Genomic DNA, 44,236 nt, shown 5'->3' on the forward strand with positions numbered 1-44,236 from the left:
CAGAAACAGCACCGCGACCGCCCGACAGAAACAGCACCGCGACCGCCCGACAGAAACAGCACCGCGACCGCCCGACAGAAACAGCACCGCGACCGCCCGACAGAAACAGCACCGCGACCGCCCGACAGAAACAGCACCGCGACCGCTACGGGCCTTTTCTGAATTTCGCGGCGCCGCGACTCCCTTATCTTGAACCGTTGCCGAACGGTCCGGGCGGAAGTCGCAGGTCGTCGAGGTCGGGGAGGTGCTTCACGTTGAAGACGACCTGCGTGCCGTCGACGGTGGGCGTTCCCTGACAGGAGAGCCGGAAGCCGCGGTCGACGAGGTCCTCCGTGAGGATGTGGTCGACGGGCATCGAGATGTCGCCCTTGATCACCGCGACCGCGCAGTTCGCGCACGCGCCGCCGCGACATGAGTACGGCCAGCGGTAGCCCTTCTCCATCGCCGCTTCAAGGAGCGACTGGTCGGGCTCGACCAGCACGCGACCGAAGTCCGAGGGCGGGAGATTCGCCTCGGCGGCGCGGTCGAACAGGTCGGGGTCCTCGAGGTCCCAGCCGTAGTCCTCGACCGCCTCGTAGTTCAGGAAGTCCACGCGCCGCGCCTGCGGTTCCGTGCGGACCGATACGTCATCGGGGTCGAACGCTCCCTCGCCGTTCTCCGTCCAGTCGTCGTCGGTGATGCGCTCGTAGGCCGTCCTGACGAGCTGGAACTCCTGCAGCGAGCCGCCGTGGTCCGGGTGGGTCTCCTTGACCGCCTCGCGGTAGGCGCGCTCCACCTCGCGGTCGTCGGCGTCCGACTCGATCCCCAGCACGTCGTAGGGCGACCCCATCAGCGTCCCGTAGTGGTCTCGCGTGTAAGAGCCTTCGTCCGGGTCCCGCTGCGTGGGACCGACGACGCGACGGCGGCGCCGCCGACACCCCTTCCCACCGCGCTCAGGGCCGCGTCTCGGCCACGCGCTCGATGGCCGCCGACAGCACCGCGATGCCGCGGTCGAGGTCCGCCTCGTTCACGTCGAACGTGGAGGTGTGGTGCCCGCCGGGGTGGTCGGTGCCGACGCCGACGTAGCAGGCGAGCCCGCCCTGCTGTTGCACGCGCTGCATCAGGAACGTCGCGTCCTCGCTGCCGCCCAGGTCGGCGCGCTCGACGAGGTTCGTCACGTCCGCGGCCTCCGGCGCGACCTCGCCCACGACGTCGACCAGCTCCTGGTCGCTTTCCGCGCTCGGCGCCTGTCCGAGCATCTCCACCTCGACCTCGCAGTCGTGCATCCCCGCGGCGTTGTCGAGGACGCGCTCGGCGTGCTCGTACATGTAGTCCGCCAGATCCGTCGTCTTTCCGCGGACCTCGCCCTCGACGAACGACTCCTCGGGGATGATGTTCGTCGCGGTGCCGCCGCCGACCATCCCCGCGTTCACCCGCGTCGGGCCGTCGGAGTGGCGCGGGATGGCGTAGAGGTTCTGGACCGCGCTCGCCATCGCCTGCACCGTGTTGCGACCGGCCTCCGGCTGGGCGCCGGCGTGGGCCGGCTCGCCGGTGAACTCCGCGAGGAAGTGCCGCACCGCGAGGAAGCCGTCGACGCCGCAGACGATCTCGCCGGAGGGGTGGTCGAGCCCGATGTGGACCGCGTAGAGGTAGTCCACGTCGTCGAGGTGGCCCGACTCCGCCATCGGCTTACCGCCGACGATCTGCTCCTCACCGGGCTGGAAGAACACCTTCAGCGTGCCCGAGAAGTCGGAGTCGAGCACCGCGTCGATGGTGCCGAGTCCCATCGTCGCGTGCGCGTCGTGCCCGCAGGCGTGCATGTGCCCCTCGTTCTCCGAGCGGAACCCCTCCGCGGCGGGGACGTGGTCCCCGTCCTCGGACTCGGTGATCGGGAGACCGTCGATGTCGACGCGGAGGCCGACCGTCGGCCCGGCGCCGCGCTCGACGACCGCGACGCAGCCGGTGTAGCCCCCCTCGAGCTGGTCGAGCACGTCCGGGTCCGCGCCGGCGTCGCGGGCGCGCTCGAACCACTCCGAGAGCGTCGCCTCGTCGGGGACGTTCAGCCGCTCCCCGCCGGCCAGCGCGTCGCGGCCGACGTGGAGCGCGTCGAGGTCGCGCTCGCGGAGCTCCTCGACGATGCGGGCGGTGGTGTAGAACTCGCACCACGCGGGCTCGGGGTGGCGGTGGAGGTCGCGGCGGAACTGGCTGTAGCGGTCGGTCTCCGTCTTGCTCATACGCCGAGGTGACGACGCGAGGACTTAAAAGGACGAACAGCGGCAGAGTCGTCCCGGATCCGAGGGACGCCCGCACCTCGAGGTGTCGCCCGCGACCGGCTCAGTCGCGGCGGTGCCCGAGCGGCTTCTTGCGGTCGATCTCGATCTCGACGTGGATGGAGTCGGGGAAGTCGCGGCTGGCGACCTCCGCGGCGATGTCGTCGGCGCCGTGGATCTCCATCGACCTGGCGTACACCGAGTAGTCCCACGAGGGGAACTGGTCGCCGGCGCCGAGCCGTTTGTACAGCGGCACGCGGAGCTCCTGGGGCGGCGAGGAGTGCGGGCCCTTGCACTCCGCGCCGCGGCGTTCGATCTCGTCGCGGAGCGCCGAGACGGTCTCCTCCAACACGTCTCGGTCCCCGGACTGGAACGCGAGTTTGGTTACGAAGGTCATGAGCGGGAGTTACCGACACGTGCGTTCCCGAGGGGTAAAAGCGCACCTACCCCCGACCCGCGTGCGAGCGTCCACCACGCGCTCGGCGTCGAAGCCGCGCCCGGGGTCGAACACACGACCGATCTCGAACCCCCGCAAACGACGGGACGCGAGTTACCTCGCCGCCCGACGGATCGCGGCCGAAGGTGGCAGTTCGTTCCGCGGTCCGACACCCTCTTTACATGGGGTCGCTTACCTTTCGCCAATGACGGTCGAAGCGACGAGCGCTGGAGCCATCCTCTTCCGCGACACCCGCGGCGAACGGGAGTACCTGCTCCTGAAGAGCCGTCCGGGGGACTGGGAGTTCCCCAAAGGCGGGGTCGAGGGGGACGAGGAGCTCCAGCAAACGGCGATCAGGGAGGTGCAGGAGGAGGCCGGAATCGAGGACTTCCGGCTCATCGACGGCTTCCGCAAGGAGTACGACTACGTGTTCGAGGCGAACGGCAAGACCATCCACAAGACGGTCCACCTGTTCGTCGCTCACTCCTTCGAGGCGAGCGCGGAGCTGTCGAAGGAACACCGCGACCTCCAGTGGCGCGACTACGAACAGGCGATCAACACGATCACGCAGGACGGCCCCCGCGAGATCCTCGAGGACGCCCACGAGTTCCTCGACGAGAAGAAGACCGAGTCGGACGGCGGCTACGTCTGACCGGCCGGGCCGTTCCACGAGGGGGGCCGGTCGGCTGTCGGTGGCGTCCCCCGACGACAAGGCTGAAATACGCTCTCTCCGAGGTACCCCTATGTCCGAGAGTCGCGACGACGTACTGGCCTCGCTGTTCCGTGATACGCGACGGAACGCCGCGATCGGCTGGATGATCGTCGCCCTCACGGTGTTGACGCTGGGCGAGTCGGTCGTCACGCTCGATTACCAGTGGACGCTGCTGTCGGCTGCGGTCCTCGCCGTAATGGTCCTGCCGCCGCTGGCGCGGCGCAACCGGTGGGTGATGCTGCCGTGGGAGCTCCTCCTTCTGGCCGCGATCCCGGTCGCGACCCGGGGCGCGCTCACGCCGACGGTCGAGTTGGGAACGTTCGCGACCTACCTGTCGCTGGCGGCGCTGGCGCTGCTCATCGTGGTCGAACTCGACATGTTCTCCCGAATGCGGGTGACCCACTGGTTCGCGGTCGCGCTCGTCGTGGTGACGACGCTCTCCTCGGTGGCGCTGTGGACCATCGTCCGCTGGAACCTCGACCGGACGATCGGGACGAGCTACCTCGCCGACAACGAGACGCTGATGGTCGAGTTCGCGTGGGTGACGGTCGCCGGACTGGCCGCCGGCGTCCTCTTCGACCTCTACTTCCGGCGGCGCGACAGGGTGCTCCGTCGCCGTCTCCAAACGGAGGAGGGGGTGGAGCTGTGATCGACCGGCTCCGCGGCCGGCTGCCGGGCGACACGCAGCGTCGCCTCACGCGCGCGATGCAGGGCGCCCTCGTCGTGCTGTTCGCGTGGGGGATCTGGGCTAACCAGCCGAAGGCGGTGACCAACTCGCTCGTCGGGCTGGGAGTGACGCTCGCACCGGCCGTCTTCGAGCGCAACTCGCGGGTGGCGCTCGACCCCTTCCTCACGCTGTGGCTCACGACGGCGGTGGTGCTACACACCCTCGGCTCGGCGGGGCTGTACGCCAGCCTCGGCTGGTGGGACCACCTCACGCACGCCGCGTCCGCGTCGTTCGTCGCCGCCATCGGATACATCGGCGTCCGCGCCATCGACGTGCACCACGAGGAGGTCCAACTCCCGACGCAGTTCTTCGCCGTCTTCGTCGTGCTCTTCGTGCTCGCGTTCGGCGTCGTCTGGGAGCTGTTCGAGTTCGCGCTCGACGTGATCTCCTTCCGGACCGGGATCCGGATGCCCCTCGCGCAGTTCGGACTGGACGACACCGTTCGCGACCTGATGTTCAACACCGCCGGCGCCGTGATCGTAGGGATCTGGGGACAGGCGTACCTCTACGGACTCGGCGAACGGCTCGTCGAGGCGCTTCGCGCCGCCGACTGAGCCGACCGCTTTTTCTCCGGGCGGCCGCTATCGGACCGCGAGCGTGGACCCCGACTCCGAGTTCGGCTACGAACTGCTCGTCTGCCGGTGGGCGGAGCGGGCGTGGCACCCGACAGAGGGGCCGCGCCCGGTCGTCGTCGGCAGACAGATCGGCACCCGGAGCCGCCGCTGGGACACCGTCGTCGTCGAGGTCGACCCCGAGGGGCTCCGCCAGCGGCGGAAGTTCGGCGACGCGGCGCTTGACGCGGACCTGCTGGGCGTCGTCAGGAACGCGCCCGCGGCGTGGGCGTGGTACCGCGAGGCGCTCCCCGAGCCGGACTACCCCTGGCGCTACGTCCGGGAAGCGGTCCACCGCGCGGCGGACCGTGACCTGATCGAGACGCGGAAGCGTGACGGCCGGATCGAGCTCCGCCGCAAGCGCCCCTATCCCGACTGGGTCCGACGGATCGTCGCGGTCGAGAACAAGCCCGACCTCGACGCGAGCGCGGCCGCGGCGCTGTCGGACCAGCTCGACCACGACGTGGAGACGGCCCTCGCCGACGAGGTGTGGCTGGCCACGTCCGCGACCGGCGGACGCGTGGAGCGCGCGCTCCTGCGCGAGATGCCGGTCGAGGCCGGCATCCTCGTCACCGAGTTCGGGGGCGGCGTCGCGGCGGACGCCGCCCGCGTCGAGTGGCTGCCGAGCGGCCTCGCGCCGTCCGGCGACCGCGACGCCGCGACCGAGCGCCGCCGCCTCGTGTTGGCCGAGCGCGCCTACGGCCGCGGCTGGCGCTCCTACCACGACACGATGCGCCCGGACTGCCGCAACTTCGAACTCCGGCGGGCGGGCGACGCCGTGGTGCCCTTCTGTACCGCGAAGGGCCGGATCCCGACCGCGCGCGAGTGCGCCGGATCCTGCGGCTCCTTCGCCCCCGAACCCCCGCAGTGGCGGACGAAGGGCTGGCCCATCGAGGGCGGCCCCGGAAAGGGGATACAGCGGCTGCTGGCGAACCGCCGCCGACGCGCCCGGTACCGAACGCTCCGGCGCTGAGGGGTCGCGGCGCCCGCTCCGCGACCGTCGTACCGACCCCCGCTGTGGCCCGTCCGACGCCCGGCCCGAGTTGACCGCGGTTTCCCTGATAAATGGCTGGGCGGTGGACGAAGCCGGGGACAGAAATGCTCCGCCGCAGGGACAGAAATGCTCCGCCGCAGGGACGGAAATGCTCCGCCGCAGGGACAGAAATGGCCCGCCACGGGGACGGAAAAATGCCCTCAGCGCAGCGCGGCCGCGACCTTCTCGACCGGGTGGGGCGGCTCCGTCTCGACGCCGAGGTGCTCCAACTGCGACCGGCAGGAGTTACCGGGCGCGACGACGGTTTCTCCGGGGCTGTCCCCGACCTGATCCGCGAGGATGGCGCCGATGGCCTCGCTCATCGAGAGGTGTTCGGCCTCGTAGCCGAAGGTGCCGGCCATGCCGCAGCAGGTCGAGTCGAGGGGGTCCACGTCGTAGCCGGCGCGGCGGAGCACGCCGACCGCGTGGTGGTCCTTGCTCGTCGCCTTCTGGTGACAGTGCCCGTGATAGGTGAGCGTCTCCCCGGGCGCGTCGAAGGCGAGGGCCTCGTCGAGTCGGTGGGCGTCGACGTACTCCAGCGCGCCGTAGGTGGCGCTCGCGACCGCCGCGACGCGGTCGTCGTCGACGTCGCTGGCCGAGCCGCCGAGCAGGTCGGCGTAGTCGGTTTGGACCATGACGGCGTCGGAGGGCTCGACGACCACGACCTCCCAGCCGTCCGCGACCGCGGGAGCGAGTTCGGTCATCGTCGCCTCGGCCGTCTCGCGGGCGCGGTCGAGGAACCCCTTGGAGTGGGCGGGGCGCCCGCTCCCCGGCACCTCGGCCATGCGGACGTGGCAGTTCGCGGCCTCGAGAAGGGCGACCGTCGCCTTCCCCGCGCTCGGGTTGACGTAGGTCGTGTACGCGTCCGGGAACAGCAGCACCTTGCGGTCGGCGTCCCGCAACGGGACGCCCGCGCCCTCCCGCTTCGCGAACCAGTCGCGGAGGCTCTCTCGGCGGAAAGTCGGGAGGTCCCGCTCGGCCGCGATGCCGACCGTCTTCTCCAGCAGCGCGCTCGCGCCGGGGAGCTTCGGCAGGCGGTTGGCCACGGGCGCGAGCGCCGAGCCGATGGGCGCCAGCGCCTCGAAGCCGGCGAGCATGCGGTCCCGGAGCGAGGAGCCGTGCTCCTGGTGGCGGGCGTGTTCCACCTCGGCTTTGAGCTTCGCCATGTCCACCTCGCTCGGGCAGTCCTTCTTGCACCCCTTACAGCCGATACAGAGGTCCAGCACCTCGGTCGCGAACTCGTCGCTCGTCGGGTCGTCCGGGAGGTTTCCGGACATCGCGCCGCGCAGTGCGTTCGCCCGGCCGCGGGTCGACTGCACCTCCTCCTCGGCCGCGCGGAACGTCGGGCACATCACGCCGCCCGTCGTCTCCTGCGGGCCGCGACAGCCGCCACAGCCGTGGCAGAGTTCGACCATCCCCTGGAAGCCGTTCTCCTCGGGCCAGTCGAGCGCGGTGTCGAACTCGGCGTCGAACGCGTAGCCGGCGCCGAACCGCAGGTGCTCGGTCATGTCCGTCTCGCCGCAGACGTTTCCGGGGTTGAGGAGCCAGTCGGGGTCGAAGGCGGTCTTGAGGCTCCCGAACGCCTGCCAGAGGTCCTCGCCGTACAGTTTTCTGTTCCACTGCGTGCGTGCGCGGCCGTCCCCGTGCTCGCCCGAGACGGCGCCGCCGAGCCTGACGACGAGGTCCGTCACCTCGTCCGCGATGGACGCCATCGCCGCGACGCCGTCCGCGCTCTTCGTGTCGATCAGCGGCCGGACGTGGAGCACCCCGGGGCCGGCGTGGGCGTAGAACGTGGCGAACGTGTCGTGGTCCGCGAGGATCTCCTGAAACCCGCGGGTGTACTCCGGGAGGTGTTCCGGCGGGATGGCGCAGTCCTCGATGAAGGAGATGTGCTTCTGATCGGAGGTGCGCGACAGCAGAATCGGGAGGCCCGCCTTCCGCATCTTCCAGAAGCGGTCGCGCGTGGCCTCGTCGTGGGCCTCCATCGCGTCGCGGGCGCGGCGCGGGGCCGCGGTCGTGTCGGCCGCGCCGGCGGTCGGGTCCGCGGCGGTGTCGGGGGCGTGTCTGTCGGCGTCGGGCGCGTCGGCGTCGGGCGCGTCGGCGTCGGGCGCGTCGGTTTCGGGCCCCCCGACGCGGTCGGCCACGAGGTCCGCGACCTTCTGCCGGCCCGCGTCGTCGCTCTCGGCGTAGAACTCCACGAGGAGGACCGAGTCCGTGCCCTCCGGGAGCATGCCGACCACGTCCCCGAACTCCTCGGTGTCGCGCGCGAGGCCGAGCAGCACGTCGTCCATCACCTCGACCGCGGCCGGGTCGTGTTCTAAAACCGGCGCCACGTCCTCCATCGCGTCGAGCAGGTCGTCGTAGGTGAGCAGACAGACCGCCTTCGTCTCCGGGATCGGGACCAGCGAGACGGTCGCCTCCGTGACCGTCGCGAGCGTCCCCTCGCTCCCGGCCAGCAGGCGCGCGAGGTTGACGACCCCTTCCTCGCCGTACTCGCCGCGCGCCTCCGCCAGCAGGCGGTCGAGGTTGTAGCCGGAGACGTTCCGCTTCAGGTCGGGGTAGCGCGCCTCGATGGCCTCGGCCTCCTCGTCGAGGATCCTGACGACCTCGGCGTAGATCCGGGACAGCAGGTCGTCTGCGTCCGCGTCGGCGGCCTCACGGAGTTCCGCGACCGTGATCTCGCCGAGGGTCGCCACCGTGCCGTCCGCGAGCACGGCCTCGACCTCCTCGACGTAGTGGTCGGTCTTGCCGTACTTCAGCGAGTGCGAGCCGGTGGAGTTGTTGCCGATGGCGCCCCCGACCGCGGACTTGTCGCGCCACGCGGGATCGGGCGCGAACTTGAGGCCGTGGGGCGCGGCCGCGTCGTTGAGGTCGCCGACGTACGCCCCCGCCTGAACGCGCGCGACGCCCGCCTCGGGGTCCACGTCGACCACCTCGTCCATGAACCGCGAGAGGTCGAGCACCACCGCCTCGTTGACGGTCTGCCCCGCCAGCGAGGTCCCCCCGCCGCGGGGGAGCACCGGGACCCCCTCTTCGGCGCAGTACGACTGCACCGCGGCCACGTCAGCGGTCGACTCGGGAAGGACGACGCCGACCGGCGTCACCTCGTACGCCGAGGCGTCCGTGGCGTAGAGCTGCCTGGAGTAGGCGTCGAAGCGCACGTCGCCCTCGACGCGCTCCTCCAGCGCGGCCACGAGGTCGGGGCGCTCGACCTCGCCGCCGGCGTAGTCGAAGTCGTCGTCGGTCCGCGGGTCGACCGGGTCGACGGCTCCGCCCGCGGTCCCCGACTCGGCGGCGCCGGTCCCCGGCGCGTCGCTTGACATGTCCCGGACAACGCCCCGACGGACCAAAAGTCCCACCGACGGGGCGGGCGTCGCCGGGGTCGCCGAGGCCGACGCGCGACGCGGTCCCGACTGTGCGGCCGTCGGTCAGGCGACGGTGAACAGAAGCAGGTTGTGGACGCCCGGACCGAGCCCCACGGCCGCCACGAAGCCGAGCAGGAGGTACCCCTCGGTCGGGTCCTCCTCGACGTACTCGGCGAACAGCGTGACGACGCCGGCGATCACCGCGAGCTTTACGAGGACGAACAGCCAGCCGACGCCGACGAGGTCGGCGGTCGGGAGCGCGGCCGCCGCGTCCATGATGTGCCGCGAGAGCGGGGACCGCTCGCCGAACCCCAGCACGTCGACGCCGACCGCGGTCGAGACCGCGTCGAGCGCGTGGCCGAACGTCGCCAGCGCCCCAACCCCGCCCGTGACCGCCGCCCGCGGAACCGTCCGCACGACCGCGAGCCACGTCGCGGCCGCCGTCGGAACCGACAGCGCCAGCGCGACGGCCGGCCAGAACGGCGAGAGCGTCCCGCCCTCCGCGCCGGCCAGCAGCGTCGCGGCGGCCGCGAGCGCGAACGCCGCGACCCCGACGCCACCGAGCAGTGCGGGAACGCGGTCCGTCTCGGGTGAGTGGTCTCCCGTGAGGTCGGCCGCCACCCAGACCGCACCGGCGGCCGCCACCGTCGTGAGGTACACCGCGGGCGTCCCGCCCAGCGGCCGCGCGACCGCCGGTAGGCCGCCGGCGACGTGGAGAACGTGGAGACACGAGCCGACGGCGATCCACGGCGCGAACGCGAGGACAGTCCGCTCGGTGACGGCGGGGCGACGGGCGCGGAGGCCCGCTCCCACCGCCGCGAGCGCCAGCGCCAGCGCGGCGAGGTACGGCAGCGGCGGGAGCGCGAACCCCTCGGGGAGCACCTGCATGCCCGGAGCCGGGACCGCTCGGCGTGAAAGGGTTTCGGGTCGGACGGCGTGGCGATTCCGGCCGGTGGGCGCCCGTCCGGACCGCCGCGGGTTCGGTTCCGGCGAAGCTCGTCGCGTATCTTCAAGGCTTTACGTGCGGCCGGCGAGCGCCCACACATGAGCCACCGTATCCTTCTGCTCGGAGCCCCCGGTGCGGGGAAGGGCACCCAGAGCAAGAAGCTGGCCGAGGAGTACGACCTCGAACACGTCACCACGGGCGACGCGCTCCGCGCGAACAAGGACATGGAGACGGAGTACGGCACGCCCCGTTCGTTCATGGAAGCGGGCGAACTCGTCCCCGACCCGGTCGTCAACGAGATCGTCGAGGCCGCGCTGGCCGAGGCCGACGGCTTCGTGCTCGACGGCTATCCGCGCAACCTCGACCAGGCGGAGTACCTCTCGGAGATCACCGACCTCGACGCCGTCATCTACCTCGACGTGGACGAGGACGTGCTGGTCGACCGCCTCACCGGCCGCCGCGTCTGCGACGAGTGCGGCGCCAACTACCACGTCGACTTCCAGCCGCCCGAGGAGCCGGGCGTCTGCGACGAGTGCGGCGGCGACCTGATCCAGCGCGAGGACGACCAGGAGGACACCGCCCGCGAGCGGCTCGAGGTGTACCGCGAGAACACCGAACCGGTCATCGAGCACTTCCGCGACGAGGGCGTCCTCGTGGAGGTCGACGGCGAGGGCACCCCCAACGAGGTCTTCGACGAGATCACCGACGTGGTCGAGTCGTAGGCGTCGCGCCGCCGCGCTCGGCTCCGGCGGAGCCACTACCGGGCCGTTCCGCCCGAGCGCACCGAACTACAAGGTTCTTAACCGTCCCTCGCCAACCTCGCGGCAATGAGTAAGGTCGAACGCAAGGTTCGCGCCCTCGTCGCCGAGGACGGGGAGATGCGCGAGGCGATCCAGGCGGTCCTCGACCGCGCCTCCGACGGCGAGGTCAAGTGGGTCGACGTTCGCGACGATATCACCAGCGGGCAGTGGGGCCGGCTGATCGAGAAGGGCGTGCTCGTCGACGGCGAGTCCGGCTTCGCGCTCGCCGACCGCGACGCCATCGCGGCCGGACTGGAGCCCGAAGAAGACGACTCCGGTTCGGCCGCCTCGACTGGGTCGGACACGGAGACCCCAGAGGGGGCCTCGTGGTCGAAGTGGGACAAACTGGCGGGGCTCGTCACGGTCGGCTTCTTCGTCGGCTACATGATGGAGCCGGTTCGGAACATCATCGCGGGCGCGGTCGACCTCGTGTTCGGCCCGCTCCTGAACGTCGTGCCCTTCTACGTGGTGGTGATGGTCGTCGCGCTCGCGACCGGGCTTTACTCCACGCTGTTGCGCGCCGGCCTGATGGACATGGAGCGGATGAGCCAGTATCAGGACCGGATGAAGGAGATCCAGGAGCGCCGCAAGGAGGCGAAGGAGCGCGACGACCAGGAGGCGCTCGACCAGATCCAGGAAGAGCAGATGGAGGCGATGGGCGACCAGCTCGGCATGTTCAAAGAGCAGTTCCGCCCGATGGTGTGGATCATGTTCCTCACCATCCCGGCGTTCCTCTGGATGTACTGGGCGGTCGGCTACCGCGGGAGCGAGGCCCAGTACGAACTCGGCCAACTCGTCGTTCCCATCGCGGGCACCGTCGAGTGGACGCAGGGCATCGCCGGCCCCATCCAGATGTGGATCGTCTGGTACTTCCTCTGCTCGATGGCGTTCACCCAGATCGTCCAGAAGAGCCTCAACATCCAGATGTCGCCGTCCTCGTCGTAGGACCGCGGTTCGCGGCTGCGGCTCCGTGCGGACCTTCTCGCGACCCGGGCTACTCCGCGTCAGCGTCGGGTACGCGGTCGGGCGCGTGCTCGCGGATCAGCGCCAGCACACGCTCGGCGCCGACGAAGCCGTCCGCGAGCCGGTCGACCGGCTCGTCGCCCTCGAAGAGTACCAGCGTCGGCACGCTCCGCACGTCGTAGTCGGCCACGAGGTCCAGGTCCTCGCCCGGGTTCACGGACGCGACCGCGACGTCTCCGACCTTCGCGACGGTTCCGAGGATCGGGTGCATCGACTGACAGAGCGTGCAGCCCTTCGTGTAGAACATCACGAGCGACCAGTCGGAGTCGGCGAGCAGGGCGTCCAGTTCCTCGCCGCCCGAGAGGTCGACTGGGCGGTCCGGTGCGGCCGCGGCTTGCGGGGTCGTCTCGGTCATTACCGGGAGAAGGCGACGAGGACGGTTAAGCGCCGTGACGAGGCCATGGGGGTGCGGAAACTCGGAACGCCCACAGGGCCCGTGGCGTTCGTCGGCATTCACCCACCCGACAGGTAGGCGACGTTTTCGGGGTACGGATACTCGGCCTCCAGGTGGGCGAGGACCTTGGTCGGATACGGCTCCCACGAGGGAGTCGTCTCGAGCTGGTCGGGCCAGCAGGCCTCGAACACGGACTTGATGTCGAAGACGTTCGAGACGTTCACCTTCCGTTTCCCGTTTCCGCCCTCCGAGACGGTGGGTCGTTTCGCCCCGAACTCTTCGAAGCTATTCTTGAGCCACGTGGCCCGTTCGGGGTTCTCGACGGTGATACGCCAGCCCTGTGAACGGAAGTAGCCGGCCGACTCGAGGTAGCCGCGGACGAAGGCGGGCCGGTATGCGTCCGAAAGCGAGGGGAAATCGCCGGGGTCGCTGGAGTCGGCCGGGTAGCCGGCCGCGAGAAGGTGTTCGATGAACGTCGGGTTGCTGATCTGGAGGTGAACCTTCTCCTGTTCCCGCGGGCGGTCCGAGTTCGAGTAGGTGTTGATCGCGTAGCCCGACTCGACAGTGTCCGCGAACCCGCGCACGAAGTGCTCCTTGCTCGCGACGCGGGCGACCTGCAGTCCGAGGCTCTTCGACCGGCCGATCTCGCTGACCGTTGAGTAGGCGAACAGCGTCCCCAGCCAGTAGGCCTTCTCGGCGGTATCGATCGCCTCGAAGTAGTCCTGATCGATCGGCGTCGACGTGCCGCGTTGGAACGTCTCGAGCCCGGCCGCCTCCTTGGCGTCATTCCAGGTGCCGAAGACGTACCGGATCGCGTCCGACGACGTGGCGAGATCGAGCGCGTCGAACTCCGCAACCGTCGGCGACTTCCCCAGCTCGTCGGCCGCGTGCTGGAGGATCCGGACCATCTCCTCTCGCCGTTCCTCGTCGACGGTCCGCCGTATCTCCTCGGGATCCTCCGGGAGAATCTCGTTCAGGTGGGCGTCGATCTCCTCGATGATCTCCTCCGACATCATCCGGATCGTCGATCAGGGAAGGGAAATAGTTACAGGAACCGGCGGACACCTGTGCGGCGCCGGTCGTCACCGTTCCGCCGGCCGAGTGGATATGGCGTCACTCGATCGCTTCGTCGATGGCGGCGGTCATCGCTTCCGTCACGGCGTCCCGGAACTCGGCGTAGGAGGCGTACGCGTCGCTCGTGGGCAGTTCGAGGAGGCGGAGCGGGTGGCCGTCGGCGATGGTACACGCGTCAGCGACGGCGCCGCCCTGCGACGGGTAGACGAGAACGCTGGGCGCGGCGTGGGCCCGTTGGTACGCGGCGATCTGGTAGAAGTCGGCGTTGGGCGGGGCGCCCCGCTTCCACTTGGCGTCTCCGACGAGCCGGACGGTCCCGCTGGCGTCTCGAACCGTAAAGTCGGGTTTGAGCGTGATGTCGAACCGGCCGTCGTGAAGGAGCCGCTTACTGGCGTCCTGCCTGACGATCCGCCAGCCTTTCCGGTCGGCGACGGCCGCTTCCGCCGCCCGAGAAACGACACTCTCGAACACCTCGTTCATGTTGACGAGAAGCGAGAAGGCGCGCCGGGACCCCGAGGTGACGTCTCCGACGTGGCTATTTCTGAGGAACAACTTCGTCAGCCGAAGGATCCGTTCGTAGTGTTCGTTGAGCCGGTCGAGTTTGATGGCCGCGACGTCGGCGTGGGTGATGTGGGTCCGGCTGACGTCGCGACGGAGGGCCCGTGCGTGGCGCCGGAGCGTGCCGGTGAGTTGGTCGCCGGAGACCATTCTGAGGAGCCCCTCCGTGACCCGGAGGATGGCCTGGTTGATGGGGATGTCGGGCGTGAGCTCCTCGTAGGTGCACTCGAACTCCGTAGGGACCGGCGGATGGCGCTGTATCTGGCGCTGGACGTCGAGCCGACCGCGGAGCCGCCGTTCGACCGACTGCCGCGTGACGTAATCCGTGTGGAGGCCCCGGTTCCGGACACGCTGGAGTTCGCGCTCGTACAGGATTCCGAGGGCGTCGACGAACAGCGTTCCGGCCTCGATCCGGGTGTCCGTGTCGAAGGTGTGCGCGGACGCGGCGGACGCGTACTGGAGGGCGTACAGAAGGTTCGTGGACGGGATCTTCGGACGGATCTCAAGCGTCGGTCCGTCAGGCAAGCCGACCAGGCCGACGTACGACGTGGCGGTGAGGACGGCGTTGCCATCGGGCGTGTACGAGACGTCCACCCGGTCGCCGCCGCGGTCCGATCCGCCGTTGATCTCGTCACGCAGGTACGCTCGCGCCCGCTCGGACAGGGCGATCGGCGAGGCGGATTCGTACTCGGAGAGGACAACGGTTCGATCGGTCGCCGCGTGTGGGTCGGTCGTGTCTGGGCGTACGGGCATGCCGAATCACTCGTCGACGTCGAGCAGCGTCGCGAGCTCGGCGGTGAGCGTCGCGGCGTCGAACGACCGGATCTCTTCGGTGTCGTAGTCGATGAGGCGCTGTCCGCCGCCACCGAAGATCGCGTCGCGGATGCGGTCGAACTGCCCGTAGAAGTATTCCTCAAGCAGTGGCAGGATCTCGAAGCGCCACGTGTCGACGAGCTCCGGGCCGGTGGTCTTTCCGAAGAAGAACGAGTGGCCGATCTGTTTGCCCTTCCCGAGGTCCCCGGTGGCGAGGATCGTCTCGTTGAACTCGATGACGGCGAGGATCGAGAGCGCGAACAGCCGATTGGCATGGCCGGGGGTCTCGGCCGCGGTGCGGAGCGCGTCAATCGACGTAAACGGCGCGGAGGAGTCCTCTACGATGGCCTCGAAGTCCGGCGGAAAGGCGAGGAACCGGAAGCGCCGGCGGAGTGCGGCGTCGACGAGCGCGATCGAGCGGTCGGCCGTGTTCATCGTGCCGATGAGGTAGAGGTTCGGCGGGATCGTGAACGCCTGACCGGAATGGGCGAGTGAGACGGTCGTCTCGTTGGCGCCGTCGAGCCGCTTGTCGTACTCCAGTCCGGTGATCGTTTCCCCGAAGATCTGCGCGAGGTTCCCGCGGTTGATCTCGTCGATGATCAGGACGTACCGCGGCGTGTCGTCGATCGCGGTCCGGTACGCCTCGCGGGCGGACTCCACGAACTCCTTGAACACGCCGGGCTGGTAGTCGTAAACGACGCCGTCGTCGGTGTTGTCCGCCTTGAGCCCCTCGATGAAGTCCTCGTACGTGAACGAGGGGTGGAACGTGACGGTCTCCAGCTGGTCGGTCGTCGGGTCGATGTCGGACTGCTGGTGGAGCCACCACTTAGCGAACTGCGCGGCGGTGTACGTCTTCCCCGTGCCGGGCGGCCCGTAGAACACCATCTGCCCGGTCGCCGCCAGCTGCCGGGCGATGTCGTCGGCCTGGTCGGGCTTCTCGGCAGTAGCGAGCGGCTGTCCCTGCCGGATGGGCGTCTGCCGGCGTGGCGTCGTCACCGTGTAGTCCTCCTCGAGGACGGCCCGGACGTTCACCGGCTTCGCGTACTCGCCCACGTCAGCGGCGCGCTGGAGGTCGCGAAACAGCGCGAAGAACAGGGTCTGCGGCTCGGTGAGGGGTTGGACGGCGCCGATGCCGAGCCGCGACACTGCGGTCGTGAGCCGCGGCTCCGTCCGCTCGTACAGGTCCCTGAAGAGCTCGCAGTACGCGTCGTCGCGCGGCGTGACGTCGCCGTCCGGCTGGATGGTTGGCAGCGTCTCCGCGAGATGGCTCACGGCGGTCGAAAGCGTCTCGTCGGCGAACCAGTCGAGGCCGTGGTCGCTGAAGGCGCTCCGGACGCGGACGTCGACGAGCGCCTCCTCGATCGAGTTGTACGCGTCCGCGGGGGCCGGGCGTTGGACCTGGTAGTACCACGTCTTCAAGTGGTCGAGCAGCGCCGACGACTCCGCGATGAACAGCTCGAGCAGTGCGGGCGGACAGCGCGCGAACTGGACCTCCGCGAGGGGTTCCCGGTCGGCGTCGTAGAGGAAGTCGCCGTGTTCGTCCGCGATCCGGTTGAGCCGAGCGGCGTACGACGGGTCGTCGAAGACGTCGTCAAACAGGCGGATCGTGTCCCGGAGCGGCCGGTATTCGGAGACGGCCACTGCGCCGTCGGCGTCCCGGGCGGTCGAGGACGACACGACCGACGTGCCGACGACCTCGTGGTCGTCACCGGCGAGGTGGAGAACGACGTCACCGATCGACGCGTCCTCCGTCCCGTCGGGGGCGACCAGCTCCGCGCTGGCGGCCGGGGCCCGGTCGGCGAGTGACTCATGTACGCCGTTCGGACGCGCGTCGATCCACACGTCGGGGGGCTCGCGGTGTGCGAGGAGGAGGCGCTCGACGGACCCGTAGTCGTCCTCGACGGTCGTTCGCTCGGCCTCGGTGAGGCGACGGAGCGACCGCGCGGGCTCGTCGTCGAGCACGTCGTGGAGTCCACGCCGGTCGATCGACACCGGGATCGGGACGCCGAGCAGCAGCACCGTGTCTTCGAGCTCCCCCCACGGACCCGACGCGATTCCGGACCCTTGCGAGGCGATCCCCGGCGCGCTTCGGACGTCAGTGACCGTCGCGACCCACGCGTATCGGTCTCCGTCGAGGTCGAAGAGGACACGGTCATCGACGACGTCCCCCGGGTCGAAGGGCGCGTCAGTCGGGACCGGCAGGCACCGAACCGGATCGCCGTGAGTCGCGGGGAGCGCGGCCGGGAAATCGCGCCGTTTGAGGCCCGTTCGAACGAAGTCGTCGAATACGTTGGGAGAGTCGGAGAGGGACGCCAGAAGGAGCGTCGAGCGCATGCGTTGCCGTATAACGCGCAACCGACGACATAAATGCCGGTGGCTCGGCCGGTCTCGGGCCGCCCGGCCCGACACTTATCACCCCTGCCCTCGCAGAGACGGGTATCCTCTGGAGGGTTGCGTAGATGGGATTTGCTCTGTCGAACCCCGAGTGGGTCGAGGCGAGGTCCTACCAGCAGGACGCGATCCGGTCGTGGGTGGGGGGCGGCGCCCGGGGGGTGTTGCAGATGGCGACCGGGACGGGAAAGACGGTGACCGCGCTGATGGCGGCGACCACGATCACCGAGCAACTCGAGGGGAAGCTCGGGCTGATCATCGCGGTACCGTATCAACACCTCGTCGACCAGTGGCGGGAAGACGTACAGGACTTCGGCGGGAATCCGATACGCGCCTACGAGTCCCGGGCAAAGTGGGAGGACCGGTTCGAGGGGGAGGTAGCGGAGTTCAATCGCGGGTTTCGCGACGGCTTCGTCGTCGTCACGACGCACGAGACGTTCACCTCGGAGGCATTCCAGCGGATCCTCTCTCGGATCAATCGGCAGGAGCTGATGCTGATCGGCGACGAGGTGCATCACCTGGGCGCGTCACACCGCCGTGAGCGGCTGCCTGAGCGTATTCCGATGCGGCTCGGCTTGTCGGCCACGCCGCAGCGCTTCTACGACGATGAGGGGTCCGAGGCGCTGTTCGAGTACTTCGGCGACGTGGTCTACGAGTACTCGCTGGCAGAGGCGATCCGGAACGGGAACCTTTGTGAGTACTACTACGTCCCGCACGTCGTCGATCTCACGCCGGAAGAGGCGGACGAGTACCTGAAGCTGTCGCGGAAGATCGCCCGGTTGGTGATGCAGTACGGTGGCGACCTAGGCGACGCCGAGAACAACGAGCGGACGGACCTGAAGTTCGCGCTGTTCGAGCGCGCACGGCTGGTCGGGACTGCCAGGAACAAGCTCGACCGACTCATCCAGCTGATCGGGGACCAGGGACCGGTTCAGCACACGTTGGTGTACTGCGGGGACGGGAGAGTGGAGGGGAGCGTCGGGGACCGGACCGAGCGGCACGTGGACGCGACACTGTCCGAGCTGCGGAAGCTCGGCGTCCACGCGAAGCGGTTCACAGCTGACGAAGACCGGGAGGAGCGGGAGGAGCTCCTGGCGGCGTTCGACGACGGGGACGTCGAGGCGCTGGTGGCGATCCGTTGTCTGGACGAGGGCGTCGACGTGCCGGCGACGCGGACGGCGTACGTTCTGGCGAGCTCGTCGAACCCGCGCCAGTTCGTGCAGCGGCGCGGTCGGATCCTCCGGACGCATTCGGGGAAACAGCACGCGGTGATCCACGACTTCATCGTGGCGCCGCCGCGCGAACTCCGGGACGCGACGGCCGACGACGAGCGGTTCAAGACGGAGCGAACGCTCGTGCAGCAGGAGCTGGAACGCGTGCAGCTCTTCGGCGAGGCGGCCCGGAACCACCCCGACGCCGACGTGCAGGGCATCCCGACGGACGCGGGAGCGATCGGGGAGCTGAAGCGCGCGTTCAACCTCCGACAGCTCTGAAGGCGATCCTCACGACGGCACGTCTCCACGTCGCCGTAGTCCAACGCGTGGTCGGGGAACAATCATTAAGGCGGCTGGAGCGATAATCTCCGAGCATGGACGAAGGGGGTTCGACGCCGGACGTCGATAAAGAGACGCTCCGCCGGATTCGAGAGCGGACGTTACAGGCGGAGAGCGAACAGCTGCACATGCGACGGCCGCATAAGATCATCCCGGAGATCAGGGAGATCGTCGAAGAGGAGATTCCGGAATAGATGCAACTGCACCGGCTGCATCTCGAGAACTTCCGACAGTTCCGGTCCGAGACCGTGGAGTTCGCCCTGGGTGACGACCGGAACGTGACGGTGGTCCACGGACAGAACGGCTCCGGGAAGACGACGCTGAAGAACGCGTTCCTGTGGGTGCTGTACGACGAGTCGAGCTTCAACCTGCGCCCCGACAAGCTCGCCAGCCAGGGGGCGCTCGCGGAGGTGGATCCGGGCGAGACGGTCCCGGTCGAGGTGACGCTGGAGTTCGAACACGAGGGCGTCGACTACGAGGTGACGCGGTCCTACGAGTACCAGCGACAGGCGGCGGACGACTACCTCGGCGAGATCGTCGACGAGGACCTGTCGCTCTCGTATGAGACCGCGGACGGCGACCGCGGAACGCGACGGAACCCCCAGCGCTCGATCGAGCAGATCCTCCCCGAGCGGTTGAGCGACCTGTTCTTCTTCGACGGCGAGTACATCACGCAGCTCTCGGAGGGCCACAGCCAGGCGGAGGTGAAGGAGGCGATCCAGAACATCATGGGCCTCACCATCATCGAGCGGTCCATTCGACACCTCGGGGAGGTCGAGCAGCGGTTCGAGTCGGAGGTCCAAGAACACGGCAACTCCGAGCTCTCGGAGTTGCTCGACACCCGGAGCGAGCTGCGATCCGAGGTCGAGGACCTCACGGGGTCGATCGAGAGCAAGAAGGAGAGCAGACAGCGTCTCCGGGAGGAGATAAGCGAGATCGAACGCAAGCTGGAGGGGATCGAGGAGGCCGCGGACCTCCAGGAGGAACGGGAGCAGCTCGAGTCGCGGCGGGACGCGCTTGAGGCGGAGATCGCGGAGATCAACGAGTCGATCGACGACGAGATCAGCAAGAAGGGACATCTGCCGTTCGTGATGCCGGCAATCGAGGCGACCGCACAGGACCTCGACGACCTGCGCGAACGGGGCGAGATCCCCTCCGAGGTGTCGAACCAGTTCGTGGAGAAGCTGCTCACGCAGGGGGAGTGCATCTGCGGCCGCCCGCTGGAGGAGGGGACGCACCCGTACACGAGCGTCGAATCCTACCGGTCCGACGCCGCCGAGAACGGGGTCGATCAGGCCGCGATCCGCATCATCTCCCACCTCACCAGCATTCAGGACGAGCAGACCGAGTATCAGGAGCGGATCGACGAGCTGCTCGAGCGGCGGTCGGAGCTCCGCGACGAGCTCACGTCCGTCGACGAGCAGCTCGACGAGATCCAAGGCGACCTCGAGGAGATGAACGTGACGGACCCGGAGACCGGCGAGACGCCGTCTGAGCTGGAGTCCGCGCGGACCCGGAAGAAGTCGGAACGTGAGGATTTGAAACGCGAGATCTGGGACCTGGAGCGCGACGTCGAGACGCGTGAGGACCGGCTCGAGGAGATCGGCGAGGAGATCGACGAGGCGCGGCAGGAGGAGAGCCAGGCCGAGCTCGCTCGACGGCGGATGCAGGCGACCTCGAAGGTCCAACAGCAGCTCGAGGCGTCGTTCGAGCAGCTCCAGGACCAGGTGCGGGAGTACTCGAACGACCTCGTCTCGGAGACGTTCGACGAAATAGCGACGAAGGGCTACGAGGCCGAGATCACGGACGAGTTCGAGCTCCGGATCCGCGATCAGCTGCAGGGGAAGTATCTGGAAGTCGATAAGTCCCGTGGGGAACGGCAGATCGCGAGTCTCACGTTCATCGGAAGTCTGGTTCAGATCGCCCGCGAGCGGTACGAGTCAGACACGGACGCGGAGTACTTCAGCGGCGGCATCTACCCGATCGTGATGGATTCGCCGTTCGGCGCGTTGGACGACGAGCACCGCCGGACGGTGAGTCGAGTGATCCCGCGGATGGCCGAACAGGTCGTCGTGCTCGTGACGGACTCCCAGTGGCGGGGGCCGGTCGCGAGCGAGATGAACGAGATCGCGAGCCGGCAGTACCGGCTTGACTTCGACGAGGGCGACGGCGACACCTCGTATCCGCAGACTACCATCGTCGAGGAGACCGTCTCCCAGAGGGTCAACCAATGAGCGAATCCAGCACTGCGACGACACGACAGTACTACCACCGGCACGACATCTATGAGAAGATGGTCAGCGACTGGGAGATATTCGACAGCCTGATCGACTTCTTCGTGTTCTCGGCCAGCGTCGGCTACGCCGTGAGCGACCGGCCGACGGTGAACACGTACGCCGAGTCGGAGTTCCAGGGGACCACCGACGAGGGGACGCGAGGTGAGATGCTGTGGATGCACTTCACCGACAAGCCGACGTACCGGGCCGTCGCCGCGTCGATCGCCTACCAGCACACGAGCGACTCGAGCGCGCTCGTGGAACCAGAGACGCAACTGGAGGTCCTCGCGCGGTACGCCCACGCCGGCGCGATGCGTCTGGAGCGTGAGTTCGGCGACGCGGCGAATCCGCCGCGTGACGGAGTCATCTCCTTCATCGACCGCTTCCACGAGGCCGACGGCACCGCGGACAACGAGGACATCCTCTCGAAGATCGTCGACAGCTTCGACAACGACATGATGAGCGGCTGACCGGAGCGGTCGAACAGGCCTGCGCGGTCTTGCGCCCCTTCTCTTCCAGTCTCGCTACCGAGGCGAACGCAGCGACGGCGGACGCTATTCCGACTCGGAGCCCGAAAGTCCCTCGAAGTCCTGCTCGATGTCTCCGAGGATACCGTCGTCCTCCGTCCCGACGCCGGGACTCTCCGCTCCGCCGACAGTATCTCCGTCGCCGTCTTCGGTTGCGGGCTCACCCGCGGAGGCCCCCGTCTCCGAAATCGGCTCCCGGTCGGGTTCGTCGCTCCCCGCCCCTCGGGATGAGCCCGTCTCCGTCCGCTCACGCCCGGTCTCCGGTTCGTCAAACGCCTGCTCGACGGCTGCGGTGTACGTCCCGAAGTAGTTGGCGTAGGTGGTCGCCGAGACGTGGCCGTGTTCGTTCATCTCGCTCGTGCTCGGTCGATGGCCCAACTCGTCGGCGACGCGGTGGAGGTCCGCCACGAGCCGCGCTTCGTTGTCGACCCCGGCGGCGGCGAGACCGTTCTGCCAGGACCCGAACACACGGGTGACGTCGTTGGCGGCGTACTCCGTGGCGTCGTCCACGTCGGTCGCTTTCAGTGGCCGATCGACCGCGTTGGCGAGGCTCCGGATCGCTTCGCGGAGTTCGCTGCGGCTCGGTGTCCTACCGTTTCTCGTCGAACCCCTGGTACTGCGAGAGGCGGTCGTTCCGCTCTCCCCGGTCGTTCGATTCGGGGAGGGGGATCCCCCGTTGCAGCCACCCGTTTCGGGATCGGCCGACGATACGCGGAGGTCCTTCGTGCTGCTGAGCTGGTGGCTCGTCCCGGTGCCCGTCTGCCAGCTCTTGTGTCGTGCCTGCTCGATGGTGTACGTGGCGCCGACGGTCCAGTCCAACGAGAGGTCGTGGGTCGTCCAGACGTCGAGGGGTATCTCGGTTCCGTCCGCGAGTTCGACGCGGAGACGGGCGTCGCGCTTCGGCCCCGGGTTCGGATCGTGGTCGCGGACGGTGACGGTGAGCGACTCGACGCGACCTTCGGGGAGATCCCGGCCGCCGGTGTCGTCGTCGGTCTCGTCCGGGGCCGGTCGGTCGGCGTCGGGGTACGCCGGGAACTCACCGAGCAGTTCGACGCCCGACTCGAGCGCCTCAGCGCTGCCGATCGCGACCGGAAGCGGGATGTTCGAGTCCGGCGCGACCGGGACCGCGTGGTCCCAGTCCTCGATGGCGTCGCCGAGCAGGTGCCGGACGCGGTCGTCGACGGTCCCGAACTCGACGTGGTGGAACTCGGTGACGCGCTCTCCGTCGCCGTACGCGTCTCGGTACTCCCGGATGCTGAAGTCGTTCCGGTCGCGCTGCTGGACGCCGTAGTTCGGCGCCCCGTCCGGCCCGCCCTCGGCCCAGTGGTCGAAGACGGCGTCGGCCCACTCTTCCATCGGGGTCGTCCCCTCCGTGTCCAGCTCGTTCGCGAGCTCGTTCAGGAGCCGCTGGAACCTGTCGAACGCGGCGTACAGTTCGGCGAGTTCGTTCGGGGAGAGATCGGTCATGTCGGTCGTATCAGGGGTTCGTTCTCGTGGATCGCTGGTCGTCGCTGGTGTTGTATCTGTCGGGTCGCCGTCGGTTATGTCGGCGACGGCTTCGTGGTCGCTGATCGTGTCGTCTTCGCTGGTTTCGTCGTCGGCCCGACTGTGATCGCCGGCGCCGGCCTCTGCTGCGTCACCATCGGTCGCGTCATCACCGGCCGCGCCGTCCGCCGTCGTAGACCCGTCGTCCGCGTCATCGTCGCTGGTCTTGTCGACCTCCCTCACCCCGGCCGCGGCGAGTGCGGCGTCGAGGGTTCCGAAGGCGGCCTCGTACTCGTCGGGGTGATGTTCGCCGACGGAATAGAGGAGCCGCCGGTCCATCTCCGACCACCGCTCGTCGAGCTCGCGCAACTCGTCGAGCAGATCGGCGCGGTGCGAGGAGTCCTCGGCTGCGGTGGTGGCCGCTTCGGCATCCTCCGGCGAGTCCGTCGCGGAGTTCTCGGTATCCCCGCTCAGGGCGAGCCTCGTCGCTGCGAATAGGACGCCGAGGGTGAGCAGGAGCAGGGAAACGGCCGACGTGACGATCCCCCACGAACCGCTCGTCGTGAGGCCCGCGAGGAATCCGCCGGTTCCCGCGTCCTCGGCACTTTCCTCGGTCCCCGAGCCGTTGCTGTCCGCGTCCGCTTCGATCGGAGCCGGCGACTTGTCCGGAGACGTGATCGCGTAGAGCCCGCCGGCGGTGTTTCCAACGACCGCCACGCCGTCGACGACCGTGGGCGTCGACACGACCGCGTCGCCGGTCGAGAACCGCCACTGCGAGGTCCCGGACTCCGCGTCGACCGCGTACAGGTTGTCGTCTTCGCTTCCGACGTACACCGTGTCGCCGACGACGATGGGAGATCCCGTGATTCCGGGTCCCCAGTAGAGGAAGCTCCACGAGTCGTTCGCATCGAAGCGCCACCGCTCCGTCCCGGACTCGGCGTCCAGCGCGACCAGATCGCCGCTCCCGATCCCGACGTACGCGGACTCGCCGTCGAGCGCCGCCGCGCCGTCGATCCAGTGCTCGGTGGTGAACTCCCACCGCTCCTCCCCCGTGCCGGCATCGAGGGCGTAGACGCGGCCCTGATCGAGTTCCCCCGGACTCGCGCCGGTGACGACCACGGTGCCGTCCGCGACCGAGACGGTCGGCCGCCGGTCGATCACCGTCTCGGTGGTCCACGTCTCGATGAGGTCGGGGGGCCCGCTCGATCTCTCGATCTCAAACGCCGCCACGGTGCCCGCGTCGGTGGCGACGTACAGCGTCGACCCGACGATCGCGGGCGTCGAGACCGCCTCACCGGTCAGTTCGGAGGCCGACGCATGCTCTCCGTCCCGGGAGAACACGTGGACGCGGTTCCCGCCGGCGACCGCGACCAGTCCGTCGTGTACGACAGGCGACGACGGGTCCGGACCGATCTCCGCGGCCCAGTTCTCCGTTCCATCGTCGGCCGCGAGCGCGAAGAGCGACTCCTCCGCAGCGACGTAGACCGTCCCGGCAGCGACCGCCGGAGAGCTCGTGATCCCCTCGTCGATCCGTACCGACCAGCGCTCGGTCCCGTCGACCGCGTCGAGGGCGCGGACCGTCCCGGCCTCGCTCGCCGCGTACACCGCTCCGTCGACGATCGCGGGAGACCCGAACAGTCCCTCGCCGGTATCGGAGTGCCACAGTTGCCGGGGGTCGCTCCGCGGCCCCCGCTCGTTCGGGGCGTGTCCGGTGTTCCCGGCGTCGTACTGGTCCATCCGCGACTCGCCGCTGACTCCCTCTTGTGCCACCGCCGTCGCGATCACGGAGCCGGCCGTTGCGGCGGCACCGGCGGCGCTCCCGAGACCGCGGAGTAACTCCCGCCGGGTCCGCGCAGTCATCCGACTGTCGTTGATCGGCTGCCGGACAAGTACCTTTGTGTATCGGTCATCGACCGTCCCGCGAGCGCGGTCTCCTCAGTGCACGGGTCGACTACCGTTCGTCCCGATCCGTGTCCGTCCTGATCGGAGTTCGACCGTGCTTCGGACGCCACTGCTACCGTTCGCCCACCTGCTGTGCGTGCTGCATCCGGAACTCGTTCAGCTCGACCTGGCTCAAGACGGAGCGGAGCTCCCGCGCCCGCGAGGAGATCTCGTCCGAGTCCTCGTCGGTGTACTGGGAGAGCGTCTTGAGCTTCACGTCGCCGTCCGTCAGCAGGCTCGCCCTCCGGAGCGCCGCGAGCGCCCAGAGCGTGGCCTCCTCGTCGACGGGATAGTCCGCCGCCCGCGCGTTCCGGATCAGCAGCTCCGCGAGCTCCCGCGTCGCGGCTTGAACCTCGCTCGCGTCAGCCACGTGCCCGACGACGTCGTTCGGATCGGACGGTAACGGTTCGGCCCGTCGGAGCCCCGCGCGCTGCTCCTGGTACCGGTTCCTGATCGTCACCTCAGAGACGTTCGCGACGCGGCTGAGCTCCTGCTGGGTCCGCTTCTCGCGCACGTCGAGACAGGCGTTGTACACGGCGGCCGCGGCCCACCCGGACGGGCTCTTCCCGCTGGAGAGCCCGGACTCCTCAGTAATCTGGATGATCTCGTGGGCACGCTGGTTGACCGCGTCGGACACGTCGAGCGCCTCGCAGTACCGGTCGACGTACTGCTCGCTACCGAAGAACGCGGAGGGGTCGAGCCCGACGGTGCTCGCGATGTCCTTCGACCGGCGGAGCAGCGCCTTCCGCGTGACGACCGTCTCGTCCGCCGCCTCGAAGTCGGTCGGATCCAGCGGAACCTCCGTCACCTTCACCGCACAGTACAGACAGGACGCGGCGACCAGTTCGAGCGCTGTGCCGATGAGGTCGCCGCGTTGATCCCGATACTGGTCGCGCAGCGATTTCGCGAGGTCGACCGTCGCTTCCGGAACGTCTAGATCAGCCGCCAACTGCTCGATCCGGTCGTCGACGAACGCCGTCTGTCGCTCGCCGGAGACCGACTGCCCGAAGGTGATGTTCCGTTCGACCTCGGCCCCCGACGTGGCGTCGACATCCCCCAAGACCTCCGAGAGCACGTCGTCGATCTCGTCGACGAACTCGTCACTCATGTCTTGTGGATGACTTAATGCGGCTCAATAATGGTACCGAATCACACACACTACCGGCGGCGCCCGAGCGGAGATCGGCGAATGGACTCACGGATCGGTCGAGACGGCGGCAGAAAACGATGTATGGCCGGGGCGGGCTCCGAACCCGCGATCTCCGCATGACCCAGGTACGAGGCTCGGCGGAGCCCCAGTGGGTCGCGGACGCTTCCAAGGCAGGCGTACCGCACCGAATCTCGTAACCCTATGAGTGCGGCGCTATGTCCAGCTAAGCCACCCGGCCTCACTCCCACGTACCGCGATGATACTCTTTAACCTTCCCATCTCTCACGGCGGTGGGATCGGGGCACACGCCCGGGGAGCGAAGAGCGCGCGAAACGGTCCGGTTCCCCCGGCAACCCCGCGGATTTATACGCGACGGGACGAATCACCTCGCTAATGAGCCAGGCCGACTTGCCCTCCATGCTCGCGGGCGCGGTCGACGGGGAGGACGTCGTCGCCCACGTCGATCTCGGCGGCGAGGATGCCCTCGCGGTGACGCCGACCCGAACGCTCGTCTATCGCGCGGACGGACTCCTCTCGGACGAGAGCGTCACGGAGTACCCCCACGACGTGGAGCGGATCGACGTCTCCGAGGGCCGCCGCAAGGCCAAGATCCAACTGGAGTACGGGCTCGACGGCACCGAGACGATCACCGTGCCGACCAAGCGCGTCGACGACGCGCTCCACCCGATCCTCGCCGGCGTGCTGTCCGCGGCGGGCCTCACGGACCCGGGCGAGTCGGTCCTGCGAACCTTCCGCTTCTCCGAGTTGACGCTGATCGTGACCAGCGACCGGCTGGTCAAACACGTCGGCTCCGCGGTGTGGGACGAGGAGTACGAGGAGTTCCACTTCGACGACGTGACCGGGCTCGACTTCGAGGAGGGCACCGTCGCCACCTCGGTCGTGCTCACTCACGCCGGGAGGCAGGAGCGGTTCAAGGCCCCCAACGAGTCAAAACGCGCCGTCCGCGAGGCGCTCATCGACGCTATCTGCGAGTACCACGACGTGGGGTCGCCCGCGGAGCTCCGCGCGAAGCGAGCGGACACCGCCGAGGACGGCAACGACGCGGACCGCGGGGGGGCCTCGACTACGGACTTCGGCGACGGACCGGACCCCCTCTCGGCCTCCCCGGCGGCGGAGGACGAGGGGTCCGAGCCGGAGGCGTCGGCGGAGGCGGCGGAGACGGCGGAGTCGGTGGGGTCGGCGGCTCCGGCGACGCCCGAGGGGACGACGGCGCCGGAGGACTCGGCGGCCGAAGCGACGCCGGACGCGGACCCTCTCGTTTCGGATCCGGTCGAGACGGGAGCGAGCGGTGCGGAACCCGCCGAGAGCGAGGGGCCAGACGCCGCGGCCGCGGAGCCGGAGCAGGGGGACGGCTTCGGAGGGTCGGGGTTCGAGCCGGCGGGCGTCGAGGAGGAGTCGCTCGCGGACGAGGTGGCGGCGCTGCGCGAGACGGTCGAGGCACAGTCCGAGCAGCTCGACAGACAGGCGGAGCTGATCGAGCAGCTGATCGAGGAGCTCCGGCGCGGTCGCTGACTCCGGGTCAGTCCCTGCCGGTTACCTTTCTGACGCACTCGGGGCCGAACGGGCCGAGTTCGCCCGTTTCGAACCGGACGAAGTGGCCCGTCGAGATGGAGGCGCCGCAGCGCCGGCAGTCGAACTCGCCCTCCCGCCGGACCACCTGCGCGTCGAAGTTCACGTACGTGCCGCCGGTCCGGACCCGAAGGCGGCCGTCCTCGCGGTCGACGATCCCCCGCTTCTCCGCCGCGTCGAGGATGTCGCGGGTGAGCGACGGGCTGTCGGTGACCGTCTCGATCCGGTCGACGGCGTCGGGCAGCGGAAGCTCCTCACGCTCCACGTGCGCCAGCAACTCCAGCGCCAGCTCCAGTTTCTCCTCGCGGGACCGGTCGCGCGTCACACCCGCGCTTCGCGGACGGCGGTTATAAGCGAACGGGAGCGGGTCGCGGGCGGAGGACGGCCGCCGGACGGTTTGCCGGGCAGAGGGCGGCCGCCGAACGGTCCGCCGACGCCGCGCCGGACCCACAAGGCGTTTATCGGGGGCTCGCCCACCGGCTGCCGTGAAGCGCCGCCTCGTCGCCGGCTCGACGGTCCTCGCGGTCGTCGTCGCCGGATTCCTGATCACCTCGCCCGAGGCCGTTCTCGACGAGTTGGCACGGATCGCGGCGCGACCCCTCCGGTTCGGGCTGGTCCTGCTCGCGCTCGCGGCGGTCCGGCCGTTCCTCGCGTGGCCCACGACCCTGCTGGCGGTCGCGGTCGGGTACGGCTACGGCTGGCCGGGCGTCCCGTTCGGCCTGCTGCTGGTGACGCTCACGGCGCTGCCGCCGTACTGGCTGGCGCTCGTCGGCCGCGGGGACGGGGAGGGTCGGGTCGCGAGGGTGGGCGAGCGCGTCGTCTCGGCGACCGGCGGCACGCGCTCGGTCGCCGCCAGCCGGCTCCTACCGGCGCCCTCTGACGCCGTCTCCGTCGCCGCGGGCGTGGCCGGCGTGGGGACGGCCCCGTTCCTCCTCGGGACCGCGCTCGGCGAGCTGCCGTGGGTCGTGGCCGGCGTCGCGGTCGGCGTCTCCGCGGACCGCGTCGCCGCCGGCGGCCTCTCGGGGCTCGATCCGGCGCTGCTGGTCGGGATGGCCGCGGCGGGCGTCCTCCTGTTGGCCGGGCCGCTCTACCGGGGCTACCGCGAGCAATCGGCGGCGTGACGGCTCGCAGTTCTGTGCTGCGTCTCCCCGCGGTCCGTCGCTGCGCCGTCCGCGGCCCCTCGCCGCCTCGCCCGGTCACTCGCGGGCGCCGGGCGGCAGGTCGTCGGCGTGTTCGGCGACCGCCTCCGCGACACGGACCGGTTCCTCGTGAACGACCCAGTGGGTCGCGTCGTGGACCATCAGGAGGCGCCCGTCCGCGCAGCGGTCGACGCTGGCGCTCGCCATCGTGGAGCGCAGGAACTCGTCCTCGGCGCCCCACACGACCAGGGTCGGGACCTCGACGCGCTCGCGGTCCGGCGCCGGTCGCTCGCGGACGACCGCGCGGTACCAGTTCAACATCGCCGAGAAGGCGCCGTCACGGGACCACGCCCGCCGGTATCTGGCGAAGTCGTCGGGCGTGAACGTTCCCGGCCGACTCGACCGCCGCATCCCGCGGACGAGGAGCCGCCAGTTCGCCGCTCGGGCGACGCGCTCCGGGACGCCCGGCAACTGGAACCCGAGGAAGTACCAGCTCTTGAGCCGCTGGCGCCACGACGTTCGGAGCGTCTCCTCGAAGACGGAGGGGTGGGGGACGTTGACCGCGACGAACTCCGAGACGCGGTCGGCGTGGTGGAGCGCGAGCCACCACCCGACTGCTGCGCCCCAGTCGTGACCCGCGACCGCGGCGGTCTCGCGGTCGTAGGCGTCGATCAGGCCGACGACGTCCGCCGCGAGTTCGTCGATCCGGTAGTCGCCGACCTCCGCCGGCTTCTCAGAGCGGTTGTAGCCGCGCTGGTCGGGGACGACCACGCGGAAGCCGGCGTTCGCCAGCGGCCGGATCGTCTCGTGCCACCCGTACCAGAACTCCGGGAAGCCGTGCAGAAGGATCAGGAGCTTGCCGTCCGCGGGCCCCGCCTCGACGACGTGGAGCGTGACGCCGTTCGTCTCGACGAGCCGCGACCGTCCGGGCACGTTCGGAGGGACCTCGTCGTCGAACGCGGCGTCGCGCACCCGGTCGGTCACCCCGGCCGCGGCGTCCCCGGCGTCCGAAGCGTCCGCCTCCGGGCGGCTGCCGGTCGGGTCTCCCGACGTGGCGTCGGGTTCGGACGAGTCGCTCATGGGGTCCGGTAACACGTCGGGGCGGAAATAGCTACGGCGCGCCGCGTTCTCGACGGCCCGCCGACGGGTCGTCGCCACTCGCCGCCGATTGGTCGTCGCTACTCCTCGCTGACGGCCGCGCTCATCGACCAGACGGCGACGAGTCCCAGAAGGACCGCCGGCACCAGGGGAAGCGCGAGGTACGTCCCGAAGAAGGTCAGCCCGAACGAGCCGAGGACGTAGGGGTAGACGTAGATGATGCCCGGGATGACCAGCACGCAGACCAGGAGCGTCGCGGTGAGGACCCAGCCGGCGCGGCCGAAGCCGTCCGCCTCGGGTCCGTCGGTCGCGGTCGGGGCGGCGACGCCCGCGTCCCGGCCGGCGTCCCTCCCGTCCTCGCGGAGCGCGTTCGCGTCCGCCGTCTCCCTGGCCCGGTCGCCTTCGGGGTCGGCTTCCCTCCCGCGGTCCGCCTCCTCGCCGGTCCCGCGCTCCGTCTCAGAACTCACTGTCGGGCTTTACCACCACTTTCCCAAAGCCCTGCCGATCCTCCAGCAGTTCGTGGGCGCGCGCGGCCTCGCTCATCGGCAGGACCTCGCGGATCCGGGGCTCGAAGGTGCCGTCCCACACCAGCTCCAGCACGTCGTCGACCTCGCCCGGCGTCGCCATCGTGGAGCCGATCACGGACAGCTGGTTCCAGAAGATGCGGTCGAGACCGGCGCCCGGGTTCGGCCCGGTCGTCGCCCCGCAGGTGACGACCCGACCGCCGCGCGCGAGCGACTTCAGGGAGTCGGGGTACGTCTCCTTCCCGACGTGGTCGACCACCACGTCGACCCCCCTGCGGCCGGTTATCTCGGCGACCTCGTCGGCGAAGTCGTTCGCCTCGTAGTCGATGACGTGGTCGGCGCCGCACGCCTCGGCGTAGCGGAGCTTCTCCTCGCTGGAGGCGGTCGCGAACACCTCACAGCCCGCGTGGGCGGCGATCTGGACCGCCGCGTGGCCGACGCCGCCGGAGGCGCCGAGCACGAGGACCTTCTCGCCGGCCTCCACGTCGGCGCGCGTGTGGAGCATGCGCCACGCGGTGCCGAACACGAGCGACGCGGAGCCGGCGACCTCCCAGTCGACGCCCTCCGGGACCGGGACGAGGTTCTCCTCCGGCACCGCGGCCGTTTCCGCGTGGACGCCCCGCTGATGCTCGCCCAAAATGTTGAACCGGTAGCAGAGCGTCGGGTCGCCGTCACGGCAGAACTCGCACTCGCCGCAGGAGACGCCCGCGGTGACGGTGACGCGGTCGCCCGGCTCGAACCGAGTCACGTCCTCGCCGACCGCCTCGACCACGCCGGCCGCGTCGCTGCCCGGAATGTGCGGCATCTCGAGGTCGACGCCCGGGAGCCCCTTTCGTGTCCAGACGTCGAGGTGGTTGAGCGCGCCCGCCTTCACGTCCACGAGCACCTCGTCCGCGGCCGGGTCCGGGTCCGGGAACTCGCCGTACTCGATCACGTCGCGGTCGCCGTGCTCGCCGAATTGAACCGCCTTCATGCGGATCACCACCACACCGCGGTCACAAGAACGTTCGGGAAGGGGCGGCGAACCGGGCGCGACCCCGGTGTGAGGGGACGACCACCGGCGCGAGGAGTTATCCGCTCCGGTCGCGAGTGGAGCACATGGACCGCCACACGGACGGAGGGGTCGGGACGCCGGCGCCGTTCCCCTCGTCGCGGCGACCGCGAGCCGGGGCGGTCGCCGCCTGCGGGGCGCTCGCGTGGACCCTCGCGCCGACGCTCGCGCTCGCGGCGCTCGGCACGCGCCCGTACGCCGGGACGGGCTTCGACCTCCTCGCGCTGGTCGGCTGGCTGGGGGTGGGCCTCGGGGCGCTCGGCCTCGGTCGCGCGTTCGGCCCCTCTCCCACGCGGGTCGACCGGGCGGGTCTCGGCCTCTTCGCGCTCGGTTGGGTCCTCCTCGCGGGCCTGCACGCGCGCTCGGCGGCGGCGTACGTCGCCGCCGGCTTCACTCCGGTCCCGGCGACCGGTGAGGACCCCGCCGGCCTGCTGCTGACGTTGCTGTTCCTCTTCGGCTACGCCGCGGTCCTTCTCGGCACCGGCGCGCTCGGTCTTGCGGTCCGCGCGCGGGGGGAAGGCGTCCGGACCGCCGCCGCAGGATGGCTCCTGCTCGCCGCACCCGCGGTCCCCGCGGTGCTGGTCCTGCTGGACCTGCTCGGGGCGTTCCCGCTCTCCGTCAGTCGGGTTCTCGTCACGACGAATGCCGCGCTCGTTCCCCTCGGGCTCGCGTGGATCGCGGTGGGAGTCCTGCTGTGGCTCGGTCCGGGGCGTGGGGACCGAGCGATGAGCGTCGAGCGCGGGGAGTTTTTGTAACCGCGGCCGGAAGCCGGGAGCATGAGCGACCACGGGGGAGCGGACCACGGAGACGACCGCCGTCACGACGGAGACGACCACCACGCCCACGACGGAGGCGACCACGGGGAGGGCCACGATCATCACGGAGAGGGCCACGACCACGGCGGAGACGACCACCACGCCCACGACGCGGAGACGGTCGGCGTCGCGGTCGTGACGGTCTCCTCCTCGCGCTCGCTCGAGGAGGACCCATCAGGCGACTACGCGGTCGAAGCGATCGAGAACGCCGGCCACGAGGTCGTCACGCGGGAGCTGATCCCGGACGACTTCGACCGCGTGCAGGGGACGGTCAACCGGCTGGTCGGCCGCGCGGACACGGACGCCGTGATCACGACCGGGGGCACCGGCGTGACGCCCGACGACGTGACGCCCGAGGCGGCCCGACAGCTGTTCGAGAAGGACCTCCCGGGGTTCGGCGAACTGTTCCGCCGGCTCTCCTACGAGGAAGTCGGGACGCGGACCGTCGGCTCGCGAGCCATCGGGGGGATCGCGGACGGCGTGCCGGTCTTCTGTCTACCGGGGTCCGAGAACGCGGTCCGGCTCGGCGTCGACGAGATAATCCTCCCCGAGGTCGGTCACCTCGCGGGGCTGGCGACGCGGGACGCGGACGGCGACGAGGAGAATGATGGCGGCGAGGATGGCGGGAAAGGGGATAGCGGCGAGGATGGCGGGAAAGGGGATAGCGGCGAGGATGGCGGCGAGGCGGGCGGCGGCGGCGAGGCGGATGGAGACGACGGGAACGGCGAGGACGCCCCCGACGCGACGTGACGCGGCCGCGGGCCACATGAGGTTTTAAACGCTGGAGCGCCAACGGCGGGACATGGGAATCCTCTCGCGCGCCTCCTACGTCATCCGGTCGAAGTTCAACGCCCTCCTCAACCGGGCCGAGGACCCTTCGGAGACGCTGGACTACTCCTACGAGCAGATGCGTGACGAACTCCAGGACGTGAAACAGGGCATCGCGGACCTGACGACACAGAAGAAGCGGCTGGAGATCCAGAAGCGCCGGCTGGAGGAGAACGTCGAGAAACACAACCGGCAGGCGCGCGAGGCGGTCGAGCAGGACCGCGACGACCTCGCACGGCAGGCGTTAGAGAAGAAGAAGTCGAAGATGCAGCAGATCGAGGAGCTGGAGGCGCAGATCGCCGAGTTGCAGAACACGCAGGACAACCTCGTCGAGAAGAAGAACGAGCTCCAGAGCCGCATCGAGGAGTTCCGCACGAAGAAGGAGACGATGAAGGCGCGCTACGAGGCCGCGGAGGCCTCCTCGCGCGTCTCCGAGGCGATGACTGGCGCGGGCGACGAGATGGAGGACGTGGGGCGCGCCATCGAACGCGCCGAGGACCGCACCGAGGAGATGGAGGCACGCGCCGAGGCGATGGACGAGCTTCAGGACTCCGGCGCCTTCGAGGACGCCCTCTCGGACAAGGACAGCATCGACCGCGAGCTGGACGAGCTCTCGGCCGACCGCGAGATCGAGGCGGAGCTGGCGACGCTGAAGGGCGAAGACGGCGCGGCGGAGGCCGACGCGGACACCGACGCCGAACAGGCCACCGCGGAGGAGGCCGACCTCGAGGAGGAGCTCGGCGCCGGGACGGACGTCGAGGAGGACGCCGACGCGGAGACCGAGGTCGCCGACGAGGAGATCGAAAGCGAGCTCGAGGAGCTCCGCGACGATGACCAGTAGCGACGGATGACGCCACCCCCGAGCGACGACGGGGGTGCCGGAGTGGCCAACGCGGCCGATGGCGACGCGTCCCGCGACGACGCTGGTGACGACGCCGGCGACGACACGGTCAGCGACGACGCGGCCGGCGACGACATGGGTGGCCGGATGAACGTGAGCCGTCCGGTCTCGTGGGTCATACTCGACGCCGACCGTCGGGTCGTCGCGGCCGGGATCCTGTTCGTCGTCTTCGGTGCCGTGGTCGCGACCGGGATCGCGCATCCGCTACCGGCCGACGCCCTGCTCGAACGCGGCGACTCGACCGAGACGCTGTTCAACGCGCTGATCGGCTCGACGATCACCGGCGTGACCCTGGTGTTGACGCTCTCGCAACTGATCCTCTCACAGGAGCTCGGCGCGGTCGGCGACCAGCGCGAGCGCATGGAGGGGGCGCTGACGTTCCGCGACGACGCGGCCGAGGCGATGGGCGAGCCCGTCGCGCCCGCGGAGCCGGCCGCGTTCCTGCGCGCGCTCGTGGAAGCGACTCGCGATCGCGCGGCGGCGTTCGCCGCGGCGGCCGAGGGGGAGATCGACGATGGGGAGATCGACGAGGCGATGGCGGAAGCGGCCGGGGACGCGGAGCTGTCGGACCGAGTCGACGACTACGTCGACGGGGTGGTGGGGAACGCGTCGTCCGTCGCTCGCCGACTCGACGGGGCGGAGTTCGGCACCTTCGACGCGCTGCTCGCGGCGCTCGCGTTCAACTACTCGCGGAAGATCTACGAGGGGAAGCGCCTCCTGTACGGGACCGGCGACCGCCTCCCCGAGCCCGCCCGCGAGGAGCTGGACGAGCTGGTGACGCTCCTCGAGCTGTTCGGCCCCGCCCGCGAGCACGTCAAGACGCTCTACTTCCAGTGGGAGCTGTCGAACCTCTCGCGCGTGCTGCTGGCGGCTTCGGTCCCGGCGCTGTCGGTCGCCATCGCGACGCTGGCGTTCGTCGACCCGGGGGACTTCACCGCGACGACGCTCGGGGTCTCCGACGCGCTGTGGCTCGTCGCGGGCGCCGCGACGGTCTCGATCGCGCCGTTCGCGCTGCTTCTGTCCTACATCCTCCGGATCGTCACCGTGACGAAGCGCACGCTCTCCATCGGCCCGTTCGTGTTGCGGGAGACCGACGGTGAATCGGAGTAGGTCGGCGGTGACCTACTCCGACCGGCGCCGCGCCCCGGTCCCGGGCGCGGCCCGGTCCGCGAGCCGAATCGTCCCCCCCGAGAGGTCCACGCCCTCGTAGGGGTCCTCGGCGAGCAGCAGCGAGCCGTCCAGGTCCGCGTAGTCGAGCAGGGGCGAGAGCTGCGCGCCCGCCGCGATGGCCGCGTTCGACTCGATCATGCAGCCGAGCATGACCTCCAGTCCGTGCGCGCGGGCGGTGGCGATCATCCGGCGCGCCTCCAGCAGTCCGCCGGTCTTCATCAGCTTCAGGTTCGCGATGTCGCACCGGTCCGCGATGGCGGGGACGTCCTCGAGCGTCACGCACGACTCGTCGGCCGCGATGGGGAGCGCGGCGCGCTCGTAGGCGAACCGGAGCCCCTCGGGGTCCTCGGCGGGGACGGGCTGTTCGATGAACTCCACGCCGTGGTCGGCGAGCCACTCGCTCTTCCGAACCGTCTCGCGGGGCGTCCACGCCTCGTTGGCGTCCACGCGGAGGCGGGCGTCCGGGGCCGCCTCGCGGACCGCCTCGATCAGCTCGCGGTCGCGGTCGGTGCCGAGCTTGATCTTGAGGACCGGATAGCCCGCCTCGACCGCGGCGGCCGCCTTCTCCCGCACGCGCTCGGTCTCCGCGAGGCCGACCGTGTAGGAGGTCTTCGGCGCCTCGCTCGGGTCCAGTCCCCACATGCGGTGGAGGGGCACCCCGAGGCGCTTGGCCGCGAGGTCGTGGACCGCGATGGAGACCGCCGTGCGGGCCGCGGGGTTCCCGCGGACGACCTCGCGCATGCGCGCCTCGATCTCGTGGAGCGCGTGGGGGTCGCCGACCTCCTCCACGACCGCGAGCAGGTCCGGGAGGACGGCCGCGACCGTGTCGGCGGTCTCGCCGTAGTGGCCCGAGGGCGCGGCCGCGCCGACCCCGGTCATCCCGCCGTCATCCGCGATTCGGACGACCAGGTTCTCGGCCTCGGTCTGGGTCCCTCGCGCGATGGAGAACGGCCGGTCGAGTTCGAGCGTGACGCGCTCGAAGGACGCGTCGAGACCCATCAGTCCAGCACCTCGCGCTCGACCGCGTCGACGATGACGTCCGCGCCGTCGCGGACGGGGTCGGTCGCGGGCACGCCAATGGCGTTCGCGTAGTCGCTCACGCGCTCGGCGGCGGTCCCGTCGTCGGCCACGTCCTTCGTGTTGAGCGCGCCCGCGACGACCGGCGCTTCGTGGACCGGCGCGGCGAGGCGCTCGTAGAGGCCGACGTACTCGTGAAGCGGCGGCAGCGGGAAGGACTCGTACCCGCGGACCGCCTCCCGGCCGTCCTTGTGACACAGCACGAGCCCGTCGGCCATCGCGCCGTGGAGGATGCCGCAGGTGACCGCGGAGTAGGCGGGGTGGACGATGGAGCCCTGCCCCTCGACGACGAGCAGGTCGTGGTCGTCGCCCGTCTCCAGGATCATCTCCTCGACGGCGCCCGCGGTGAAGTCGGAGACGACGCGGTCGATCGGGTTCCCCCAGCCGGCGATCATGATCCCGGTCTGTCCGGTCGGGACGAACGCGGCGTCGATCCCGCGTTCGCGGGCGGCGGCGACGATCTCCAGCGAGGCGGTCATCTTGCCCACGCCGCAGTCGGTGCCGACCGTGAGCAGCACGTCCGCGTCGACCTCGGCCGAGCGCCCCTCGGCGACGGAGATCCCCTCGTGGGGTTCGCGCACGTCACGGAGGTCGACGCCGTGCTCGGCCGCGAGCCGCGCGAACTCCTCGTCCTCGTTGAGGAAGTAGTGGAGGCCGGCGACCACGTCACAGCCCGCCTCGATGGCCGCGCGCACGTCCGGGCGCCACGACTCGTCGAAGCCGCCGCCGATGGGCGCGATGCCGATCAGGAGCGCGTCCACGTCGCCGTCCGCGGCCGCGAGCGCGTCCGCGAACGACTCCACGACCGGCGCGTCGGCCGGGAGCGTGTCGTCGTGGTCGTGGACGCGGCTGCCGGCCTTCTCGCGGTCGAGCACGGCGGCGACCTCCTGGTCGCCGTAGCGCATGACGCCGAGCGCCGTCTTCGCGTGGTCGGGGAACTTCTCGTGGGCGAGGATGACGATGCGGTCGTCGCTCATGATCGGTGGGTGCTCGCCGGCGGGCATAAATGAGGCGGGGACGGCCCGGGCTGCCGGTGGTCGGACGTCGCGGTCGGGGGCGCTGCTCCGACGCCCCTCAGTAGAGCAACTCGTCGTCGTTGTCGATCATGTACAGCGAGCGCGCGGCGATGTTGACCGCGTGGTCGCCCACGCGCTCGAGGTCGCGGATCGTCAACAGGAGCCGCTGGACCTCGCGCATCGTCGTCTCGGCGTTGGCGTCCTCGCCGATCTCCTCCTGCTGGATCAGGTCGCGAACGACGACTTCGCTGGCGGCCGCACAGAGGTCGTCGACCTCGTTGTCGCGCTCGGCGACCGCGTAACAGCGGTCCTCGTCGCGGTCGGCGTACGCCTCCATCGCGGACTCCAGCATCTCCAGCGTCTCGTCGCCGATGCGCTGGACGTCCACGTCCGGGAACAGCTCCCGCTCCGCCTGCCCGGCGTACTCGCCGAGGTTGGTCGCCAGGTCCGCGATGCGTTCGAGGTCCGTGATGATCTTGAACGACGCGGCGATAAAGCGGAGGTCGCCCGCGACCGGCTGCTGGAGCGCGATGAGGTCGGTACACTGCTTCTCAAGCTCGAGGTACATCTCGTTGACCTCGTGGTCGCGGTCGATGACCTCCTGACCGAGGTCGTCGTCCTGTCGTTCGAGTGCGTCGAGCGACATCCGCAGTCGCTCCGCGACGACCTCGCTCATGTAGAGCACGTCGTCGCGCAGTTCGTCGAGTTTGGCCTGATATTCCTTTCGTACCATTGTCAGGGGGATTGTCCGGTCCGGGCCGATGGCCGACTCGGATGCGTCTACCGGAACGACTGAACGGACCGACATAAAGGTAAACCACCTGCGACGGCACGGCGGGCCACGGGTCTCGACGTCCGCACCGACCGTCCGCCACCGCCCGCGTCCGCGGGACGGTCGGCTATCCGAACTTGCCCGTGATGTAGTCCTCGACGCGCTGGTTGTCGGGGTTCTCGAAGATGCGGTCGGTGTCGCCGAACTCCACGAGCTGGCCGCCCGTCAGGAACACGGCGGTCTTGTCCGAGATGCGGGCCGCCTGCTGCATGTTGTGCGTGACGATGACGACGGTGTACTCCTCGGCGAGTTCGTCGATGAGGTCCTCGACCTTCGCGGTCGCGACCGGGTCGAGCGCGGAGGCCGGCTCGTCCATCAGGATGACCTCCGGGTCCGGCGCGATGGCGCGCGCGATACAGAGGCGCTGCTGTTGTCCGCCGGAGAGGTCCAGCCCCGAGGAGTCGAGCTGCTCGTTCACCTCGTCCCACAGCGCCGCGCCCTTCAGCGCGCGCTCGACCGCCTCGTCGGTGACCTCCTTGCCCTGCACCTTCAGCCCGTAGGCGACGTTGTCGTAGATGGACTTCGGGAACGGGTTCGGCTTCTGGAACACCATCCCGATGCGTCGCCGGAGCGCGACCGGGTCCACGTCGTCGTCGTAGACGTTCTTCCCCTGGAACCGGAGTTCGCCGTCGACCCGGCAGCTGTCGATCATGTCGTTCATGCGGTTGATACACCGCAGGAACGTCGACTTGCCACACCCCGAGGGACCGATGATCGCCGTGACCTCGTTCTCGGGGATGCCGACGCTCGTGGGCTGGAGCGCCTGCTCCTCGCCGTAGTGAACGGTGAGTTCGTCGGCGGTCAGCGCGGTTTCGCGCTCGGGGATCCGCTCGACCGACGGGGTCGCCTCCGTCGTCTCGGCCGGCGCGGTCGTCGGCTGGTCGTCGGACTGGTCGTCTGCCGTCGCGTTGTAGCTGTCACTCATGGCGGAAAGGAGACGTCGATGTTCGCGACGAGAGCGGCGCGACCGCGGACGGGCCGGCCTCGCCGCGCGCGCCGGCCGTTGCCCCTTCGGCCCCGGCAGAGCCGACCGGGTCACCTGGGGTCCACTCCTCCGCTACGGAGGCGTCACTGGTCATCAATACGGGATTGAGCGGCAGGGACCTAAATACGCTGCTATCACGTCTATTTATGGATATATATTAATACGTATTTTGATCGGTATCTTGGCCGATATCGAATTCGATCCGAGAGTACCAGGGACGTTGAGATGCTTATACCCCACACAATAGGTGTGTTTGGACCACCGGTGTAGAAAATATATACTTGATCAAGTTTATCAGTAGCGTCGGCGTATGGGATCGCATGGAGACCCGCAAGGTCCAGGTCACCGGGGGGTCGACGTACACCGTCTCGATCCCGAAGGAGTGGGCGACGGAAAACGACGTGAGCGCGGGCACCGAGGTGGAGTTCTATCCCGAGGGCGACTCGCTGTTCCTCACGCCCCACTCGGAGGAGGAGCGCACGCGGGGCACGCTCGACATCACGGATCTGGAGGGGCAGGAACTGACGCGCGCGGTGATGACGATGTACGTCAGCGGCTTCGACGTGATCGCCCTCGAAGGGGGGCGCATCTCCACCGAGCAGCGGGCAACCATCCGCGAGGCCACCCAGAGCCTCGTCGGACTGGAGGTGCTCGAGGAGACCCGCGACCGCGTGGTCGTCCGCGACCTGCTCGACTCCTCGGAGCTGTCGATCCACAACGCCGTCACGCGGATGCGGCTCATCTCCACCTCGATGCTGGAGGACGCGCTCGCCGCGCTGCGGGACCTCGACGCCGACCTCGCGCGGGACGTGATCAACCGCGACGACGACCTCGACCGGCTCTGGATGGTCGTCTCGCGGATCTTCCGGGCCACGCTCCGGACGCCGAAGGCCGCGGAGGAGCTGGGCGTCCCCCGCGAGGTCTGCTTCGACTACCACTCCAGCGCCCGACAGCTGGAGCGGATCGGCGACCACGCGACCAAGATCGCCCACCTCACGCTCAACATCGACGAGGCGATCCCGGAGGAGGTGCTCGACGCCATCGACGAGCTTCACGCCGACGCAGTCGAGGTGATAGACACCGCCATGGACGCGCTGTTCGAGGAGGAGAGCGAGGCGGCGACCCGGAAGGCGAACGACGCGCGCGAGCAGGTCCGCGAGATCGACGAGCGCGTCCGCCAGATCGACGAGCTCCTTCGCGACCTCGACCCCACTCGCGCACAGCTGCTCGGACTCGTCGTGGACTCCGTGCTCCGGAGCGCGGACTACGGCGGCAACGTGGCCGAGACCGCGCTCCAGAAGGCGGCGCCGACGCCGTAGCCGGTACACGCTCCGGCTCCACACCGCCCGGCTCCCGGAGGTTTATGACCCGCGCGTCCGATGTGCGACGCATGGTTACGCTACTCGAAACCGTGCTCACGGTCGTCACCGTGCTCGTCGCGATCGGCGGGCTCGCGGGGGTCGTCGCCCTCTCGACCAACTACGAGGGCATCATGAACCGGACGGACAAGCTCACCGTGGCTGTCGCGGCGGTCCTGATCGCGTTGACGACCTACACCGCGCTGTTCTGATCGCTTCGGTGCGGCACCGATCGGCGACTCCGATCGGCGGGGGGCGGCCGCGAGCCCTCGTCGCCTCGCCACCGGTCGGCGGGACGTTTTTCTTTCGCCCCCGAGACCGACCCGTATGGACGAGGTCGAACTCGGCGTCCCGCGGGGCGTCATCGAGTCGCTGCCGGAGGAGTCCGAATCGGTCGAACAGGACATGCGCCGCGCCATCGTCGGCGTCCAGTCCGGGATCAACGAGGCGGTCGCGGAGGCCGACGACCCTGGCGAGGCGGCCGCGGCCGCGGTCGACGCCATCGAGTACATGGAGGCGCGCATGGAGCGCTTCGACGAGTTCGTCCCCGAGCTCCGGGCGTGGGGGCAGTCGCCCATCTACGCGATCGCGTGGCGCAACCTCTACGCCGAGCTGATCGCCCAGCTGTACGACCACGACTGGCTCGCCGCCGAGTTGGACCGCGAGCGGAACTACCGACTCGTCGAGGACGGGATCCGGTTCGGCGGTCAGTAGCGGCTTGCTTCACGCCTCCCCTCGCCCCCGGCCGCCTGTCCGCGTGCGGCGCGCTCGCGACGCGGGTTTAAGTCGACGCCGGCCGAGGGGCCTCCATGGAGCTGGAACTTCGGTTCTTCGCCACGTTCCGGGAGGCGGCCGGGGGCAAAACGGTCGCCTACGAGGTCGACGACGACGCGACCGTCGGCGACGTGCTCGCGGCGCTGGAGGCCGACTACGAGGGGCTGGCGGGCAACCTGCTCGTCGACGGCGACCTCGCCCCGCAGATAAACGTCCTCAAGAACGGTCGGGAGGTGCTCCACATCGACGGCGTGGACACCGCGCTCTCGGAGGGCGACACGCTCTCCGTGTTCCCGCCGGTCGCGGGTGGCCATGTCTGATCCCGTCCCTGCGGACGGCGAGGAGGAGCGCGAACGGTCGTACCGCGGGATCTCCCGCCGGCTCGCCGCCCACTACCTCCGCAACCTCGGCGGCGACCTCGTGGGGACCGACGACCCCGCGGAGGCGACGCGGGTGGAGGGCGACGGCTGGCGCGTCGAGTTGAGCGCCGCCAAAGTGAACCCCGCCGGCTCGCTGGAGCTGACGGAGGTGACCGTCCGCTTCGTGGGCGACCCCGACGCGCTCGACGAGTTGGTGGACGCCTTCGGGCAGAAGGCGATGCGCGCCGGCGGATGAGGGAGGCGAGCGCGACGTGACTCCCGACCCGGACGAGTCGGCGGCCGAGATTCCCTTCGACGGGACGGTGTTGCTTCAGACGGGCGCGCTCGCGAGCGTCGCGCCGACGCGGCTCGGGCCCCTGCTCCGGCGGGTGCAGTCGGACCTCGCTCCGCGGCTCGGCGACTACCGCCGCGAGTACGAGCGCGCCGTCGCCGAGGCGGACCGCGAGGCGTTCCTCGTCGAGCCGGCCCACTGGGACGCGGTCGCGGAGCGGCTCGGTCTCACGGACCGCGAGCGCGACGCGGTCGAGCGGGCCCACGAGGCGCAACTGGAGCGGCTGGGCAGCGTCCACGGCCGGCGTGCGGAGCTCGAGTCGGCACTGGAGATCCGGAGCGCGGTCGTGATCGCGACGGGCGACTGACAAAACCGGCTTTATCCGGCGCGATCCGGGTTCGGCGTCGCCCCCGTTTTTCTCCGTCGGCTTCCGAGGCGGGAGCGATGGCACCAATCGAGTTCGTCGTCGGCGTGCTGATCGGCGGGGGCGCCCTCGCCGTCGGCGCGCACGTCGGCGCCTATCGGGACCGGGACGGCAGCAGCGATCTGGGTCACGCGGTGGTCACCGCGCTGCTCGGTGCGCTCGTGTGGGCGCTCCTCGCGTGGGTCCCCCTGATCGGGACGCTGCTCGCGCTGCTCGGTTGGCTCGCGGTCGTAAAGCGGCGGTACCCCGTCGGCTGGGTCCGTGCGGCCGTCGTCGGCGCGGTCGCGTGGGCCGTCGCCGTGGTCGCGCTCGCGGCGCTCGAGCTCGTCGGCGTCGGCGGGCTCTCGGCGGTCGGCGTCCCGGGGACCTAATCCGGAAGTCGGCGGGCCGCGGCGCGCCGGTCCGACACCGCTTTCACGGCCGCCGGGGTTCGATCCGGTATGCACGAGGACCTCCGTGCGGGCGTTCGGGACTCGGTCCCCATCCTGCTGGGGATCGCGCCGTTCGCGCTCGTGGCGGGGATCGCCGCGGTCGACGCCGGCCTGACGCCCGCACAGGCGGTCGGGATGTCGGTGTTCGTCTACGCCGGGGCGTCCCAGCTCGCCGCGCTGGAACTGCTCGGGGAGAACGCGCCGCTGGCGGTCGTCGTCGCGACGGCCGTCGTGATCAACCTCCGGATGGTGATGTACTCCGCCTCCATCGCGCCGCACTTCGCGCGGTACCGCCGCCGGACGCGGGCCCTGCTCGCGTACTTCCTGACCGACCAGGCGTACGCGCTGTCGATCGCCGAATACGCGGACGACGAGTCGCGCGAGCGGGACCGCCGCTACTACTACCTCGGCGTCGGCACGCCGATCTGGGTCGTCTGGGTCGTCGGCACGGTGCTCGGGATCGCGCTCGGGGCCGGCATCCCGGACTCGTGGGGGCTCTCCTTCGCCGTCCCGCTGGTGTTTCTGGCACTGCTCGTTCCCGCGATGAAGGACCGCCCGACGACGGTCGCGGGCGGCGTCGGCGGCGCGGCCGCGGTCGTCGCCGCGGGGCTCCCGTTCAACCTCGGGCTGCTCGTCGGGGCGGCCGTGGGCATCCTCGCCGGACTGCTCACCGAGGGGGTGCGAAACCGATGACCGACTACGGCCCGGTCGCGGTCTGGGGCGTCATCGCGGTCATCGGCCTCGCGACCTACGGGCTCCGGCTCTCCGTGATCCACCTGTTCGGGCGCATCGACGAGGTGCCGTCCCGGGCCGAGCAGGTGCTCCGGTTCGTCCCGCCCGCGGTACTGGCGGCGCTGGTCGCCCCCTCGCTGGTGACGGTCGCGCCGACCCTGCCGGAGACGGTCCTCGACGAGCAACTGCTCGCGGGTCTCGCGGCCGGCGTCGTGGCGTGGCGTACCGAGAACGTGTTCGCGACGATCGGCGTCGGGATGGGGGCGCTGTGGCTGCTGCGGTTCGTCGTGTTCGCGTAGCGTACGACGTGTTTGCTGTTGCTCCTGTTGATCGGGATTCCCACACCCAGAAAGCCCCAGCCGGCTTTCCCGCATACTGCTCTGGATCTGCTGTTGATCCTGCTGCTTGGAACAGCAACACCGAGAAAGCCCCAGCCGGCTCGACCGGCCGCGGCACGCGCTGCGCTCCTCGCTCTCCGCAACGCCCGCTGCGGTGCTTGCGGCGCCGGGGCCGGATCGAGCCGGCTGCCCCTTTCAGTCCCGCCCTGCACAGCACCGCCACCGCACCGCGACCGCCCCGCACAGCAGCCTCGCACCTCCCCAGCCTCGGCGGCGGCGCGGCCGCGAAACCGCAGCGCGGGACAACCCGCGTCCCGCTGGCCTCCAGCGTGCAGTAGCGCGCTGGAGACACCGCAATGCGGCCGCGCCGCCGCCTCCACCGAAAATCGGAGATTTTCGAGCAGCCAGCGTGCAGTAGCGCGCTGGCGACCTCGCGCG

General features: G+C 69.9%; 44 protein-coding genes and 1 tRNA gene. 25 read left to right on the forward strand and 20 right to left on the reverse strand.

Translation table 11 applies throughout. The features are described from left to right. Positions 1–184: 184 nt before the first annotated feature. The 3 genes from fer to ACQE3L_RS10060 all read right to left on the reverse strand — a co-directional run bounded on the left by fer (position 185) and on the right by ACQE3L_RS10060 (position 2,646). Positions 185–829 carry a ferredoxin Fer gene (gene fer, locus ACQE3L_RS10050; RefSeq protein WP_426963643.1) on the reverse strand — a complete coding sequence of 215 codons (645 nt, stop codon included), beginning with the start codon at positions 827–829 and terminating at the stop codon, positions 185–187. Between the two features lie 103 nt (positions 830–932). After that, positions 933–2,213, reverse strand: a complete 1,281-nt coding sequence (locus ACQE3L_RS10055; RefSeq protein WP_426963644.1) for an amidohydrolase — start codon at positions 2,211–2,213, stop codon at positions 933–935. A gap of 100 nt (positions 2,214–2,313) precedes the next feature. Continuing rightward, positions 2,314–2,646: an uS10/mL48 family ribosomal protein gene (locus tag ACQE3L_RS10060; protein WP_058366918.1), complete on the reverse strand. Its 333-nt coding sequence runs from the start codon at positions 2,644–2,646 to the stop codon at positions 2,314–2,316. A 244-nt stretch (positions 2,647–2,890) separates the two neighbouring features. Here ACQE3L_RS10060 and ACQE3L_RS10065 point away from each other — a divergent pair, with 244 nt between their 5' ends. The 4 genes from ACQE3L_RS10065 to ACQE3L_RS10080 all read left to right on the forward strand — a co-directional run bounded on the left by ACQE3L_RS10065 (position 2,891) and on the right by ACQE3L_RS10080 (position 5,708). Then, positions 2,891–3,337: a bis(5'-nucleosyl)-tetraphosphatase gene (locus ACQE3L_RS10065; RefSeq protein ID WP_426963645.1), complete on the forward strand. Its 447-nt coding sequence runs from the start codon at positions 2,891–2,893 to the stop codon at positions 3,335–3,337. A gap of 91 nt (positions 3,338–3,428) precedes the next feature. Next, positions 3,429–4,046, forward strand: a complete 618-nt coding sequence (locus ACQE3L_RS10070; protein ID WP_426963646.1) for a hypothetical protein — start codon at positions 3,429–3,431, stop codon at positions 4,044–4,046. Positions 4,047–4,102: 56 nt separating this feature from the next. Further along, a complete protein-coding gene (locus ACQE3L_RS10075) occupies positions 4,103–4,678 on the forward strand; it encodes a DUF2238 domain-containing protein (protein WP_426963684.1) in 576 nt (191 codons plus the stop codon). Positions 4,679–4,721: 43 nt separating this feature from the next. Next, complete coding sequence (locus tag ACQE3L_RS10080) at positions 4,722–5,708, forward strand: DUF5787 family protein (protein ID WP_426963647.1); 987 nt, start codon at positions 4,722–4,724, stop codon at positions 5,706–5,708. A 221-nt stretch (positions 5,709–5,929) separates the two neighbouring features. On the opposite strand, the gene ACQE3L_RS10085 is transcribed toward ACQE3L_RS10080, so the two are convergent. Then, on the reverse strand, positions 5,930–9,091 hold the full coding sequence (locus tag ACQE3L_RS10085; protein WP_426963648.1) for an FAD-binding and (Fe-S)-binding domain-containing protein: 3,162 nt from the start codon (positions 9,089–9,091) through the stop codon (positions 5,930–5,932). A 105-nt stretch (positions 9,092–9,196) separates the two neighbouring features. Next, a complete protein-coding gene (locus ACQE3L_RS10090) occupies positions 9,197–10,021 on the reverse strand; it encodes a DUF63 family protein (RefSeq protein ID WP_426963649.1) in 825 nt (274 codons plus the stop codon). Between the two features lie 156 nt (positions 10,022–10,177). On the opposite strand from ACQE3L_RS10090, the gene ACQE3L_RS10095 reads away from it, so the two are divergent. Then, positions 10,178–10,801: an adenylate kinase gene (locus tag ACQE3L_RS10095; RefSeq protein ID WP_426963650.1), complete on the forward strand. Its 624-nt coding sequence runs from the start codon at positions 10,178–10,180 to the stop codon at positions 10,799–10,801. Between the two features lie 105 nt (positions 10,802–10,906). Further along, on the forward strand, positions 10,907–11,824 hold the full coding sequence (locus ACQE3L_RS10100; protein ID WP_426963651.1) for a DUF106 domain-containing protein: 918 nt from the start codon (positions 10,907–10,909) through the stop codon (positions 11,822–11,824). A 49-nt stretch (positions 11,825–11,873) separates the two neighbouring features. On the opposite strand, the gene ACQE3L_RS10105 is transcribed toward ACQE3L_RS10100, so the two are convergent. The 4 genes from ACQE3L_RS10105 to ACQE3L_RS10120 all read right to left on the reverse strand — a co-directional run bounded on the left by ACQE3L_RS10105 (position 11,874) and on the right by ACQE3L_RS10120 (position 17,075). Next, positions 11,874–12,257, reverse strand: a complete 384-nt coding sequence (locus ACQE3L_RS10105) for a thioredoxin family protein (protein ID WP_426963652.1) — start codon at positions 12,255–12,257, stop codon at positions 11,874–11,876. A gap of 98 nt (positions 12,258–12,355) precedes the next feature. Continuing rightward, positions 12,356–13,309 carry a homing endonuclease associated repeat-containing protein gene (locus tag ACQE3L_RS10110; protein WP_426963653.1) on the reverse strand — a complete coding sequence of 318 codons (954 nt, stop codon included), beginning with the start codon at positions 13,307–13,309 and terminating at the stop codon, positions 12,356–12,358. A gap of 100 nt (positions 13,310–13,409) precedes the next feature. Then, positions 13,410–14,681, reverse strand: coding sequence for an McrC family protein (locus ACQE3L_RS10115; RefSeq protein WP_426963654.1), 1,272 nt, complete (start codon positions 14,679–14,681; stop codon positions 13,410–13,412). 6 nt (positions 14,682–14,687) lie between these two features. After that, on the reverse strand, positions 14,688–17,075 hold the full coding sequence (locus tag ACQE3L_RS10120) for an McrB family protein (protein WP_426963655.1): 2,388 nt from the start codon (positions 17,073–17,075) through the stop codon (positions 14,688–14,690). A gap of 125 nt (positions 17,076–17,200) precedes the next feature. Here ACQE3L_RS10120 and ACQE3L_RS10125 point away from each other — a divergent pair, with 125 nt between their 5' ends. The 4 genes from ACQE3L_RS10125 (at position 17,201) to ACQE3L_RS10140 (ending at position 21,431) form a co-directional block, all read left to right on the forward strand. Next, positions 17,201–18,625, forward strand: coding sequence for a DEAD/DEAH box helicase family protein (locus ACQE3L_RS10125; protein ID WP_426963656.1), 1,425 nt, complete (start codon positions 17,201–17,203; stop codon positions 18,623–18,625). A gap of 95 nt (positions 18,626–18,720) precedes the next feature. After that, the gene (locus tag ACQE3L_RS10130; protein ID WP_426963657.1) at positions 18,721–18,879 is read left to right on the forward strand and encodes a hypothetical protein; all 159 of its coding nucleotides are present in this window, start codon (positions 18,721–18,723) and stop codon (positions 18,877–18,879) included. Further along, positions 18,880–20,919: an AAA family ATPase gene (locus tag ACQE3L_RS10135; protein ID WP_426963658.1), complete on the forward strand. Its 2,040-nt coding sequence runs from the start codon at positions 18,880–18,882 to the stop codon at positions 20,917–20,919. Beyond that, the gene (locus ACQE3L_RS10140; protein ID WP_426963659.1) at positions 20,916–21,431 is read left to right on the forward strand and encodes a hypothetical protein; all 516 of its coding nucleotides are present in this window, start codon (positions 20,916–20,918) and stop codon (positions 21,429–21,431) included. The genes ACQE3L_RS10135 and ACQE3L_RS10140 overlap by 4 nt, the downstream gene beginning before the upstream one ends. Positions 21,432–21,515: 84 nt before the next feature. Here the strand turns inward: ACQE3L_RS10140 and ACQE3L_RS10145 are convergent, their stop codons facing one another. The 3 genes from ACQE3L_RS10145 to ACQE3L_RS10155 all read right to left on the reverse strand — a co-directional run bounded on the left by ACQE3L_RS10145 (position 21,516) and on the right by ACQE3L_RS10155 (position 26,302). Next, entirely contained in the window at positions 21,516–24,833 is a 3,318-nt protein-coding gene (locus tag ACQE3L_RS10145) for an outer membrane protein assembly factor BamB family protein (protein ID WP_426963660.1), read from the reverse strand. Positions 24,834–24,987: 154 nt separating this feature from the next. Continuing rightward, positions 24,988–26,022: a transcription initiation factor IIB family protein gene (locus ACQE3L_RS10150; RefSeq protein ID WP_426963661.1), complete on the reverse strand. Its 1,035-nt coding sequence runs from the start codon at positions 26,020–26,022 to the stop codon at positions 24,988–24,990. A 124-nt stretch (positions 26,023–26,146) separates the two neighbouring features. Beyond that, positions 26,147–26,302: transfer RNA gene (locus ACQE3L_RS10155), tRNA-Met, on the reverse strand. Positions 26,303–26,457: 155 nt separating this feature from the next. Between ACQE3L_RS10155 and ACQE3L_RS10160 the strand changes: the two genes are divergently transcribed. Then, complete coding sequence (locus tag ACQE3L_RS10160; RefSeq protein WP_426963662.1) at positions 26,458–27,597, forward strand: DUF7115 domain-containing protein; 1,140 nt, start codon at positions 26,458–26,460, stop codon at positions 27,595–27,597. A gap of 7 nt (positions 27,598–27,604) precedes the next feature. Here ACQE3L_RS10160 and ACQE3L_RS10165 read toward each other — a convergent pair whose 3' ends face one another. After that, entirely contained in the window at positions 27,605–27,979 is a 375-nt protein-coding gene (locus ACQE3L_RS10165) for a DUF5830 family protein (RefSeq protein ID WP_426963663.1), read from the reverse strand. Between the two features lie 160 nt (positions 27,980–28,139). Between ACQE3L_RS10165 and ACQE3L_RS10170 the strand changes: the two genes are divergently transcribed. Beyond that, a complete protein-coding gene (locus ACQE3L_RS10170; RefSeq protein ID WP_426963664.1) occupies positions 28,140–28,775 on the forward strand; it encodes a TVP38/TMEM64 family protein in 636 nt (211 codons plus the stop codon). Positions 28,776–28,850: 75 nt separating this feature from the next. On the opposite strand, the gene ACQE3L_RS10175 is transcribed toward ACQE3L_RS10170, so the two are convergent. The 3 genes from ACQE3L_RS10175 to ACQE3L_RS10185 form a co-directional block, all read right to left on the reverse strand. Further along, complete coding sequence (locus tag ACQE3L_RS10175) at positions 28,851–29,873, reverse strand: alpha/beta fold hydrolase (protein ID WP_426963665.1); 1,023 nt, start codon at positions 29,871–29,873, stop codon at positions 28,851–28,853. Positions 29,874–29,971: 98 nt separating this feature from the next. Further along, positions 29,972–30,358 (reverse strand): DUF7977 family protein, encoded by a 387-nt coding sequence (locus ACQE3L_RS10180; RefSeq protein WP_426963666.1) that lies wholly within the window; start codon positions 30,356–30,358, stop codon positions 29,972–29,974. Continuing rightward, positions 30,348–31,388 (reverse strand): zinc-binding dehydrogenase, encoded by a 1,041-nt coding sequence (locus ACQE3L_RS10185; RefSeq protein ID WP_426963667.1) that lies wholly within the window; start codon positions 31,386–31,388, stop codon positions 30,348–30,350. The genes ACQE3L_RS10180 and ACQE3L_RS10185 overlap by 11 nt, the downstream gene beginning before the upstream one ends. Positions 31,389–31,513: 125 nt before the next feature. On the opposite strand from ACQE3L_RS10185, the gene ACQE3L_RS10190 reads away from it, so the two are divergent. From ACQE3L_RS10190 to ACQE3L_RS10205, 4 genes are read left to right on the forward strand one after another with little or no spacing between them, the layout of a single operon-like run. Then, the gene (locus ACQE3L_RS10190; RefSeq protein WP_426963668.1) at positions 31,514–32,221 is read left to right on the forward strand and encodes a hypothetical protein; all 708 of its coding nucleotides are present in this window, start codon (positions 31,514–31,516) and stop codon (positions 32,219–32,221) included. A 21-nt stretch (positions 32,222–32,242) separates the two neighbouring features. Beyond that, positions 32,243–33,031: a MogA/MoaB family molybdenum cofactor biosynthesis protein gene (locus tag ACQE3L_RS10195; RefSeq protein WP_426963669.1), complete on the forward strand. Its 789-nt coding sequence runs from the start codon at positions 32,243–32,245 to the stop codon at positions 33,029–33,031. Positions 33,032–33,083: 52 nt separating this feature from the next. After that, positions 33,084–33,950, forward strand: a complete 867-nt coding sequence (locus ACQE3L_RS10200; RefSeq protein ID WP_426963670.1) for a PspA/IM30 family protein — start codon at positions 33,084–33,086, stop codon at positions 33,948–33,950. A gap of 6 nt (positions 33,951–33,956) precedes the next feature. Further along, entirely contained in the window at positions 33,957–35,120 is a 1,164-nt protein-coding gene (locus ACQE3L_RS10205) for a DUF7972 family membrane protein (protein WP_464378857.1), read from the forward strand. Positions 35,121–35,132: 12 nt separating this feature from the next. On the opposite strand, the gene ACQE3L_RS10210 is transcribed toward ACQE3L_RS10205, so the two are convergent. The 4 genes from ACQE3L_RS10210 to pstB all read right to left on the reverse strand — a co-directional run bounded on the left by ACQE3L_RS10210 (position 35,133) and on the right by pstB (position 39,030). Then, positions 35,133–36,179 (reverse strand): dipeptide epimerase, encoded by a 1,047-nt coding sequence (locus ACQE3L_RS10210; protein ID WP_426963671.1) that lies wholly within the window; start codon positions 36,177–36,179, stop codon positions 35,133–35,135. Then, on the reverse strand, positions 36,179–37,234 hold the full coding sequence (locus tag ACQE3L_RS10215) for an N-acetyltransferase DgcN family protein (RefSeq protein ID WP_426963672.1): 1,056 nt from the start codon (positions 37,232–37,234) through the stop codon (positions 36,179–36,181). The genes ACQE3L_RS10210 and ACQE3L_RS10215 overlap by 1 nt, the downstream gene beginning before the upstream one ends. A gap of 97 nt (positions 37,235–37,331) precedes the next feature. After that, positions 37,332–38,006, reverse strand: coding sequence for a phosphate signaling complex protein PhoU (gene phoU, locus ACQE3L_RS10220; RefSeq protein ID WP_426963673.1), 675 nt, complete (start codon positions 38,004–38,006; stop codon positions 37,332–37,334). Positions 38,007–38,172: 166 nt separating this feature from the next. Further along, positions 38,173–39,030 (reverse strand): phosphate ABC transporter ATP-binding protein PstB, encoded by an 858-nt coding sequence (pstB, locus tag ACQE3L_RS10225; protein ID WP_426963675.1) that lies wholly within the window; start codon positions 39,028–39,030, stop codon positions 38,173–38,175. A 380-nt stretch (positions 39,031–39,410) separates the two neighbouring features. Here pstB and ACQE3L_RS10230 point away from each other — a divergent pair, with 380 nt between their 5' ends. The 9 genes from ACQE3L_RS10230 (at position 39,411) to ACQE3L_RS10270 (ending at position 43,759) form a co-directional block, all read left to right on the forward strand. Continuing rightward, the gene (locus ACQE3L_RS10230) at positions 39,411–40,409 is read left to right on the forward strand and encodes a PhoU domain-containing protein (RefSeq protein ID WP_426963676.1); all 999 of its coding nucleotides are present in this window, start codon (positions 39,411–39,413) and stop codon (positions 40,407–40,409) included. Between the two features lie 71 nt (positions 40,410–40,480). Next, on the forward strand, positions 40,481–40,660 hold the full coding sequence (locus ACQE3L_RS10235; protein WP_426963677.1) for a hypothetical protein: 180 nt from the start codon (positions 40,481–40,483) through the stop codon (positions 40,658–40,660). Between the two features lie 115 nt (positions 40,661–40,775). Continuing rightward, entirely contained in the window at positions 40,776–41,162 is a 387-nt protein-coding gene (locus ACQE3L_RS10240; protein ID WP_058366627.1) for a DUF7971 family protein, read from the forward strand. Positions 41,163–41,257: 95 nt separating this feature from the next. Continuing rightward, entirely contained in the window at positions 41,258–41,542 is a 285-nt protein-coding gene (locus ACQE3L_RS10245; RefSeq protein ID WP_426963678.1) for a ubiquitin-like small modifier protein 1, read from the forward strand. Beyond that, positions 41,535–41,837: a MoaD-like domain-containing protein gene (locus tag ACQE3L_RS10250; RefSeq protein ID WP_426963679.1), complete on the forward strand. Its 303-nt coding sequence runs from the start codon at positions 41,535–41,537 to the stop codon at positions 41,835–41,837. The genes ACQE3L_RS10245 and ACQE3L_RS10250 overlap by 8 nt, the downstream gene beginning before the upstream one ends. Before the next feature lie 16 nt (positions 41,838–41,853). Then, positions 41,854–42,240 (forward strand): DUF8048 family protein, encoded by a 387-nt coding sequence (locus tag ACQE3L_RS10255; RefSeq protein ID WP_426963680.1) that lies wholly within the window; start codon positions 41,854–41,856, stop codon positions 42,238–42,240. 77 nt (positions 42,241–42,317) lie between these two features. Further along, positions 42,318–42,668, forward strand: a complete 351-nt coding sequence (locus tag ACQE3L_RS10260; protein ID WP_426963681.1) for a hypothetical protein — start codon at positions 42,318–42,320, stop codon at positions 42,666–42,668. Between the two features lie 69 nt (positions 42,669–42,737). Continuing rightward, complete coding sequence (locus tag ACQE3L_RS10265; protein WP_426963682.1) at positions 42,738–43,421, forward strand: AzlC family ABC transporter permease; 684 nt, start codon at positions 42,738–42,740, stop codon at positions 43,419–43,421. After that, entirely contained in the window at positions 43,418–43,759 is a 342-nt protein-coding gene (locus ACQE3L_RS10270; protein WP_426963683.1) for an AzlD domain-containing protein, read from the forward strand. Before ACQE3L_RS10265 ends, ACQE3L_RS10270 begins: the two co-directional genes overlap by 4 nt. Positions 43,760–44,236 lie beyond the last annotated feature (477 nt).

The sequence above is a fragment of the Haloparvum alkalitolerans genome, from assembly GCF_050122995.1.
Lineage (GTDB): Archaea > Halobacteriota > Halobacteria > Halobacteriales > Haloferacaceae > Haloparvum > Haloparvum alkalitolerans.

Bases quoted from the DNA above. Each gene is read 5' to 3' on its own strand.
- ACQE3L_RS10150 (WP_426963661.1), bottom strand. From the start codon at position 26,022: ATGAGTGACGAGTTCGTCGACGAGATCGACGACGTGCTCTCGGAGGTC.
- ACQE3L_RS10245 (WP_426963678.1), top strand. From the start codon at position 41,258: ATGGAGCTGGAACTTCGGTTCTTCGCCACGTTCCGGGAGGCGGCCGGG.
- ACQE3L_RS10100 (WP_426963651.1), top strand. From the start codon at position 10,907: ATGAGTAAGGTCGAACGCAAGGTTCGCGCCCTCGTCGCCGAGGACGGG.
- ACQE3L_RS10135 (WP_426963658.1), top strand. From the start codon at position 18,880: ATGCAACTGCACCGGCTGCATCTCGAGAACTTCCGACAGTTCCGGTCC.
- ACQE3L_RS10085 (WP_426963648.1), bottom strand. From the start codon at position 9,091: ATGTCAAGCGACGCGCCGGGGACCGGCGCCGCCGAGTCGGGGACCGCG.
- ACQE3L_RS10190 (WP_426963668.1), top strand. From the start codon at position 31,514: ATGGACCGCCACACGGACGGAGGGGTCGGGACGCCGGCGCCGTTCCCC.
- ACQE3L_RS10070 (WP_426963646.1), top strand. From the start codon at position 3,429: ATGTCCGAGAGTCGCGACGACGTACTGGCCTCGCTGTTCCGTGATACG.
- ACQE3L_RS10110 (WP_426963653.1), bottom strand. From the start codon at position 13,309: ATGTCGGAGGAGATCATCGAGGAGATCGACGCCCACCTGAACGAGATT.
- ACQE3L_RS10130 (WP_426963657.1), top strand. From the start codon at position 18,721: ATGGACGAAGGGGGTTCGACGCCGGACGTCGATAAAGAGACGCTCCGC.
- ACQE3L_RS10095 (WP_426963650.1), top strand. From the start codon at position 10,178: ATGAGCCACCGTATCCTTCTGCTCGGAGCCCCCGGTGCGGGGAAGGGC.
- ACQE3L_RS10105 (WP_426963652.1), bottom strand. From the start codon at position 12,257: ATGACCGAGACGACCCCGCAAGCCGCGGCCGCACCGGACCGCCCAGTC.
- ACQE3L_RS10200 (WP_426963670.1), top strand. From the start codon at position 33,084: ATGGGAATCCTCTCGCGCGCCTCCTACGTCATCCGGTCGAAGTTCAAC.
- ACQE3L_RS10250 (WP_426963679.1), top strand. From the start codon at position 41,535: ATGTCTGATCCCGTCCCTGCGGACGGCGAGGAGGAGCGCGAACGGTCG.
- ACQE3L_RS10240 (WP_058366627.1), top strand. From the start codon at position 40,776: ATGGACGAGGTCGAACTCGGCGTCCCGCGGGGCGTCATCGAGTCGCTG.
- pstB (WP_426963675.1), bottom strand. From the start codon at position 39,030: ATGAGTGACAGCTACAACGCGACGGCAGACGACCAGTCCGACGACCAG.
- ACQE3L_RS10125 (WP_426963656.1), top strand. From the start codon at position 17,201: ATGGGATTTGCTCTGTCGAACCCCGAGTGGGTCGAGGCGAGGTCCTAC.
- ACQE3L_RS10145 (WP_426963660.1), bottom strand. From the start codon at position 24,833: ATGACTGCGCGGACCCGGCGGGAGTTACTCCGCGGTCTCGGGAGCGCC.
- ACQE3L_RS10140 (WP_426963659.1), top strand. From the start codon at position 20,916: ATGAGCGAATCCAGCACTGCGACGACACGACAGTACTACCACCGGCAC.
- ACQE3L_RS10120 (WP_426963655.1), bottom strand. From the start codon at position 17,075: ATGCGCTCGACGCTCCTTCTGGCGTCCCTCTCCGACTCTCCCAACGTA.
- ACQE3L_RS10185 (WP_426963667.1), bottom strand. From the start codon at position 31,388: ATGAAGGCGGTTCAATTCGGCGAGCACGGCGACCGCGACGTGATCGAG.
- ACQE3L_RS10265 (WP_426963682.1), top strand. From the start codon at position 42,738: ATGCACGAGGACCTCCGTGCGGGCGTTCGGGACTCGGTCCCCATCCTG.
- ACQE3L_RS10235 (WP_426963677.1), top strand. From the start codon at position 40,481: ATGGTTACGCTACTCGAAACCGTGCTCACGGTCGTCACCGTGCTCGTC.
- ACQE3L_RS10210 (WP_426963671.1), bottom strand. From the start codon at position 36,179: ATGGGTCTCGACGCGTCCTTCGAGCGCGTCACGCTCGAACTCGACCGG.
- ACQE3L_RS10065 (WP_426963645.1), top strand. From the start codon at position 2,891: ATGACGGTCGAAGCGACGAGCGCTGGAGCCATCCTCTTCCGCGACACC.
- ACQE3L_RS10195 (WP_426963669.1), top strand. From the start codon at position 32,243: ATGAGCGACCACGGGGGAGCGGACCACGGAGACGACCGCCGTCACGAC.
- ACQE3L_RS10260 (WP_426963681.1), top strand. From the start codon at position 42,318: ATGGCACCAATCGAGTTCGTCGTCGGCGTGCTGATCGGCGGGGGCGCC.
- ACQE3L_RS10090 (WP_426963649.1), bottom strand. From the start codon at position 10,021: ATGCAGGTGCTCCCCGAGGGGTTCGCGCTCCCGCCGCTGCCGTACCTC.
- ACQE3L_RS10115 (WP_426963654.1), bottom strand. From the start codon at position 14,681: ATGCCCGTACGCCCAGACACGACCGACCCACACGCGGCGACCGATCGA.
- phoU (WP_426963673.1), bottom strand. From the start codon at position 38,006: ATGGTACGAAAGGAATATCAGGCCAAACTCGACGAACTGCGCGACGAC.
- ACQE3L_RS10160 (WP_426963662.1), top strand. From the start codon at position 26,458: ATGAGCCAGGCCGACTTGCCCTCCATGCTCGCGGGCGCGGTCGACGGG.
- ACQE3L_RS10215 (WP_426963672.1), bottom strand. From the start codon at position 37,234: ATGAGCGACGACCGCATCGTCATCCTCGCCCACGAGAAGTTCCCCGAC.
- ACQE3L_RS10055 (WP_426963644.1), bottom strand. From the start codon at position 2,213: ATGAGCAAGACGGAGACCGACCGCTACAGCCAGTTCCGCCGCGACCTC.
- ACQE3L_RS10075 (WP_426963684.1), top strand. From the start codon at position 4,103: ATGCAGGGCGCCCTCGTCGTGCTGTTCGCGTGGGGGATCTGGGCTAAC.
- ACQE3L_RS10270 (WP_426963683.1), top strand. From the start codon at position 43,418: ATGACCGACTACGGCCCGGTCGCGGTCTGGGGCGTCATCGCGGTCATC.
- ACQE3L_RS10175 (WP_426963665.1), bottom strand. From the start codon at position 29,873: ATGAGCGACTCGTCCGAACCCGACGCCACGTCGGGAGACCCGACCGGC.
- ACQE3L_RS10205 (WP_464378857.1), top strand. From the start codon at position 33,957: ATGACGCCACCCCCGAGCGACGACGGGGGTGCCGGAGTGGCCAACGCG.
- ACQE3L_RS10230 (WP_426963676.1), top strand. From the start codon at position 39,411: ATGGAGACCCGCAAGGTCCAGGTCACCGGGGGGTCGACGTACACCGTC.
- ACQE3L_RS10060 (WP_058366918.1), bottom strand. From the start codon at position 2,646: ATGACCTTCGTAACCAAACTCGCGTTCCAGTCCGGGGACCGAGACGTG.
- fer (WP_426963643.1), bottom strand. From the start codon at position 829: ATGGGGTCGCCCTACGACGTGCTGGGGATCGAGTCGGACGCCGACGAC.